At 63.3% G+C, this 56,183-nt stretch carries 56 protein-coding genes (2 of these 56 cut by a window edge); 21 read left to right on the forward strand and 35 right to left on the reverse strand.

All coding sequences use genetic code 11. The features are described from left to right. A protein-coding gene (locus tag AB1286_RS11245; RefSeq protein ID WP_430363358.1) for a sulfite exporter TauE/SafE family protein crosses the window boundary here: on the forward strand, positions 1-90 show its 3' end. Its footprint begins 729 nt before the window's first position; 90 of the gene's 819 nt are visible here — the last part of the coding sequence; its start codon lies beyond the left edge, outside the window; its stop codon occupies positions 88-90. A gap of 87 nt (positions 91-177) precedes the next feature. Here the strand turns inward: AB1286_RS11245 and AB1286_RS11250 are convergent, their stop codons facing one another. The 6 genes from AB1286_RS11250 to AB1286_RS11275 are packed head-to-tail and all read right to left on the reverse strand — an operon-like array spanning position 178 to position 5,240. Further along, positions 178-966, reverse strand: coding sequence for a c-type cytochrome (locus AB1286_RS11250; protein ID WP_430363359.1), 789 nt, complete (start codon positions 964-966; stop codon positions 178-180). Then, on the reverse strand, positions 963-2,588 hold the full coding sequence (locus AB1286_RS11255) for a b(o/a)3-type cytochrome-c oxidase subunit 1 (protein WP_430363360.1): 1,626 nt from the start codon (positions 2,586-2,588) through the stop codon (positions 963-965). The genes AB1286_RS11250 and AB1286_RS11255 overlap by 4 nt, the downstream gene beginning before the upstream one ends. Continuing rightward, positions 2,578-3,147, reverse strand: a complete 570-nt coding sequence (locus tag AB1286_RS11260; protein WP_430363361.1) for a cytochrome C oxidase subunit II — start codon at positions 3,145-3,147, stop codon at positions 2,578-2,580. Before AB1286_RS11260 ends, AB1286_RS11255 begins: the two co-directional genes overlap by 11 nt. A gap of 9 nt (positions 3,148-3,156) precedes the next feature. Continuing rightward, on the reverse strand, positions 3,157-3,339 hold the full coding sequence (locus tag AB1286_RS11265) for a hypothetical protein (protein WP_430363362.1): 183 nt from the start codon (positions 3,337-3,339) through the stop codon (positions 3,157-3,159). Positions 3,340-3,351: 12 nt separating this feature from the next. Beyond that, complete coding sequence (locus AB1286_RS11270) at positions 3,352-4,632, reverse strand: c-type cytochrome (protein WP_430363363.1); 1,281 nt, start codon at positions 4,630-4,632, stop codon at positions 3,352-3,354. Next, positions 4,629-5,240: a c-type cytochrome gene (locus tag AB1286_RS11275; RefSeq protein ID WP_430365040.1), complete on the reverse strand. Its 612-nt coding sequence runs from the start codon at positions 5,238-5,240 to the stop codon at positions 4,629-4,631. Before AB1286_RS11275 ends, AB1286_RS11270 begins: the two co-directional genes overlap by 4 nt. Positions 5,241-5,828: 588 nt before the next feature. On the opposite strand from AB1286_RS11275, the gene AB1286_RS11280 reads away from it, so the two are divergent. Further along, positions 5,829-6,629: a helix-turn-helix domain-containing protein gene (locus AB1286_RS11280; protein ID WP_430363364.1), complete on the forward strand. Its 801-nt coding sequence runs from the start codon at positions 5,829-5,831 to the stop codon at positions 6,627-6,629. Between the two features lie 157 nt (positions 6,630-6,786). Next, a complete protein-coding gene (locus AB1286_RS11285; protein ID WP_430363365.1) occupies positions 6,787-6,978 on the forward strand; it encodes a glycine zipper 2TM domain-containing protein in 192 nt (63 codons plus the stop codon). 91 nt (positions 6,979-7,069) lie between these two features. Here AB1286_RS11285 and AB1286_RS11290 read toward each other — a convergent pair whose 3' ends face one another. The 9 genes from AB1286_RS11290 to AB1286_RS11330 all read right to left on the reverse strand — a co-directional run bounded on the left by AB1286_RS11290 (position 7,070) and on the right by AB1286_RS11330 (position 16,850). Further along, entirely contained in the window at positions 7,070-8,230 is a 1,161-nt protein-coding gene (locus AB1286_RS11290; protein WP_430363366.1) for a porin, read from the reverse strand. Between the two features lie 140 nt (positions 8,231-8,370). Then, on the reverse strand, positions 8,371-9,690 hold the full coding sequence (locus AB1286_RS11295; protein ID WP_430363367.1) for a sulfate adenylyltransferase subunit 1: 1,320 nt from the start codon (positions 9,688-9,690) through the stop codon (positions 8,371-8,373). A 38-nt stretch (positions 9,691-9,728) separates the two neighbouring features. After that, positions 9,729-10,691, reverse strand: coding sequence for a sulfate adenylyltransferase subunit CysD (gene cysD, locus AB1286_RS11300; RefSeq protein WP_430363368.1), 963 nt, complete (start codon positions 10,689-10,691; stop codon positions 9,729-9,731). 48 nt (positions 10,692-10,739) lie between these two features. After that, entirely contained in the window at positions 10,740-11,528 is a 789-nt protein-coding gene (locus tag AB1286_RS11305) for a sulfite exporter TauE/SafE family protein (protein WP_430363369.1), read from the reverse strand. A 125-nt stretch (positions 11,529-11,653) separates the two neighbouring features. Further along, the gene (locus tag AB1286_RS11310; RefSeq protein WP_430363370.1) at positions 11,654-12,769 is read right to left on the reverse strand and encodes a sulfotransferase family protein; all 1,116 of its coding nucleotides are present in this window, start codon (positions 12,767-12,769) and stop codon (positions 11,654-11,656) included. 20 nt (positions 12,770-12,789) lie between these two features. Then, positions 12,790-13,821 carry a hypothetical protein gene (locus tag AB1286_RS11315; RefSeq protein WP_430363371.1) on the reverse strand — a complete coding sequence of 344 codons (1,032 nt, stop codon included), beginning with the start codon at positions 13,819-13,821 and terminating at the stop codon, positions 12,790-12,792. Further along, a complete protein-coding gene (gene cysC, locus AB1286_RS11320; protein ID WP_430363372.1) occupies positions 13,808-14,515 on the reverse strand; it encodes an adenylyl-sulfate kinase in 708 nt (235 codons plus the stop codon). The genes AB1286_RS11315 and cysC overlap by 14 nt, the downstream gene beginning before the upstream one ends. 65 nt (positions 14,516-14,580) lie before the next feature. After that, positions 14,581-16,242, reverse strand: a complete 1,662-nt coding sequence (locus AB1286_RS11325) for a methyl-accepting chemotaxis protein (protein WP_430363373.1) — start codon at positions 16,240-16,242, stop codon at positions 14,581-14,583. Positions 16,243-16,682: 440 nt separating this feature from the next. After that, complete coding sequence (locus AB1286_RS11330; RefSeq protein ID WP_430363374.1) at positions 16,683-16,850, reverse strand: hypothetical protein; 168 nt, start codon at positions 16,848-16,850, stop codon at positions 16,683-16,685. Between the two features lie 551 nt (positions 16,851-17,401). Between AB1286_RS11330 and sap1 the strand changes: the two genes are divergently transcribed. Further along, positions 17,402-17,746: a surface attachment protein Sap1 gene (gene sap1 / locus AB1286_RS11335; RefSeq protein ID WP_430363375.1), complete on the forward strand. Its 345-nt coding sequence runs from the start codon at positions 17,402-17,404 to the stop codon at positions 17,744-17,746. Between the two features lie 264 nt (positions 17,747-18,010). Further along, on the forward strand, positions 18,011-18,565 hold the full coding sequence (locus tag AB1286_RS11340) for a YaeQ family protein (protein WP_430363376.1): 555 nt from the start codon (positions 18,011-18,013) through the stop codon (positions 18,563-18,565). A 39-nt stretch (positions 18,566-18,604) separates the two neighbouring features. Here the strand turns inward: AB1286_RS11340 and AB1286_RS11345 are convergent, their stop codons facing one another. Beyond that, the gene (locus tag AB1286_RS11345) at positions 18,605-19,030 is read right to left on the reverse strand and encodes a VOC family protein (protein ID WP_430363377.1); all 426 of its coding nucleotides are present in this window, start codon (positions 19,028-19,030) and stop codon (positions 18,605-18,607) included. 520 nt (positions 19,031-19,550) lie between these two features. Between AB1286_RS11345 and ada the strand changes: the two genes are divergently transcribed. The 4 genes from ada to AB1286_RS11365 all read left to right on the forward strand — a co-directional run bounded on the left by ada (position 19,551) and on the right by AB1286_RS11365 (position 23,944). After that, the gene (gene ada / locus AB1286_RS11350) at positions 19,551-20,657 is read left to right on the forward strand and encodes a bifunctional DNA-binding transcriptional regulator/O6-methylguanine-DNA methyltransferase Ada (RefSeq protein WP_430363378.1); all 1,107 of its coding nucleotides are present in this window, start codon (positions 19,551-19,553) and stop codon (positions 20,655-20,657) included. Beyond that, positions 20,654-21,586: a DNA-3-methyladenine glycosylase family protein gene (locus AB1286_RS11355; protein WP_430363379.1), complete on the forward strand. Its 933-nt coding sequence runs from the start codon at positions 20,654-20,656 to the stop codon at positions 21,584-21,586. The genes ada and AB1286_RS11355 overlap by 4 nt, the downstream gene beginning before the upstream one ends. Before the next feature lie 254 nt (positions 21,587-21,840). Further along, the gene (gene gshA / locus AB1286_RS11360) at positions 21,841-23,457 is read left to right on the forward strand and encodes a glutamate--cysteine ligase (RefSeq protein WP_430363380.1); all 1,617 of its coding nucleotides are present in this window, start codon (positions 21,841-21,843) and stop codon (positions 23,455-23,457) included. 55 nt (positions 23,458-23,512) lie between these two features. Next, entirely contained in the window at positions 23,513-23,944 is a 432-nt protein-coding gene (locus AB1286_RS11365; RefSeq protein WP_430363381.1) for a hypothetical protein, read from the forward strand. Positions 23,945-24,016: 72 nt separating this feature from the next. On the opposite strand, the gene AB1286_RS11370 is transcribed toward AB1286_RS11365, so the two are convergent. Next, positions 24,017-25,570: a DHA2 family efflux MFS transporter permease subunit gene (locus AB1286_RS11370; protein ID WP_430363382.1), complete on the reverse strand. Its 1,554-nt coding sequence runs from the start codon at positions 25,568-25,570 to the stop codon at positions 24,017-24,019. A 230-nt stretch (positions 25,571-25,800) separates the two neighbouring features. On the opposite strand from AB1286_RS11370, the gene AB1286_RS11375 reads away from it, so the two are divergent. Then, a complete protein-coding gene (locus tag AB1286_RS11375; protein ID WP_430363383.1) occupies positions 25,801-27,315 on the forward strand; it encodes an efflux transporter outer membrane subunit in 1,515 nt (504 codons plus the stop codon). 45 nt (positions 27,316-27,360) lie between these two features. Here the strand turns inward: AB1286_RS11375 and gspN are convergent, their stop codons facing one another. From gspN to gspG, 8 genes are all read right to left on the reverse strand, one after another. Next, positions 27,361-28,140: a type II secretion system protein N gene (gene gspN / locus AB1286_RS11380; RefSeq protein WP_430363384.1), complete on the reverse strand. Its 780-nt coding sequence runs from the start codon at positions 28,138-28,140 to the stop codon at positions 27,361-27,363. 61 nt (positions 28,141-28,201) lie between these two features. Further along, positions 28,202-28,750 carry a type II secretion system protein GspM gene (gene gspM / locus AB1286_RS11385; protein WP_430363385.1) on the reverse strand — a complete coding sequence of 183 codons (549 nt, stop codon included), beginning with the start codon at positions 28,748-28,750 and terminating at the stop codon, positions 28,202-28,204. Next, positions 28,720-30,117, reverse strand: a complete 1,398-nt coding sequence (gspL, locus tag AB1286_RS11390) for a type II secretion system protein GspL (RefSeq protein WP_430363386.1) — start codon at positions 30,115-30,117, stop codon at positions 28,720-28,722. Before gspL ends, gspM begins: the two co-directional genes overlap by 31 nt. A gap of 31 nt (positions 30,118-30,148) precedes the next feature. Continuing rightward, positions 30,149-31,285: a type II secretion system minor pseudopilin GspK gene (gene gspK / locus AB1286_RS11395; RefSeq protein WP_430363387.1), complete on the reverse strand. Its 1,137-nt coding sequence runs from the start codon at positions 31,283-31,285 to the stop codon at positions 30,149-30,151. 2 nt (positions 31,286-31,287) lie between these two features. Further along, a complete protein-coding gene (locus AB1286_RS11400) occupies positions 31,288-31,971 on the reverse strand; it encodes a PulJ/GspJ family protein (protein ID WP_430363388.1) in 684 nt (227 codons plus the stop codon). Further along, positions 31,949-32,344 (reverse strand): type II secretion system minor pseudopilin GspI, encoded by a 396-nt coding sequence (gene gspI / locus AB1286_RS11405; RefSeq protein WP_430363389.1) that lies wholly within the window; start codon positions 32,342-32,344, stop codon positions 31,949-31,951. The genes AB1286_RS11400 and gspI overlap by 23 nt, the downstream gene beginning before the upstream one ends. A gap of 1 nt (position 32,345) precedes the next feature. Continuing rightward, positions 32,346-32,870 (reverse strand): GspH/FimT family pseudopilin, encoded by a 525-nt coding sequence (locus AB1286_RS11410; RefSeq protein ID WP_430363390.1) that lies wholly within the window; start codon positions 32,868-32,870, stop codon positions 32,346-32,348. Between the two features lie 60 nt (positions 32,871-32,930). Continuing rightward, positions 32,931-33,395 (reverse strand): type II secretion system major pseudopilin GspG, encoded by a 465-nt coding sequence (gene gspG, locus AB1286_RS11415; protein WP_430365041.1) that lies wholly within the window; start codon positions 33,393-33,395, stop codon positions 32,931-32,933. A gap of 136 nt (positions 33,396-33,531) precedes the next feature. Here gspG and AB1286_RS11420 point away from each other — a divergent pair, with 136 nt between their 5' ends. Then, positions 33,532-33,945, forward strand: coding sequence for a hypothetical protein (locus tag AB1286_RS11420; protein ID WP_430363391.1), 414 nt, complete (start codon positions 33,532-33,534; stop codon positions 33,943-33,945). 102 nt (positions 33,946-34,047) lie between these two features. Here AB1286_RS11420 and gspF read toward each other — a convergent pair whose 3' ends face one another. Genes gspF through gspD form a run of 3 tightly spaced genes read right to left on the reverse strand, consistent with a single transcriptional unit; the run spans position 34,048 to position 39,137 of the window. Beyond that, positions 34,048-35,265, reverse strand: a complete 1,218-nt coding sequence (gene gspF / locus AB1286_RS11425) for a type II secretion system inner membrane protein GspF (RefSeq protein WP_430363392.1) — start codon at positions 35,263-35,265, stop codon at positions 34,048-34,050. Positions 35,266-35,268: 3 nt separating this feature from the next. Further along, the gene (gene gspE / locus AB1286_RS11430) at positions 35,269-36,765 is read right to left on the reverse strand and encodes a type II secretion system ATPase GspE (RefSeq protein ID WP_430363393.1); all 1,497 of its coding nucleotides are present in this window, start codon (positions 36,763-36,765) and stop codon (positions 35,269-35,271) included. After that, entirely contained in the window at positions 36,762-39,137 is a 2,376-nt protein-coding gene (gene gspD / locus AB1286_RS11435) for a type II secretion system secretin GspD (protein ID WP_430363394.1), read from the reverse strand. Before gspD ends, gspE begins: the two co-directional genes overlap by 4 nt. Positions 39,138-39,580: 443 nt before the next feature. On the opposite strand from gspD, the gene AB1286_RS11440 reads away from it, so the two are divergent. Then, positions 39,581-40,024, forward strand: a complete 444-nt coding sequence (locus AB1286_RS11440; protein ID WP_430363395.1) for a lytic transglycosylase domain-containing protein — start codon at positions 39,581-39,583, stop codon at positions 40,022-40,024. 135 nt (positions 40,025-40,159) lie between these two features. Beyond that, positions 40,160-41,470, forward strand: coding sequence for a GTP-binding protein (locus AB1286_RS11445; protein WP_430363396.1), 1,311 nt, complete (start codon positions 40,160-40,162; stop codon positions 41,468-41,470). Positions 41,471-41,581: 111 nt separating this feature from the next. On the opposite strand, the gene AB1286_RS11450 is transcribed toward AB1286_RS11445, so the two are convergent. Next, positions 41,582-41,860 carry an HU family DNA-binding protein gene (locus AB1286_RS11450; protein ID WP_074262967.1) on the reverse strand — a complete coding sequence of 93 codons (279 nt, stop codon included), beginning with the start codon at positions 41,858-41,860 and terminating at the stop codon, positions 41,582-41,584. A gap of 424 nt (positions 41,861-42,284) precedes the next feature. On the opposite strand from AB1286_RS11450, the gene mnmC reads away from it, so the two are divergent. The 6 genes from mnmC to AB1286_RS11480 all read left to right on the forward strand — a co-directional run bounded on the left by mnmC (position 42,285) and on the right by AB1286_RS11480 (position 50,186). Then, entirely contained in the window at positions 42,285-44,252 is a 1,968-nt protein-coding gene (mnmC, locus tag AB1286_RS11455; protein ID WP_430363397.1) for a bifunctional tRNA (5-methylaminomethyl-2-thiouridine)(34)-methyltransferase MnmD/FAD-dependent 5-carboxymethylaminomethyl-2-thiouridine(34) oxidoreductase MnmC, read from the forward strand. A gap of 859 nt (positions 44,253-45,111) precedes the next feature. Further along, positions 45,112-46,314: a cation:proton antiporter gene (locus AB1286_RS11460; RefSeq protein ID WP_430363398.1), complete on the forward strand. Its 1,203-nt coding sequence runs from the start codon at positions 45,112-45,114 to the stop codon at positions 46,312-46,314. Between the two features lie 71 nt (positions 46,315-46,385). Further along, positions 46,386-47,504 carry a YbdK family carboxylate-amine ligase gene (locus tag AB1286_RS11465; RefSeq protein WP_430363399.1) on the forward strand — a complete coding sequence of 373 codons (1,119 nt, stop codon included), beginning with the start codon at positions 46,386-46,388 and terminating at the stop codon, positions 47,502-47,504. A 551-nt stretch (positions 47,505-48,055) separates the two neighbouring features. Beyond that, positions 48,056-48,703: a MarR family winged helix-turn-helix transcriptional regulator gene (locus tag AB1286_RS11470; protein ID WP_430363400.1), complete on the forward strand. Its 648-nt coding sequence runs from the start codon at positions 48,056-48,058 to the stop codon at positions 48,701-48,703. A gap of 110 nt (positions 48,704-48,813) precedes the next feature. Further along, positions 48,814-49,533 (forward strand): glutamine amidotransferase, encoded by a 720-nt coding sequence (locus tag AB1286_RS11475; RefSeq protein ID WP_430363401.1) that lies wholly within the window; start codon positions 48,814-48,816, stop codon positions 49,531-49,533. Positions 49,534-49,718: 185 nt separating this feature from the next. Next, positions 49,719-50,186: an SET domain-containing protein gene (locus AB1286_RS11480; RefSeq protein ID WP_430363402.1), complete on the forward strand. Its 468-nt coding sequence runs from the start codon at positions 49,719-49,721 to the stop codon at positions 50,184-50,186. A gap of 18 nt (positions 50,187-50,204) precedes the next feature. Here AB1286_RS11480 and AB1286_RS11485 read toward each other — a convergent pair whose 3' ends face one another. Further along, positions 50,205-51,677 carry a sensor histidine kinase N-terminal domain-containing protein gene (locus AB1286_RS11485; protein WP_430363403.1) on the reverse strand — a complete coding sequence of 491 codons (1,473 nt, stop codon included), beginning with the start codon at positions 51,675-51,677 and terminating at the stop codon, positions 50,205-50,207. Between the two features lie 95 nt (positions 51,678-51,772). Continuing rightward, positions 51,773-52,459 (reverse strand): response regulator transcription factor, encoded by a 687-nt coding sequence (locus AB1286_RS11490; protein ID WP_115534258.1) that lies wholly within the window; start codon positions 52,457-52,459, stop codon positions 51,773-51,775. Between the two features lie 120 nt (positions 52,460-52,579). On the opposite strand from AB1286_RS11490, the gene AB1286_RS11495 reads away from it, so the two are divergent. Then, positions 52,580-52,801, forward strand: a complete 222-nt coding sequence (locus AB1286_RS11495) for a DUF3717 domain-containing protein (RefSeq protein WP_102644268.1) — start codon at positions 52,580-52,582, stop codon at positions 52,799-52,801. Between the two features lie 18 nt (positions 52,802-52,819). Here the strand turns inward: AB1286_RS11495 and AB1286_RS11500 are convergent, their stop codons facing one another. Next, the gene (locus AB1286_RS11500) at positions 52,820-53,122 is read right to left on the reverse strand and encodes a 4a-hydroxytetrahydrobiopterin dehydratase (RefSeq protein WP_430363404.1); all 303 of its coding nucleotides are present in this window, start codon (positions 53,120-53,122) and stop codon (positions 52,820-52,822) included. A 212-nt stretch (positions 53,123-53,334) separates the two neighbouring features. Beyond that, positions 53,335-54,222 carry a phenylalanine 4-monooxygenase gene (gene phhA / locus AB1286_RS11505; RefSeq protein WP_430363405.1) on the reverse strand — a complete coding sequence of 296 codons (888 nt, stop codon included), beginning with the start codon at positions 54,220-54,222 and terminating at the stop codon, positions 53,335-53,337. Positions 54,223-54,358: 136 nt separating this feature from the next. On the opposite strand from phhA, the gene AB1286_RS11510 reads away from it, so the two are divergent. Further along, the gene (locus AB1286_RS11510) at positions 54,359-54,850 is read left to right on the forward strand and encodes an Lrp/AsnC family transcriptional regulator (RefSeq protein WP_430363406.1); all 492 of its coding nucleotides are present in this window, start codon (positions 54,359-54,361) and stop codon (positions 54,848-54,850) included. Between the two features lie 32 nt (positions 54,851-54,882). On the opposite strand, the gene AB1286_RS11515 is transcribed toward AB1286_RS11510, so the two are convergent. Beyond that, positions 54,883-55,416, reverse strand: a complete 534-nt coding sequence (locus tag AB1286_RS11515; RefSeq protein ID WP_430363407.1) for a class IV adenylate cyclase — start codon at positions 55,414-55,416, stop codon at positions 54,883-54,885. A 239-nt stretch (positions 55,417-55,655) separates the two neighbouring features. Further along, positions 55,656-56,183 carry the 3' portion of a LysR family transcriptional regulator gene (locus AB1286_RS11520; RefSeq protein ID WP_430363408.1) on the reverse strand. It continues 369 nt past the right edge of the window, so only the last 528 of its 897 coding nucleotides appear in the window; the start codon falls outside the window, past its right edge; the stop codon is at positions 55,656-55,658.

Genomic DNA, 56,183 nt, shown 5'->3' on the forward strand with positions numbered 1-56,183 from the left:
CTAAGCGGTGCTCACATCCAGCGCGGCTTTGCCGTATTCGCCGGCCTCATCGCAATCGCGATGATGGTCAAAGCGTCGTCGATCATTTGACGACTCGGCTGCGCCCCAAAACAAAACGCGACGCTTGGAGCCGGTTTCGGCACCCAAGCGTCGCGTTCGTATCGATCGATGCGAGCGTTAAGGCTGGCTCGAATAGTAGCGTGCCGCCGCGTCGATCTCGGCCGGGGTCATTTGCCTGGCGACATTGCGCATCTGCTCGCCGATGTCGTTGTGACGATCGCCCGCCTTGAATCCTTGCAGTTGCGCGCGGATGTAGGCTACCGGTTCTCCTTCCAGCCAGGGCGCACCGGTCTTGTGGTCGGCCGCGCCGTGACACGACGCGCAAGGCGCGATGTTGCGCATCGGCGAACCGGTCGCGACGATTTCCGGCACGGGCTGGTTCGCGGGGTGATAGCCCACGAGCTTCGGCAAGCTGGCGTAGTACGCGGCGAGGTCGCGCATGTCCTGATCGGACAGCGTGCCCACCATCGGGCTCATGACCGCGTTCGTCCGCGCGCCGCTCGCGAAGTCCTTGAGCTGCTTGTAGATGACGGTCTCGTACTGGCCCGCCAGATTCGGCGAGTTCGCTTGGCTGACGCCCTGCGGGCCGTGGCACATCGAGCAGCGCAGCGCGAGCGTCGCACCGCGTCCGATCGAGAGTGCGTCGGCGTGTTCGAACATCGTCGGGGTGACGACGACCTCGCTCGTCTTCACCTTCGAGGTGACGGGCGTCGATACGAACCACTGCTGCGGCACGCCGGCCGCGCTACAAATCGCGTTCCAGATTCCCGTGAACTGCGAATCGGTTTGCACCGAAGGCAGCCAGATGAAACCGATTAGGATCGAAACGATGGCGACCCCCGCGGTCAGCCCGACGCTGACGGTAAACCAGCGGTTGCGCAGCGAGAACAGGCGTTCGTTGCTCATCGCGGGCCTCCCATGTAGATCGCCGGTACCGACGTTTGCTTGAGCGCGACCAATTGCGCGATCGGATAGCCGTAGTTGACGACGGTCAGCGCGATCATCAGCGCAACCCACAAGCCGAAGCTATTGAGCGCAACGGGTAGCGTCGTCGGCGGATGCACCGCGGTGGCGAATTCGAACTTCGGCTGCGAGCCGGGTGCGCCGCGATGGCCGCGTGCCAATACGATGAAGAACAGCACGGCAGACACCACGAGGATCAGTGCGCCCACGACCGACATATCCACCGTGATCGCCTCCGGCGCGATCGCCGGATTGCTGTAATCGAAGTAGGCCATCCGTCGCGGCATGCCGAGAATCCCGGCGTAATGCCACGGGAAGGTCGTCACGATCATGCCGATGAACCAGAGCCACAGTTGCCAGCGCATGAGCTTCACGCTGGTGAGCGCGCGGCCCGTCAATTGCGGCCACAACTCATAGGCGATCGCGAAGTACATGATCACGATCGCGCCGCCGAAGATCAGGTGGAAGTGGCCCGTGATCCACTGCGTGTTGTGAATCGTGGAGTCGAGCTGGTAGCTCATGTTGATCAGCCCGCCGGCGCCGCCGAAGCCGAGCATGACGAACGAGAACGCGACGGCCAACATCATCGGCTCGTGCCACGGCAGCACGCGCAGCCAACCGAACGGGCCGCGCCCGCCGCGCAGTCGTCCCGCGATCTCCACCGAGGCGCAGATCGTGAAAACGGTCAGCAACGTCGGCACCGAGACCAGGGCCGTGAACACCGATTGCAGAAACTTGAAGCCCGAACCGACTTGCGGATCGGCGAACAAGTGGTGAATGCCGATCGGCATCGCGATGACGAGGAACATGATGAACGAGATGCGCGCCATCGCATCGCTGTACAAGCGGCCGCCGACGGCGCGCGGCACGAGCGTGTAGTAGGCGATATAGGCGGGCATCAGCCAGAAGTAGACGATCGCGTGCAGCGTCCACGAGAAGAACACGCGGGCGAGGCCCGAATCGATCGTCGATTTGAGACCGAGCGCGACCGGCAGGATCTGAAAGAGAATCTCGATCGCGGCGCCCACGGCCGTCCAGGCCCACAGATACGAGCCGGCCACGTTAGCGAACATCGCCAGCGGCACCGGCTTGCCGGGGTTCGCGCGCTTCCAGGTGCGCAGATTGATCGACATCAGCGCCACCCAGATCCACGAGCCCACCACGACGAGCACCACGCCGATGTAGTAGAACGCGTTGCCGACCATCGGCGGATAGAACGTGTAGAGGACCGAAGCTCGGCCGAGCGCGACGGGAATCACCGCCATCACCGAGCCCACGGCGACGAGCCACCATCCTAGCCACGCGAAGCGCTTGCCGACGAGCGGCTGATCGAGCGACATCTCGCTGATCGCATAGCCGAAGCCCATCGCGATCAAGGTCGGAAACACGTAGCCCATGACCGAGCCGTGCGCCGTGACCGAGCGGTAATACAGCTCCGGCTCATGCAACCACGCATGCATCGGGCTGCGCACGTACATCTGCCAGGCCCCGAGCAACAGCGCAACGCCGAAAGTCGCGAAGGCGAACCAGAAGTGGGCCAGTACGAGTCGTTTGTTATTGAGCACAGCTAAGCCTCCGCGCGTTGGCCGCGAGCGTATCGAATGCGGCGCGATCGAGCACCTTCACGTGCGCCCACATGCCTTCGTGGCCGGTGCCGCAGTATTCGTGGCACGGCATCAGGTGTTCGCCGCTCGTTCCGAAACTCGTCTTGAAGGTCGAGACGTACCCCGGCTCGACCATGGAATTGATATTGGTATCGGCGATCAGGAAACCGTGCACGACGTCGGCGCTCGTCACGCGGAACGTGATCGGCGTATTAGCCGGCACGACGATGCACTGAGGCGTGAACGAGTACTGCTGCGCGACGATGCGCACGGTGACCGAGCCATCGGTCTCCACCGCGCTGCCCAGATTGCTTTCGATGAATTCGCCCGACACGTGCAGTGTCGTGGGATCGATGGTCTCGACACGCGAGGGCGGCATCATGGCCCAGTGCAGGCCCGTATAGACGACCATCGCAACGAGCAACAAGATGATGCCGACGGCAACCGCCGCCCATTTGCGCTCGACGCGCGCCGCAACCGCTGCGCTGCCGCCGTGGCTGGAAGAAGGAGTATTCGACATGTCGCTCGCTCAGTGAATGACGCCGCGCGGCAAAAAGACCAGGAAGTAAAACGCGAACCAGAGCGCCACGACGATGGCGGTGGCGATACCGGCCACCGCGATAGCCCCCGCCGGCCCTGAGCGCACGATTTCGTCCACCCGCTCCATCTCGGGGTCGTTGGCGCCTTGATGCGCCTCGTTGTTCGGATTCATGGCGTCCTCGATTCAATAAAGCGGTGCGGAGCGCAGCGCGTTGGCGTCCTTCGCCGCGACCGGCGTGCCGTGATTGCCCCACGCCGTACGAATGAACGTGACGACCGCCGCCACTTCTTCATCGGACAGCGACTGCGCGAACGGCGGCATACCGTAGGGCGAGGGGTTCTTCGCGGTGCCCGGCGCATAACCGCCGTTGAGCACCATCCGGATCGGATTGACGGCAGACGTCATTTGGATCGACTGATTGTTCGCGAGCGGCGGGAAGTCGGGCAGCTTGCCCTCGCCATGCTTGCCGTGGCAGGTCGCGCACTGGGCGTCGTAGATCTTCGAGCCCAGTTGCGAGAGCAGGTTGCGCTCTTCACCTGAGACTGCGCTCTTTCCGTTCGGGCTTTCCCCGCCGTGCTGCGGCAACGACTTCAGATAGACGGCCATCGCCTTCACGTCGTCATCCGAGAGGTATTGCAAGCTGTCGTAGACGACTTCGGCCATCGGGCCATAGACGGCGCCGCGCTTGGAAGTGCCCTTTTGCAACAGGTCGGCGATATCCGCGATGCTCCAATCGCCGAGCCCGGCTTCCTTGTTCGACGTCAGCGACGGGGCATACCAGTCCTGCATCGGGATCAAGCCGCCCTCGAACGCCTTGGACTCGGAGCTGCCGCCCAGTGCGTTGATCGCGGTATGGCACATCGAGCAATGGCCGAGGCCTTGCACGAGGTAGGCACCGCGGTTCCACTCCACCGAGCGCGTAGGCTCGGGCTGATACTCGCCTTCGCGGAAGTAGAGCGTGCGCCAGCCGAGCAGCAATTCGCGGTTGTTGTAAGGGAAGCGCAGCTCGTGCGGCCGGTTCGGCTGGCGCACGGGCGGCACCGAGCGAAGGTAGGCGAAGATCGCATCGGAGTCGGCGCGCGTGACCTTCGTGTATGCGCCGTAAGGCATGGCCGGGTAGAGCAGCGAGCCGTCGCGCGAGCGGCCCGAGTGCATCATTCGGTAGAACTCGTCGGCCGTCCACGTGCCGATACCGGTCTCGGTGTCGGGCGTGATGTTGGGCGAGTAGAGCGTGCCGAACGGCGTCGGCATCGGCCGGCCGCCGGCGAACAGCTTGCCGGTGGGTTGCGTATGACACGCGATGCAATCGCCCGCGCGCGCTAGATACTCGCCTTGTTTGACGATGTCCGAGGTGGGGCCTTGAGCAAATGCGAGTGCGCTCGATGCGGCAAGGACGAGGCCCGCGCCCACGCGTGCGAGGGAGCGTGAAAAAGAAAGGATGGCTGGCACGAAAGACTCCGTCATTGCGGTTCGCTGCCGCAACGCAGCGGCATCTTCAAGCTTCCCGCCGAGGCGAACGCGGGATTGGCCGCACCCGGCGAAGCCGCGAGCCACGCGGCAACGGCCGTGATGTCGTCGTTCGTCAAACGCGAGGCGACTTCATGCATGCAGTCGGGTGCGAGCGATTTGCGCGTGCCGTAGCGCCATGCGCCGAGCTGGGCGCTGATGTAGTCGGCGTGCAACCCGAGCAATCCGGGAATCGCCGGCTCCATGCCCGTGAGCGCCGCGCCGTGGCAAGCCGCGCAGGCGGGGATCTGCTTGCTCGGATCGCCCGACTTCACGAGTTGCTCGCCGCGCGCCAGCAGCGGGGCGGCCACGGCTGCCGTTACGGGAGGCGGGTAGGGCGGACGCTGCGCCGCGAAGTATTCCGCGATCCGGTGCAGATAGGTATCGGGCAAGTAGGCGAGCAGGTAGTTCATCGGCGGGTACTGGCGCCGCCCGTCGCGAAACGCGGCGAGCTGGTTGTACAGATACCCCGCCGGCTTGCCCGCCAACCGTGGAAAATAGTCGTTGTCGGTGCCTTGGCCTTGCGCGCCATGGCAGGCGGCGCACGCCAACACACGGGCTTGCATGGTATCGGGCGCCCGCTCGGTTTGCGCGTCTTGCGCGTGAGCGGCCACCCCGAGAAGCGCCGTGAAAACCACAGCACCGATTTTTCTTTTAAGCATCACGTCATCGTCTCCGGGGACACGAACGATATACGGCGCGCCGACGGCGTCTAGCCCTTGGCTTGCAGCGGTGCGGACCGGAACGGCAATGCATCTTTTCGTAGCTGTGCCGTCGATTCTAATCAATGCAGACGAAAACGGAAGCACGGCATGCGTCAAGAGCACGCATTCGAATCGCGGCCTTAAGGCCTCATCAGCGACTCGATCGCCAAAACCGCGCAATTACAACAGATGCGCGTGACATGCGATTTGATTTGGATCATGTCCGATATCGCCTTGCCTGGCCTACCATCCCGTCATGCGACCGTTGGCCGCGCCGCATACGCGTGACAAAACGGCCGCGACGCAAGAAGCTAGCCGTAACGGCCGTTGTCGCAGGCTCGAGCGGTTTATGTAGGTATTCCCCTACACCCGCGTACGAATTCGCCTACACGACGCTCGTCTACAGACGATGAGTACGGTCGCGTTTATCGATGCAACAGGAGAATACGAATGTTCGGCAGCCCCGGAAAACAGAACGCGGCCACTCAGGGTAGTGCGCCCATCGAGATCTTCCCGGAGCCGGTGGCGCGTCCTCGGTCGCTTGTGGGCGGAACTTCGTCTTCCTGTAAGAGCTGTTCGCTCAGGCCCGTGTGCGCCGTGAATCCCGACGAGCTCGCGTGCTCGCAGCAAATGGAAGACTTGGTGCTGGGCTACCGGCATGTCAAGAAAGGCGAGGCGCTATATCGCTTCGGCGACGTCTTCACCAATCTATACGCGGTCCGCACGGGCTCGTTCAAGAAGGTGACGCTATTGGCCGACGGACGCGAGCAAGTGACAGGCTTCTATGTGTCGGGAGAGTCGCTCGGCGTGGACGGCATCGCTAACGATCACTACGCGAGCGATGTTGTCGCCCTCGAGGACAGCAGCGTCTGCGTCATGCCGTTCGATCTGCTCGAGTTGCTGACGCGTGAGGTCAAGGCCGTCCAGCACCACGTGTTTCGTATGCTAAGCGCCGAGCTCGTGCGCGAAAGCAACTCGATGATGCTGCTCGGCACGATGACGGCCGATGAGCGCGTCGCCGCGTTCTTGCTCGATCTATCGAGCCGCTGGCAAGCACGGTCGTATTCGGCAAGCGCATTCGTGCTTCGAATGACCCGCGAGGAGACAGGCAGCTTCCTCGGTCTTAAGCTCGAGACGGTCAGCCGGACGCTGTCGCGGTTTCAAAAGCAAGGACTCATTCAAGTGCATGGAAAGGAAGTGCGGATCCTCGACTTCGCCGGATTGAACGACCTCGTCCACCGAGCCGCGTAGTTCCGGCATCACCGCCGTTTTCTCGCCCCGTCAAGCCGAAGACGGATGGGTGCCGCGCCCCGGCACGAAGCTTGCGTTGTGATCGTTTGCTTATCGCAACCTTACATGGGGCTCGATCGAGCGTCGACGCGCTACGTCGAGCCGATGGGAGACGATCATGAATCGATTAGGACGACTAAGATTTGTTTGCGTGGCCGGCGCGGCCGCGCTTGCGCTGTTGACGGGATGCACGCTCGGCGGCGCGGCTGTCGGCGGTGTCGCCGGCAATAAGCTGACGCACGGCAGCACGCTAGGCACCGTGGGCGGCGCGGTGGCAGGCGGCGTCGTCGGGTACGAGCTCAGCAAATAACGGATTCGCATTGAAAAAAAGGGGGCGCTCGTGGCGCCCCTTTTTTTTGCATTCGGTAGACGGCAACCGCCGTCTACCGCTCACACGTTCATTAGAACTTGTGACGAATACCCACGCGCGCGGCGATTTGCGATTGCGAGTTGCTGCCCGACGGGCCGAAGTAGCTCGTCGAATCGCCGACTTGCGCTTGCAGCGGTGCACCGCTGGCGTTCGTGCCCGAAGCGTCTTGGTACATGCCGAGCACGTACACGTCGGTACGCTTGCTGAGCGCGTAGTCGAGGCTCAGGTCCACTTGGTTGAAGTGACCCGAAGTCAGATCGGCCAAGTGCATGTACGTGTAGCCCAGACCTGCCGTCAGAGCCGGCGTGAACGAGTACTTCGCACCTGCTTCATAGGCGTCGAACACGAGGTTCGTCGAACCCGTGCCCGGCGACTGCACGAGGCGCGTATTCGTCCACAATGCCCAGAACGCCGCCGGGCCCATCAGGTAGCGAGCGCCCACGCCGAACGTGCGCAATTCCTTGATGTTCGCGGGCACCGTCGCGTTCGAGATCGACGTCGTGATCCCCGCTTGCTGGCTCGGGAAACGGATGTCGGTGTAGGCCGCGCCCACGCCAATCGGGCCGGCTGCGTAGTTCACGCCGAAGCTATACGAGCGAGCCGAGCCACCCGAGTTCGTCGCACCCGTGCCCTGTGCACCGGCGAACGCGCCGGCTTGATTCGAGAAGCCGTACAACGCACCGAACGTCACGCCCGAGAAGTTCGCGCTTTGGAACTTGATCGAGTTGTCGATACGGCTCGACGTCAGTTGGTCGAGGTCGTTGATGTGGTAGGCGTAGTTGCCTGCAACGGTGTTGCCACCCGTCGTGTAGTTGGACAGCACGTCCGTCGACAGCGAGTACTGGCGGCCGAGCGTCACCGAACCCATGCCGTCCTTCGCGAGACCGACGAAAGCTTGACGGCCGAACTCACGGCTGTTTTGGCCCAGCGTACCGTTACCGCTGTTGAAGCCGTTTTCCAACGTGAAGATCGCCTTCAGGCCGCCACCCAAATCTTCGCTGCCCTTGATACCCCAACGGCTGCCTTGCGCAACGCCGTCGTCGTACTTGTACAGGCTCTTGGAGTTCGCCCCGGCATGGTTGACGTAGCTCACGCCAGCGTCGATCAAACCGTACAGCGTAACGCTGCTTTGCGCGTGGGCGGCAACACCGATGCTGCCAAGCACGGCAGCCACGAGAATACGTTTATTCATCATTTCTCTTGAGTGGTCTTTGTTAGTTAGTAGCGGTAACGCCGGGGCGAATTCTTGCCGATTTCCCCAGGCCGTTTATGAACTTTTTGTTTAACGTGGCGAAATGTCCACACTGATTATTTCGATTTCAGCAATATAGTTTATTCACATATCGCACGAATCATCCCCGCCGCAACCGTATGGTGCGTGGCCTCGTCAATCAATACGAATGCGCCCGTCGCGGCGTGTGCATCATAGGTATCGCACACGAGCGGCTTTTGCAGCGTCACAGTGACACGCCCAATGTCATTCATTTTGAAGTTGCGTATGTCGCTCATCGTCGACAAGGTATGGACATCGAGGATTTCTTGTATCGAGCCGATACGCGCGAACACCGTATTGGTGGTTTGCTTGAGCAGATACTTTCGCTGCGTGGAAAGCGGTTCTTCGTCGAACCAGCACAGATCGGCCTCGAGCTTCTTCGACGGCTGCGGCGCCTCTTGCGCGGCCACGAACGTATCGCCGCGCGAGACGTCCACGTCCTCGGCCAAACGAATCGTCACCGTCTGTCCCGCAAACGCCCGGTCCACTTGCGCCGTGCCGCCGGGCACCGGCGCGATGATCTCGGCCACCGTCGCTTCGCGCGCCGCCGGCAGCACCACGATCGTATCGCCCACGCGCACCTCGCCCGCTTCCACCCGGCCCATATAGCCGCGGAAGTCGTCCGCGCTCGAGCCGTCTTGACGCGCCACCCACTGCACCGGGAAGCGCAACGCCTCGCCCGTGGGCTGCGCCACCGGCAGCGCTTCGAGCACGTCCAAGAGCGGCTCGCCCGCATACCACGGCATGCGCTCGCTCGCCTGCACGATGTTGTCGCCCTTGAGCGCCGACACCGGCACGAAGCGCGCGTTCGCAATGCCCAACTGTCGCGCCAATTCGACGTACGCGTCGCGGATCTCGTTGAAGCGCGCCTCGCTGTAATCCACGAGATCCATCTTGTTGATCGCCACGATCACGTGCTGCAAGCCGAGCAGCTTCACGATCGCGCTGTGGCGCTTCGTCTGCGGCAGCAGCACCGTTTGACCGTCCGGCGTCTTCGTCACGCGCGTCGCATCCACGAGGATGATCGCCGCATGCGCCGTGGACGCGCCCGTCACCATGTTGCGCGTGTATTGCTCGTGCCCCGGCGTGTCGGCAATGATGAACTTGCGGCGCGCCGTGGCGAAGTAACGATAGGCCACGTCGATCGTGATGCCTTGCTCGCGCTCGGCTTCCAAGCCGTCGGTCAGCAGCGAAAGATCGATCTCGTCGCCCACCGTGCGCTTGTTCTTCGCGCGCGAGAGCGCCGAGAGCTGGTCGGACAGCACGGCGCGGCTGTCGTAAAGCAGGCGCCCGATCAGCGTGCTCTTGCCGTCGTCGACGCTGCCCGCCGTGATGAAACGCAGCACGCCGAGGTCTGCCGGTTGATGAGGAGTACTCATGTTCTCGATTCCGTCTTCGATTGTTCGGGTGCCGGGCTTCAGAAGTAGCCTTGCTTCTTGCGCTGTTCCATCGCGGCCTCGGACGCCTGATCGTCCATCCGCGTCGCGCCGCGCTCGGTGATGTCGGTCACCGCCGTCTCGGCGATGATCTTCTCCACGTCGTCGGCGTCCGATTCGACGGGGCACGTGCAGCTGATGTCGCCCACGGTACGGAAGCGCACGAGCACGTTTTCGCTTTGCTCGCCCTCGCGCATCGGCGTGAGCGGCGTGACCGGCACCAGCAGACCGCCCCGGCGCACGATCTCGCGTTCATGCGCGTAGTAGATCGAGGGCAGCTCGAGCCCTTCGCGCGCGATGTATTGCCACACGTCGAGTTCGGTCCAGTTCGAAATCGGGAACACGCGCAGGTGTTCGCCCTTGTGCAGACGCGCGTTGTACAGGCTCCACAATTCGGGACGCTGCGCCTTCGGATCCCATTGGCCGAATTCGTCGCGAAACGAGAAGATGCGCTCTTTGGCGCGCGCCTTCTCTTCGTCGCGGCGCGCCCCGCCGATCATCGCCGTGAAGCCGTGCTGCTCGATCGTCTCGAGCAGCGTCACCGCTTGCGCCGCGTTGCGCGAATCGGTCTCGCGGCGCAGCCGCACCGTGCCGCGCTCGATCGAATCCTCGACGTGACCGACCACGAGCTGCGCGCCGATCTGCGCCGCGCGGCGATCGCGAAAATCGATCACTTCCGGGTAGTTGTGGCCCGTGTCGATGTGCACGAGCGGAAACGGCAGCGTCGTCTTGCGCTGGGCGCCGAGGCCGAACGCTTTCAGCGCCAGATGCAGCACGACGACCGAATCCTTGCCGCCCGAGAACAGCAGCGCCGGCTTGCTGCATTCGGCCACGAGCTCGCGCAGGATGTGGATCGATTCCGCCTCGAGCCAGTCGAGGTGGTCCATGCGCGGCGCCGCTATCGAGGCGCTAGGCGCGTCGGCGGGATAAAGGAGGGTAGACATGATCGTTCTCTTTGCATTCGATGATGAGATTTGAGTTGCGCAGCGCGGCTAGCGCATGCTTCGGTAAGCAATATAAGCGGCGATGAGAAGCAGCAGGGCCGCGAAAACGCGCCGCAGCGCGTGGCCCTTGACGGCAATGGCCTTCGCAACGCGAATCCCGCCGTGGCCGCCGACCACGCCGCCCGCTACCAGCGCGGCGGCGAGCGGCAGATCGACCTTGCCTGCGGCCGCGTAATTGACCGCCGTCGTGGTACCGAATACGACGACCGACACGAGCGAAGAGGCGACAGCCTCGAGCATCGGCACGCGCGCGATGATGTGCAGCGCCGGGACCGATAAAAATCCGCCGCTGATACCGAAAAATCCCGCGACCCCGCCCACGCAAGCGCCCGCGCCGGCCGTGGCGAAGCCTCGGCTCGCCAGGGCCGGCGCCGTCGACGATGCGGATGCCGGCTGGGTGCGCAAGAGCATGAGCACGGCGACGATCGCGACGATCGTCGCGAGCAGCAGCATCATCGCACCGCCGTCCACATGCAGCGACCAGCGCGATCCGGCAAACGCACCGCCCACGCCCGCCGTGGCGAAGACGACGCTCGTGCGCCAACGCACGAGGCCCGCTCGAGCATAGGAGACGAGGTTGACGAGCGCCGTGGCGGCGATGGCGGCCGCTGTCGTACCGATGGCGACGTGCGGGTCGCCGACTTTGACGACATACAGAAGCAGCGGCACCGACAACGTCCCGGCGCCGCCGCCGATGAGCCCCAGCGCGAAGCCGATCGATAGGCCCGATAGCAAGGCAAGCGCGATCTGCGTCTGCAAGGTGAATGCGATCGGCATGAAATGATTTCTCTCAGGTTGCACGGCCGTCCGTCAGCACCCATGCGCGCATTGCGCGCATCGATGCATGCGGCAGGTCTCGGTGCTTTCGTTTAGGTAGCGTTGCGTTGGAAGACGGCGGATCGTCAGTCCGTCACTTCGAACGCCTCGCTCAACTCGTCCAGCTTGACGGGTGCCGAGTCCGATCGCCGCGTACGCGCTTGCGCGCATTGCTCCATCCGTGCGCGTACCGCAGCCAGATATTCGGCGCGATGACGACGCAAGGCGAAGTCGCGGAAATTGGTTCGCTCCAGCGTCTCCCAAGCCCGCTCGCGCGCTGCATCGGAAGCAAGCCGCGCGGATTCGAACGCGGCAGCGTCGATCGTAGCCGTCGCCTCCGTCATGCGCTCGTAGCCATAACGCCGCAGGTAATCGCTCGTCAGCGTTTCGATTACCGCGATCTCGTCCACCGACAAGACCTTTTTGTACTTGTCGATATTGGCGGCGATCGGCGCGAAGCAATTGGTCGACCACAGGGCCGACATGCGCGAAATCTGCCGCGCTTCCTCCGAACGCGAAACGTCTACCATGCTCGGCAAAAACGCGATGCCGAAGAACGCGCAGATTTGTTTGAGAACGGCCGGCTCGTCGGCCAAAAAGTCTTCGTAGCGGATCGTCATCGTCCGCTCGGGATACTCAGTCAGAACCGCATCGGCCGCGCGATGCGCTTCGAGCCAGGTGTGCGTGTTCAGCAGCGTATCGAAGTCGTGAATGATCGCCTTGTTCATCGATGCGATCTGCGCACGCGGATCGCGCACGACGTTCAAAAACAGCATGTCCGGAAATTGCCGCATCAGCGAATCGGCGTAGTGCACGCTGTCGAGCGACTTGTCCATCACCACCCGCGCACCGTGTTGCTCGCCGGCGCGCAGCAGCAGCTCCCATACGATCCGGTGGACGCTGCGCGGCTCGTTGCGAATCGCCTCGAAGATATCCACAGGATCGAAGACGATGCCGGGCCACTTGACCATGCTGGCCGCTTGCAAACCGACGACGTCGCTCACTAAGCGGAAGTAGGCGCGATCGTCCTCGAGGTTGCCGTACAACGGCACGATCGGCATGAAATCGACGATGTGCAGCGGATAGGGCGAATAGAACTCGGGACTGAGATTCAGTCTCAACCGCAACGCATGGCTGCCGCAACGGCGCAGCGGAATCATCAATACCGGCCGTGGTCGTACGCGGTCTCGTTCGATGCTCATCTTTGAATCCTCACTTCTTATTACTGGCTTCTAACTTCGATGCGACGGCGTGGGCCGCATGCTTCCGTTACGAAATAGTTGAAAAATGCCTCGACGAACGCATCGAGGCTCGCCGCCGGCAGCGCGTTGACGCCCGCCGCTGCCCGTCGCCCGCCGCCGCCCTCGAAGCCCTCGCACAACACGTTAGCCGGCCGCCCATCGGGGTGCGCCGACCGGATGCTGACGCAATACGAGCCGTCGGCGCGCGCCGATAGGACGGCGAACGATCGATCGCCGCACTCGTCGCCGAGCCGATTCGCGAAGGTGCCCGAGATGCGCCTCGCCCACGGCGCGTTCGGCAGCAGGTAGACCGCGCCTGCGTCGCTGCTTCGATAAGGCACGAGCGCATCGGCATGCGCCAAATCCTCTCGATAGCCGCGCTCGAGTCGCGAGAACTCGGGTGCGCCGCGTACGAATGCCAACGGATCGACGAACGGTCGGATCGCGCGGTACAGGACATCGGGACGAATATGAAGATCGTCGATCGTCTCGCCGTACGCGTTGTAGTTGAGCGCACGCCCCAACGTCCGTAGCGACTCGATTTCATGCTCGGCGAAGCCTTGCGCTTGCGCGAGCGATGCCGCGAGTGCATCGAGGTTGTCGCCGAAGGCCCCCACGATCGCCCAGGGCCGATAGCGCCCACCCAATGCGCGGTCGACGATCAGACTCGTGCAGACACGCGGCGAATCGTCCCAATGCAGGTGCAGCTTCGGGTGAGGGAAGGCACGGCGCGCCGCATGGTGGTCGTAATAGTCGATGCGCGCGCCCGCATCGAGCAGCACGGCTAGTGCATCGACGTTCGCATCGAGCGAGATGTCCAATACCGTCACGTCGATGCCGGCTTTCGGCGGCACCCGGCACAATAGGCCGATCTCGCGCTTCACGCCCGTCACGCATTGCGCGTCGCGCGGACTCGCCATTCGCAATTGGTGCAAGGCGCATAGGCCGTCGGCATCGCCGTTGAATACGTCGTAAGCCTGCGGCGCGGGACCGATCGCGTCATCCGTTGACATTGCCGTCTCCTTCAGCCGCGTCGCGACGCGTCAAATACGCCAGCAACAACGCCACGGCGCCGCCGGGTTGCAGTTGCGAGGTATCGACCGTCAAAGCCGGCGCGAGCGGCGTCTCGTACGGTGCGCTCACGCCCGTGAATTGGGGCAGCTCGCCGCTACGCGCCTTGCGATAGAGCCCCTTGGGATCGCGCGCCTCGCACACTTGCAGCGACGTACTCACGTACACCTCGACGAAGCGGGCCTCGCCGACGATGTCGCGCGCCACGCCGCGGTCGTCGCGCAACGGCGAGACGAGCGAGGTGACGACGACGAGGCCCACGTCGTTCATCATGCGAGCGACTTCGGCGGTACGGCGGATGTTTTCACGCCGATCGCGCTCCGTGAAGCCCAAATCGCGGCTCAAGCCGCTGCGCAGATCGTCGCCGTCGAGCACGACGCACGGACGCCGCGCCTGTCTGAGCCGCTGCTCGAAATCGAATGCGATCGTCGACTTGCCGGCGCCGCTCAGCCCCGTCAGCCAAAACGTCATGGGCGCATGCCCGAATTGCAGCGCGCGAGCTTGGTCGGTCATCACGCCGATATGTCGAAAGACGTTGACGGGCGCATCGGGCGCATGCACGTAACGCACGTGCTCGTCCTGTGCAAGAGGCGCGGCACACTGCTGCGCGCCGCAAGCCGACCTGTGGTCTTCCATGGATTGTCTTTCCATCGTTTTTATCTGCAAACGTTTGCCCTATGGGCCGAGATCGTCGAATCGAATCAGGCCGGCTCATAGGCGAGCAAGGCGCCCGCCGAGGACCTGCCGCGCGCGGACGCTGGCCGGCTGCGCATGTGGCCGTCCGCCCCGCCCTCACGCAGCTTGAATACGCTGACGGCTTCGACGAGCGCACCGGCCTGCTCGCGCATCGATTCGGCGGCAGCGGCGGCTTCCTCGACGAGCGCGGCGTTTTGCTGCGTGACCTGGTCCATCTGCGTCAGTGCCTGGTTGATCTGTTCGATGCCCGTGGCCTGCTCTTCGCTCGCACTCATGATCTCGCCCATGATGAGCGTGACGCGTTTGACGCTGCCCACCACTTCGCGCATGGTCGAGCCCGCTTCGTCCACGAGGCGGTTGCCCAATTGCACTTGTTCGACCGAGCCGCCGATCAGCGCCTTGATCTCCTTGGCGGCTGTAGCCGAGCGCTGAGCGAGCGAACGCACTTCCGCTGCGACGACGGCGAAACCGCGGCCTTGCTCGCCGGCACGCGCCGCCTCGACGGCCGCGTTCAGGGCGAGGATGTTGGTCTGGAATGCGATGCCGTCGATCACGGCGATGATCTCGACGATCTTTTGCGACGCATCGTTGATCGCGCCCATCGTCTGCACGACCTCGGACACGACGCTGCCGGCGCGTTCCGACACGTGCGACGCCGACGCCGCGAGTTCGTTGGCCTGGCGTGCGTGCTCGGAGTTGCGCTTGACCGTCGCCGTCAGTTCTTCCATCGACGCGGCGGTTTGCTCGAGCGAGGCCGCCTGCTCTTCCGTGCGCGAGGACAAATCGAGGTTGCCGCTCGCAATCTGGCCCGCGGCCGAGGCGATCGCACCCGTGCTGATATGAACTTGGCTGACGATGCCGACGAGGCTTGTGCGCATCGTCTTCATCGCATGCATGAGACTCGTGCCGTCGCCGCTCTTTACATACACCTCGGTCGTCAAATCGCCGGCCGCGACGCGATCGGCGGCGTCGGCCGCATCGGCGGGCTCGCCGCCGAGTTGCGCGAGGATGCCCCGCGTGATGAGCCATGCCGACACGATGCTGACGATGAGCGCCACCACCGCAAGCCCCAAGATGCAGATACGGCCCGTCGCGTACGATGCCTTGGCATCGACCGTCAGCGCGTCGTTCTGCTTATGCTCCAGATCGCGCAACTGACGCACGTAACCCCACCATTTGGCTTGAATCGGCCGCAACTCGAAACGCAGCAGGTGATAAGCCTCGTCGCGCTTGCCCGCGAGGGCCAACTCCTTTGCCCGACGCATCAAGGGGAGTGCGAGATTCCCTTGCTCGCCGATTTGAGTCAGCAAGGTGGTTTCGCTCGGCATCGTGCCCGGCGTAGCGAACATCTGCGCGAGTTTTTCGCGGCTGGCGTCGTAGATCGCCGTTTCGTCGTCGAAACGGTGGGATTCGATCGCCACTTGGTCTTGCTGATCCGCCTGCAACAAAATCAGATTGCGCAACGCGAGCGCTCGGTTCGAGATGCTCTCGTCCAACCGGTTCGCCAAGGTCGCCTCGACGGCATTGACATCGGTGATATCGATCATCGCGCTTTCGAGTTCGGACATACGCAGGAGCGCAAATGCCGTCACGACCGCAAGCAGCATCGACACCAGCGCAAAGCCAACTCCCAATCGGCTCGCCACTTTCATGTGGGAAAAGTTCATTTTGCTACCTCAATTAAAGGACGTCTCTCACCGTCCGCGGGTGCCATCCCCGATAGCACCGGTCACATGGCCCGTGAACGGCACATCCGTAAAAAGCCTTAAGTGATTTATCGGATGAAAACGTTTTTAATGACGAGAGAGTTGGAAGTCGATCGAGACCGAATTCTTTTAAGTATGACAATTGATGGGGCGGAACCAGCGACGATAAAACGGGGCCCCTGCCCCGAATTTGATCGAGCGCAATGTCCCTTTTTTATGTCTGCCCCGCGTAAACCCGTTGATCGATAGAGGCCGGCCGATCATGCCGGTCGGGCTTTCGGGGAAAGATCAGGGATCCTAAGCATCGCGCGATTGCGGGCCAAGCCTCGAGCGACGAGCCCCCGCGCCCGTCACGCGGGTGCGCACGGATGAAGGAGGAAGGAAGAGAAGGCGGCCGCCGATCAATGCCGATGCAATAGGCTGCGCAGCGGATGCCGCCAATCGACGCGACGCGACGCCGGATCGCGCGCTTGCCGCACGTGGTCCTGCCACAGTTCGTCGGAAAACAGAAAAGCCACGATCAACAGCGGCAGAACGAGAAACACACCCAAAATCACGCGTTCGATCACGATGAGTCTCCCGTGCCGGTATATGGCGTCAGCTCAGAACGTGAGATTCATTCTAAGCGCATGGCGCCCGCCTCGCGCGATCGGTCGTGCGCCTTTCGTGGGGCCGCGCGCATTCATCGGTATATTGGGCTTTGACGCGTTGCCGAGCACCTCGGCACCAGGCATCCTTTTTGTCCTGTAGCTAAACCGTTATTACGCATTTTTCCGCTGCGCGCCAAAAGATCTTTATGTGCGCCGCGGCAAAATGAAATTTCCGATTTATTAAACGGCTTAATTCGTTTTCGAAGGGTGTCGCGCGGCCAGCGCGGAGCCTTGCGGCATGCGGGTATGCCGCCTTACGGGTCGCCTGCGGGCCCACCGGTCAAGGCTTCCCGCCGAGTCAAAGCGCATCTGTTCGAAGGCGAAAAACCGGTGCGACAATCCGTCGCTTTTGCAAGTGCACACAAAATGTGCTTGAGCTTTTACACGCATGTTCTAGGCTGAAATCCGCGGGTTTTGTATTGCCTTTAAATACATAGCTAACCTACGTAAAAACCCGCATGGAGGCAGAAATGAAAAAGCGAGCCGGCATGCTTTTGATGATCGTGGGGCTCAGCGCCGCCGCGACGATCGCGCAAGCGCAGGACGATGTCCTGAAGCCTCAACAGACGTTCCAATTCAAGGCGAATGCATACGGGTGCTTATCGAAAGATAAGCTCGATGCCGCTTATCAGCACGCGCAAGCGGGCGAACGACAAAAGATGCAGGAATTCTTCTCCGGATTCCAATGCTTGTCTGCCCCCGAGCATGCCGATTTCCGAGTCGTGCGCGTCGTTGGGCGGGACGTCGAATTCGTGAATGCGGGGAACCAGGATACCGAGGGTCTATGGACCCACGCGGAATTCATCAAGCAATAACGCTAATTTAGCGTCGAGTATCCGCGTCGCGGCGGCGCGAGCGAATTTCGCTCGCGCGTAGGCCGTCGCGTGAATGGATCGCATCCTCTGCGTCGACGCTTCGTGGTCGATTCATCGATTGGACGACGGCCCGGTGTCTGTACCGGGCCGCTTGTCGTTGGCCCGCTCGTTTTTCGATATCATCACGCGCCGGGAGCGGGCGTGCGCATCGCCCGTCTCCTCCCCGCGAACGATTCGCGCTAACGACGAGCACTTCCGAGCCGCATGGCCCTCAAATCGACGATCTACAAAGCCGAACTGCAAATCGCAGATATGGATCGGCACTACTACGGCAATCACTCGCTGACCATTGCTCGACATCCTTCCGAGACTGACGAGCGCATGATGGTGCGTCTGGCGGCCTTCGCGTTTTTTGCGAGCGAGCGGCTCGAACTCGCCAAGGGTCTATCCGATACGGACGAGCCCGATCTGTGGGAAAAAGATCTGACGGGTGCGATTCAAACCTGGATCGAAGTCGGGCAGCCCGACGATCGACGTCTTGCCAAGGCAAGCGGCCGAGCCGAGCGCGTTGCCGTGATCGCTTACGGCGGCCGCACGTCGCAGATTTGGTGGGAGGCACTGCGCGGGAAGGTCGACCGCCTGCGCAACTTGGAAGTCTGGTCGCTTGCCGACGGCGTGGGCGACGCGCTCGCCCAATTGGCCGAACGGACGATGCGTCTCCAATTCACTTTGCAGGACGGTTCCGCTTGGCTCGGCAGCGAGAGCGCCGACCCGATCGAGTTGCAAAGAACCGTGCTGAAGGCGCGCGCAAACGCGTAGGCCCGGTGGCCGACTCGCCCCGGCTTCGAGCGATTGAAGCTACAGGCCCGTTGCGCGGGTCCTTTCGGGCGGCCCCTTGAGTTCGACCATATTGCCCTCGGGATCGAATAGATAAAGCGATTGGCCATAGCCGTCGGCGCCGTATCGCCGGCCTTCCGGGCCGATTCGCGCGCCGTGAGCGGTCAAGTGCGCAGTCAATTGCGCCGCATCGTAGTGTTCCACGCGCAGACACAAGTGATCCATGTTGCGCCCCGCACCCGGCATGCCGCTTTCGGCGCGATCGATCGAGGAGCCCGCCGCCAACAGATCGATCATCGAGCGCCCCGCGCGCAATTGCGTGAGGCCAATGTCCGCCTGCTCCTTTTCGATCGTGCATCCGAGCGCTTCGCAGTAAAAACGCGCTAAGGCCGGCGGATCGGTCGCGCGGATGACGACATGGTCGATTTCGCGAATGGTCGGCTTCATCGAGGCGTTCCTCCGTGTCGAGCGGCCGCGAAGCAAGCAAGCAAGCGGCACGCGAATGGAGGTGAGTGTACGGCAAGCGTTCCGTCCGGGCGAAGATGGGCCTTAAGCTGCGCGGGTCTCTCCGGCGCTTGCGCCGCGAGCGGACAAAAAAAAGCCCGCCTAAGTGGGCGGGCTGAATCCATATCAGGAGGAGACATGGAGGAGACAGTTCCAACTATACACACGTCGATGGTGCAATGCAATATCTTTTTTATGACGGAAAATGACGGTATCGGTTATCGCCGGGCGCGACCGTACCGATAGGGCTGGGGCCGGGCGCCAGCCGGGCCGCTCCGCGATGTCGCGATCGGACATTTCGGCCGCTCGAGGATTCCCTCTAGGTCTGGGCGGCGACCATAAAGGGCCGGACCGGCTCACCCGAGCAACGCGGGCCGGAATTAGACCGCAACATTCGGCGCGCATGGTATAGCGAGGGCGCATAAAGTTGGCATCGTTTACCGAGCCAACGTCGAGGACGATCATGGACACCGCCTATCAAACGGACACCGAGCGCTGGGACGCCGTTGCCCATCGCGACGCCCAGGCGGACGGCGCATTCTTTTATGCCGTCGCCACCACGGGCGTCTTTTGCCGGCCGTCGTGCGCCTCGCGCCTGCCGCGTCGAGAAAACGTCGCCTTTTTCGGCACCGCCGATGAGGCGCGCGCGGCCGGGTTCCGCGCGTGCAAGCGGTGCCGGCCCGAGGGGCTGCCGCGCGAGATGGCCATCGTGGAACGCGCCTGCGCCGCGCTCGACGCCGATCCGCAAGCGCGGATGACGCTCGCGCAACTGAGCGAGGCCGTCCACCTGAGCCCGTTTCATTTGCAACGGCTGTTCAAGCGCGTCGTCGGGGTCTCGCCTCGCGAATATCAGGCGGCACGCCGCGGTGCGGCCTTGCGCGACGCGCTGCAACGCGGCGAGGCGGTAACGCGCGCCGCGCTCGACGCAGGCTTCAATTCGCCGTCGCGGCTGTACGACAGCGTGGCCGGCGAACTCGGGATGGCGCCCTCCGTTTATCGGAAGCAAGGCGAAGGGTTGTGCGTGTACTACGCGAGTGCCGACACGACGCTCGGTCGCGTGCTCGTCGCGGCGACAGATCGGGGCATTTGCCGGATCGCCTTCGGCGACGACGCAGATGAACTCGTTCAAGCGCTCCGGCAGGCGTTTCTCAAGGCCGAGCTCGTCGAGGCGGCCGCGCGCATTGCGCCGTTCATCGATCAAATCGACGCCTATTTGCGCGGCCGGCGCGAGACGTTCGATTTGCCGCTCGATATCACGACGACGGCCTTTCGTCAGAGAGTATGGGATGCACTGCGCAGCATCCCCTATGGCGAGACGCGCAGCTACACGCAGATCGCCGAATCGCTCGGCGTGCCGCGCGCGGTGCGTGCCGTGGCAAGTGCTTGCGCATCGAATCCGATCGCGCTCGCGATTCCGTGCCACCGGGTACTGCAAAAGGGTGGCTCGCTCGCCGGCTATCGCTGGGGGCTCGCGCGCAAAGCCGCGTTGCTCGATGCCGAAGCGCGGCGTGCGGGCATCGAATCGGCACCGGGCGCCGTCGCGCACGACGATATGGACGACGCAGCTTGAGCGCCGCCGTTCCTGTCGCCTTCGAGCTGCCGTTCAAGGCGCCTTATGACTGGGCTCGCGTGCTGCGGTTTTTCGCGGGGCGCGCGACACCGGGCGTGGAAGCGGTCGAGCAGGGGACTTACCGACGCGCGATCGAATGGGCCGGGGCCAGCGGCACGCTCAGCGTTGCTCGCCATCCGCGCAAGCACCGTCTCGTCGTCACGATCGAGGGCGAGGCGGGACGCCACGCCGAAGCGCTCGCGCCGCATGTCGCGACGATGTTCGACGTGGGCGCCGATCCGAAGCTGATCGGCGCTCAGCTCAGTCTCGATCCGTGGCTCGCGCCGCTCGTCGAAACCGCACCGGGACTGCGGCTGCCGGGTGCCTGGTCGGCGTTCGAACTCGTCGTGCGCGCGATCGTCGGCCAGCAAGTCAGCGTTAAAGCCGCAACGACGCTGATCGGCCGGCTCGTCGTGCGCGCGGGCGCGCTCATCGAGGATCATCCGCACCCGGGCACCGCCTGGCGCTTCCCGAGCCCGGCCGCACTCGCCGATGCCGATCTCGCGCAGATCGGCATGCCGGGCAAACGCGTCGCCGCATTGCAAGGCCTTGCGCGCGCCGTCGCGTCAGGCGAGGTGCCGATCGACGACATCCACGCCGCGCGCATATCGTCGACGGCATTGGCCGAAGCACGCTCGGCGCTGCTCGCGCTGCCGGGCATCGGCCCTTGGACCGTCGAGTACATTGCAATGCGTGCGTGGCGCGACGTCGATGCCTTTCCCGCGACCGACCTCGTGTTGATGCAGGCGATCGCGGCGCGCGATCCCGCGCTTGCCCGCGCCCCCGCCCAACGCGCGCGCACGGAGCGCTGGCGTCCGTTTCGCGCCTATGCGGCGATGCATTTGTGGAACGAAATCTCCGACCGCGCGCATGGCCAGCGCGGCGGCTAGCCGCATCCCGTTCGGCCCCGACTGGCCACCCTGCCGCGCCGCAATCGGAGCATCCGGCGCCGTCTCCGAAAGCACTTAAATACGCTGCGCCGCACTCGTGCCGCGTGGCGTGCACACGATCCGCCACCGGCCGCTTTCCCAAGCCCACATTGGCTTCAAGCGAGGTTCTCGGCACGGTGTTAAAGTGCCCGCTACTCAAAAATAATTGCATCGCGGTGCCGCGCGCAGTGCGGCGTGGCGCCCGATCGGCTTCGATGTCAGATATCCAAACACTCTCCCTGTCGGAAGCATTTGCGCAGCGTTTGTCGGTGTTGACCTCGCCGGCCGCACGAGGCGTGCTCGCCCATGGTTTGCGTGGTATCGAGAAGGAGAGCTTGCGCATCGAGCGCAACGGCGCGCTCGCCATGACCCCGCATCCGCATGCGCTGGGCTCGGCGCTCACGCATCCTTCGCTCACGACCGACTATTCCGAGGCGCTGCTCGAGTTGATCACGCCGGCCGAGGCCACGCCCGAGCAAGTGATCGCGCGACTCGACGAGTTGCACCGTCTCGTCTATTCCGAACTGGGCGACGAATTGCTATGGACCCATTCGATGCCGGGCCGGCTGCCTGCCGACGACGAGATTCCCCTCGCCGAATACGGCACGTCGAACATCGGCCGGCTCAAGCACGTCTATCGGCACGGTCTTGCGCTGCGTTACGGTCGAACGATGCAGTGCATCGCCGGCATTCACTACAACTTCTCGCTGAGCGAGGAAGTGTGGCGCACGTTGCACGCGCAACGTCCGACGAATGCGACGGCCGTCGATTTTCAATCGGCCTGTTACCTCGCGCTGATTCGTAACTTCCGTCGCACGAGTTGGTTGCTGATGTATCTGTTCGGCGCCTCGCCCGCGCTCGACGAACCGTTCCTGCGGGGACGTCCGCACGGGCTCGAACGATTCGACGACAGCACGCTTTATCGCCCCTACGCGACGAGCCTGCGCATGAGCGATCTCGGCTACTCGAACACGACCGCGCAAGCGGCCTTGCAGCCCGACTACGACACGCTGCCGGGCTACCTCGACGCATTGGCGCGCGCGGTCAGCGAGCCGTATCCGCCTTACGAGGCGATCGGCACCCATCGCGGCGACGAGTGGGTGCAGATCAACACGAACGTCCTACAGATCGAGAACGAGTTCTATTCGACGATCCGGCCCAAACGCGTGACCTATTCGGGCGAACGCCCGCTGCACGCGCTCGCCTCGCGCGGGATCCAATACGTCGAAGTGCGCTGCCTCGATATCGATCCGTTCGAGCCGTCCGGCATCAGCACGGAGACGGCACGCTTTCTCGATGCCTACTTGCTCGTTTGCGCGCTCGCGGACAGCCCGGCGTTGCCGCCGTCCGCTTATGCCGAAGCGAACGCGAACTTCGGCCGCGTCACGCTCGAAGGACGCCGCCCCGGCTTGATGCTCGTGCGTGACGGCAAGAACATTGCAATGCGGGACTGGGCAGACGAATTGATGGCCCATATCGAAGCGGCCGCGCGTGCGCTCGATACGGTGGGCGGCACGGATGTTCATGTCCGCGCGGTCGCCGCGCAGCGCGCGAAGCTGCTCGACCCCGAAGCCACGCCCTCGGCTCGCGTCTTGCGGACGATGCGCGAGCGCGGTCAAAGCTTCCTCGCGTTCGGCATGGCGCAAAGCGAAGCGCATGCCGCTTACTTCCGTGCGCGTCCGCTCGAGCCGCAAGCGTTGAAAGCCGCACATGCGCTGGCCCAGCAATCGCTACGGGAACAAGCCGAGCTCGAGCGACGCGATGCAACGGCCTCGTTCGACGACTTCGTCAACGAGTATCGCGGTTACACGCTCGAGCGCTTCAGCGTATAGATCGGGTCGGGTGGCGGCGGCTCGAACTACTCGAACAGAGAGGGAGGGCGTTCCCATGAAAACGATCGGATCGGTACTCGCTTGCGCGCTTGTCGCGGGGTGCGCCGCCACGAATCGGGTGAATCCGGACACGATGCAGATCGCGGTGCGGCCGCTCATATGCCGCGCCGACGAATGCACGCTCTGGTGGCAACGCGCTCGCCAATGGGTAACGGGGCATACGCAATACCCGTTACAGACCGACACCAGCCAAGCGATCGAAACATCGGGCCCGGCGGGCGGCAGCGGGGCGCCTGCCTTCCAAGTCACGCTCGCGCATAATCCCGACGGCTCCTCGACGATCGGCTTCTCCGCGCATTGCGATCGCCCGGTGGCCGGTTGTCGTCCCGATCCTTGGAACGCCGCCGCCGATTTCAAGCAATTCGTGAGATCGGGTGCCGAGCCGCCGGCGCAAGGCCATGGCACCGGGAGTCAGCCGCCGCCGTAGAGCCGAGCGATAGCCCCAATGAAGGCGCAATCGAGCCGCCATGAGGCCGTCGCGCACGACGGCCTTTGAGGATCAATGTCCCATCGCGGCGCCGGCGCCGCGCTTCGGCTTCGTAATCCAAACGAGCGCGGCCAACAGGACGAACGCTGCGCACGAAATTCGGAAGAAATCGTTCGTCGCCATCATGTAGCCTTGCTGCGTCACGAGCGAATTCAGTTGCGCGCTGATCGTATCGCCCGACATGCCAAGCGTGCCGAGCGCGCTCTGATAAGACGTCGTGCTCGGCGAATACGCGCTCACCGATTCCGCGAGTACCGCGTGGTGATAGATCGCGTCGTTTTCCCAAAACGTGGTGCTGATCGCCGTGCCGATCGCGCCCGCGAGCGTGCGCAGAAAGTTCGATAGCCCGGATGCGCTCGCGAGCCGTTCGTCGGGAATGCTCGAAAGGGTAATCGTCGTCATCGGCACGAAGAAGCACGCCACGCCGATGCCTTGCACCAGACGCGGCAAGATGACGTGCCCGAACGGCACGTCGAGCGTGAACGTACCGTTCCAAATCGACACGATCGCGAAGACGGTGAAGGCCAAGCTCGCGACCATCCGCAAATCGAGCCGATGCAAATTGCGGCCGATGATCGGCGACAGCACGAGCGCGAGCAAACCGACCGGCGCGGTGGCGAGTCCGGCCAAGCCGGCCGTATAGCCCATCACCGTCTGGAGCCATAACGGAAAGATCACGACCGAACCGAAAAACGTCATGTAGCCGAGAAAAATGATCAAGGCACCGAGCGCGAAGTTGCGGTCCTTGAACAGCGTCAGATCGATGACAGGGGTTTTCTCGGTGATCTCCCAAGCGAGGAGGAAGGCGAGGGCGACCGCCGCGATCAGCGCAAGAGAGACGATGAAGGTCGAATTGAACCAATCGCGGTCCTTGCCCAGGTCGAGCATCATTTGCAGGCACGATATGCCCACGACGAGCAGCCCAAGGCCAACGGCATCGATCCGCTGCTTGGTCGTCTTCGTTTCCCGGCCGCGCAACAGGAAGTACGCGGACGCGGCCGAGATCAGACCGATCGGCAAGTTGATGTAAAAGATCCAGGGCCACGAGTAGTTGTCGGTGATCCAACCGCCCATCACGGGTCCGAAGATCGGCGCGACGATCACCGTCATTGCCCATAACCCAAGCGCCAGCCCGCGCTTCTCGGGTGGATAGCTGCGCATCAAGATCGTCTGCGAGAGCGGGACCATCGGCCCGGACACAAGCCCCTGCAACAGCCGAAACCCGATCAACGACGGAAAATTCACGGCGAGGCCGCATAGGGCCGAGGCCAACGTGAAGGCCAGCACCGACAGCGTGAACAAGCGCACTTCGCCCACGCGCCGCGCGAGCCATCCCGTCAACGGCACCGCGATCGCCGCGGCCACCGAATACGAGGAAATAACCCACGTCCCGTCGCTCGTCGCCACACCGAGGCTGCCCGAAATCGTCGGCACCGCAACGTTCGCGATCGAGGTATCGAGCACCTCCATGAAGGTGCCGAAGGCCAAACCGACCGTCAGCAACGCCAACGTGCCGCCCTTTAACGGGGCCGGACCCGCCTGCGACGTCGAAGCCGCGTTCGTCATGCACGTTCTCCTTGTTCTCGTCCGTGCTCGCGCCTCGACTCGCGTGCGCCAGCACCATTACCATTGGGCGCCAATATCTCGGGATTTACTTGCCTTGTCAATATTTTTCTATGCAATGATGGTTGGGTCCTGTAACTCATGGCGACTCGATAACGGCGGTAACTTGCCGTAACGTCGGGCGCCGGCCCCCTGCGTTACCATCGATCCATTGCACGGAAACTCACGTCGGCATGCTGCCTCATCGTCTTCGCTCTGTTGCCGCCGCGCTCGTTAGCGCCGGCGCCCTCGCCACATTCGCCGGTTGTGCGGTCGGTCCCGATTACCATCGGCCGAGCACGCCCACGGCTGCGGCATACAAGGAAACGCCCGCGGGATGGAAGGTGGCCGAGCCCGCCGATCGGGCCGATCGCGGTAACTGGTGGTCGATCTACGGCGATGCGCGACTCGATGCGCTGATGGACCAGTTGAACGCGTCGAATCAAACGATCGCTCAGTACGCGGCTGCCTACGCACAAGCGCGTGCGCTCGTCGCCGAGGCGCGAGCGGCCTACTTCCCCACGCTCGGGCTGTCGGCCAGCGCGACGCGTTCGGGGCAGCAGCTCTCGCGTGGCAGCGCGCTCGGCTCGGGTAGCGGTGCCGGCATCGGCAACGCGTTCAACGTCGCGCTCGACGCCTCGTGGGAGCCCGATCTCTGGGGCAAGGTGAGCCGCACCGTGGCAGCGCAAAAAGCGGGGCAGCAAAGCGCCGCGGCCGACCTCGCCAACGCGAGGCTCTCGGCGCAAGCCACGCTCGCTCAGACGTATTTTCAGTTGCGCGCGCTCGATGCGATCCAACAGCTGTTGAACGACACCGTGAGCGCCTACGCGCAAGCGCTCAAGCTCACGCAAAACCAATACGCGCAGGGCGTCGCCGCACGAGCGGACGTGGTCCAGGCTCAAACGCAATGGCAATCGGCGCAGGCGAGCGCAATCGATAACGGCGTCGCACGTGCGCAAAACGAGCACGCGATCGCCGTGCTCATCGGGCAAAGCGCGTCCACCTTCTCGCTACCGCCGATTCCTTTAGACGCGCAGCCGCCGTCCGTCCCAGTCGACGTGCCGTCGGCGCTGCTTGAGCGCCGCCCCGACATCGCGGCAGCCGAACGCCGTACCGCGGAGGCAAACGAGCAAATCGGCGTCGCGATCTCCGCTTATTTCCCATCGCTTACGCTATCGGCGCAAGGCGGGTACCAGAACTCGGTGCTCTCGAACCTGTTCACGCTGCCGTCGCGGTTCTGGAGCGTCGGCCCGCAACTTGCGGCGACGTTGTTCGATGCAGGCTTGCGCCACGCGCAAACCGAAGCCGCCCGAGCCGCCTACGATCAGCAAGCGGCCGTGTATCGACAAACGGTGTTGGGCGCATTTCAGGAAGTCGAGGACGCGCTTGCGTCGCAACGCATCCTCGCGCAAGAGATCGTGGTTCAGCGGCAGGCCGTCGATTCGGCGAAGCAGGCGCTCGCCATCGTCACGAACCAATACAAAGCAGGCACCGTCGCTTACGTCAGCGTATTGACCGCACAAACCACCGCGTTCTCGGCGGAACAAAAGCTTGCGAATTTGGCGGGGCAGCGGATGGTGTCGTCGGTCGGGCTCGTGAAGGCGCTCGGCGGCGGGTGGGACGCCGCTCAGATCGATCGCGAAAACGGCTCGATGGCGGCGCCGTCGGCTGCGATGCCGACCGCCGGCTCGCCCGCGCGAAGCGAGTAATACCGGCGGGCGAGTCGCTTGGGACAGGGCAAGCGACGCCGGTCGCTAGTGGTTGTAGTCGAGCGCGACGGTCCCGTCGCCCGTCGGGCGTCCGAGCAAGTTAAGCAGCCCCGCCAGATTGTCCTTAGCCTCGCCGCTCGCGCTCGCTTGCCCGTGGAATGAACTGGCGTTCGCGCCGATCGTGCCGTGCCCGCTTAGCAGCAGCGAGCCGCTCAGGGTGGACAGATCGATCGTCGACGAATTGCCCTGCGATTGCAGCGCTACACGGTACGAGCCCAACGGTTTGACGGGCGACACGCGCGAACTCATGTCGCTGAGCGTCACGACGAGCTGACCGTACGCACGCGTGCCGAGCAACCGCCAAGGCGTCCAAGCGAGCTGCACGCCGCCTTGCAAATCGAGCGTATTGAACGGTGCGCCCAAGCCCGCGAGCAGCGCCGCCGGCACCGCAATTTCGCCCGAGGTAATCGTCGAGGCGCGCGCGGAAGCATCGACCTCGATCGACGCGGGCATCGCCGGCGTTTGCCGCATCCGCATCTTCAACCGGCCGGTCAGCAGCGGCCAGAACGACGTATCCCAATTCACGCGGCCGGGCAGTAGCGTGCCCGCGCCGCCACCGCCGCCCGCGGCCAACACGAGCGTGGCCGAACCGTGCCAAAGCGAGCCGGAAGGGTCGACGAGATTGACGTGGCCCTGGGTCGCCTTTGCGAACTGAGGCGTGATCCAAGCAGCCGGCAACATGACGATCAACGTCACGCCGCATGAGACGATCGCGACGACAAGCCAAGGCATTGCGACGAGCAAGCGCCGCCACATCCCCCTCATCGGCAACCTCGCGTCTTGCACCGCATGCGCGCGCCGAGCGTGCGCATCTTCGACACCGCCGTCATTGCGCGGACCTCGAGGGCGCCGTGGCCGGCTGCAACATGACCGTGAGATCGACTTGTCCGTCGTCCTTCAGCGCCGTGGCATGCAACTCGATGACGCGGACCTTGAACTGCTTGCGCGCATCGTCGAGCCACATCGTCCACGCGGGAAACGAAGCATTTTTCGCGTCGATTTGGACCGAATCGCCCGTCAAGCGCAACTGCGTGGCGGGAAGACTGGCTTGCGTCAACGACGCGGTCAACGCATCGCGCAGCGCACCGCCCGTCGGCGCGGCGCCTTGCGCGGCGGGCGCGAGCGCGCGCGCCTCGTCCGCCTGCGCCGTCATTTGCGCGATCTGCCGCTGCATCGTCGGCAGCGTATCGCGTAGATGCGCGCGGCCTTGCTGCGCCGGCGCCCATAGCACCGAATACGCGACGACGACCGCAACCGCGGCGCCGCCCCACGTCAGCAGCATCTTTTCGCGCGCGGTACGCGGCTCCCAGAAACCGGCCCAGAGCTCGCCGAGTGTGCCTAAGTTCATTGCCCGCCCCCGTTCCGAATGACCCATTTACCGGTGTTCGTATCGATCTCGCCGCTCAGTCCGTTTTGCGCGAGCCGCTGCGCAAATGCCGGATCCGGTTTGACGTCGGGCTTAAAGCCGACCTCGAGGCGCCGATCGTGATAATCGAGCGCCGCGATGCCGTTCACCGGTACACCGCCGAGCGAATGTTCGAGCCGTGCGGCCAGCGAGAGGTAATCGTCCGGCGACATTTCGCCTGCCGCGACGCGCAGGTGCTCGAGTTGCGTCGTCATCTGCGAAGCGGGATCGAGCACGACGGTCGTCTTCGGGAAGGCATTGAGCAACAGCTCCGTCATCTGCGCATTGAGCGCGTCATGCTCGCGCACGAGCATCATCCACTGCACGTTGGCGCCGATGACGGCGGCCAGCAGCGCGGCGCATGCAAGGGCGATCGGCAAACGAAGACGACGCAGCGTCGCGCGATCGAGTCGCCACGGCCGCGATTCGAATTCGAACTGGCACAAGTCGAAGCGGCTTGCGAGCGCTTGATGCGCCAGCGTCTCGAATGCGAGCGGCGCCACTCCGACATGTACGCCATGGGCCGGCACCGCCTCACCGGCAAGCGTCGGTTCTCCGCCGGGCAAGCCCGTCAGTTCATAGGTCGTCACGGGTGCATCGCCCGCCAAGGCGGCCAGCGTGCTGCCCAGCGCCGAAAGCGGCACCGCCAACCCCTCGCCGTGCTCGCCGCGAGCGAGCGCGAGTTCGACGCGCGGCTCGCCAGCATCGATGAACCCCGGCTCCGGCGTGGCCGCAAGCACCGCATCGGCCAAAATGGCCGGCGCCGTTTGCGCGACGGTGCCCAGCACGGCCGCAATCAATGGCGTGGGCAATGACGCTTCGTCGTTCGCCTCGCCGGCCGGTATCTCGGTCTGAGCGTCGGCCGTCACCGGCTCCTCGGCCGGTACGACGACGGCGGGCGCAGGCAGACAACGCGTCACCGGCACGGCGCGCAGGCTGCGATGACCGGCCGCGTTGAAGGCCTCGACGATGAAGCGGAACCACCCTCGATCGATGATCGCGAGCATGCGCTTGCCATCGGCGAGCGGCAGCGGATCGAGCGCGATATGGCAGGTCTGCGCGTCTTGAATCAGATAATCCTCGACCACGTTCGGCAAAGCCTGCTTGAGCCGCGGCCCCTTGAGCGGCGGCAACGTCGCGGCCAGCATGAGCAGGTCGCGAGCCGCGACGATCAACACCGTCGTGGACGCGCGGGGCAAGAACGCGAGCGCCGCACGGCCCGCGCGCTCCTTGCGCCCGCTCTTGTCGAGAAGAATGAACGGCATCTCGGGGAGTTGCCATTCCTGCGACGGCACCGCCGGATCTCGCGGCGGCAGTAAGACGATCAACGTGCTCAAAGCCCGTCCTCTCTTGGTTTTCGAATCCGGTTCAAAGCTGATCGCTCACACGCACGACGCGGGTCGTGTGCGTGAGCGGATCGCGATAGATGAGCGTCGTGCGATCCACTTCAGCTCGCTCGTACTGCACGCGGCCATGTACTAAAAAGTAGCTCGTCGTCACATCCATGGGAATTTGGCTGATATCGAGGCCCGGCGGCAATGCGCCGGCCCCCTGCAAAGCAAGCTGCACGTCCGACGTATTGCGGAAGAACGCGCTCTGCCGACGCGACACCAGCGTCTGCGCGCTCGACAGCGACATGCCCGGCACCATCGCGGCAATGACTTCGGCCGGGGCCGTATTCATATTGACGGGCGTTTGTGTAGGCAGCACGGTCACGAACGGACGCAGCCGCGCGACCATTTCGGTCGTGAAACCCGGCACGTTCAGCAGCGAGTCGACGCTCGTGAACTGGAGCGGCTCGGCATCGATACTGCCGCTGCTGCTCTCGTCTTGAAGGCCCGGCTTGTCGGTGAAATTGTCGCCGCCCGCGGCGTTGCCGGGTTGCGGTTGTTGCGCTGCCGAACCGAGGCGATTGCTGAGCGGATTCTGAAAGCGAGTGGCCGATTGCAGCAACGAGGCACGCATGCGCAAGGCTACGTTCTTCGCCAAGCCGCCGTCGAAACCCAACAGTGCCAACAAGCGCGCAAACGTCGCCGTTTGCGTTTGATCGACTTGCAGCAAGCCGGGCGCAGGCACCGCGATGAGATCGCGCAGATTGAATCGCGCCTGCGCGTCTTCGATCGATCCGGACAAGTAGGTTTGAGCGCCTTCCGCGGCATCGGCTTCGCTGACCTTGCCGAGAAAGTCGGAGAGCCGCGTCTTCGCGATAGGGACGGCCCAGATTCCACCGAGATAGGTGACGGTAGGCGCGGTATCGGCTTCCGACCGCAGAATGAGGCGCGTCCAATCCACGGCGCCGCGCGATACCCACAGCGCCTGCGACATCAATCGCTGATTTTGGATCCGGCGTATCTGCACCTGCTGGCGCCAAAGCACGCCGGCCACGAGGATCGCCGAGAGCGTGACGACAAGCAGCGCGCTGATGATGGCCGCGCCGCGCTGGCGCCGCGCGCTAGCTCGTTGCCTCGAGAGGGAACGTCCCCAATGAGCGAATCGCGCACGCATCGTCATTCTCCGACGAGGAACATGCGCCTAACCGGCACATGCAGCGAAGGGGCGCCGATCGACACCTCGAGTCCCGTTACCGCGCGGCCGAGCGGCGCGGCGCCGAACTGAGGCACCTTCAAATTGTTGGCGCTGCGCGCGATTTCGGCAGTCACGTCGTCCATCTTCGTCGTCCAACCGATATTCGGCACGTACAGGCGGGCCGTGATCTTGCCGACACCGGAGATGAGCGGCACCGCGCTCCAATCGCCGCCCTTGTTCGAGGCCGCGAGCGCTTGACGCAATTGACCGACTGTTGCCACAGGCGGGGACGCGTACCGCGTCACGCGACCGTCCTGCAGTTGGTAGCGCACGACTTGCAGACGCGGCGCCTGACCGCTGATTCCGAACGAACGCACGATTTGCAAACCGTTGCTCGTGGCCGATACGGCAGGCTGACCGACCTCGTCGTCGGTGGCGGCCTGGCGCGCGTCGACGCGTAGCTGATCGAACAACTGCACGAACACGCGCTCGTCTTCCATCGCGGTCGAAATCGCCTGCCGGCCGCGCATGATCTGATCCAGCCCCCGCCACGACAAAATGGCGATGACGGCGAGGATGGCGATCGCCACCATCAGCTCGATCAGCGTGAAGCCACGCTGGCGCGTCGATGCGCGTCCGATCTCAGAGCCCACGGTTCGTTTCATTAGCGACCACGGTCACGAGTTGAGCCAGATTTCCGGAACGCCCGGGGGTCGTCACCGAGATTTCGACGCGGCGAAAGATCGGATTCGGCGTGGCGCTCACGCGCTCGGTGCAGGTGAGCGGCAAGTTGCCTTGCGAACAGTCGAAGCTCTGCACGCCGATATCCGGCCACTCCCGCACCAGATGCACCTCGGTCAGCGCGTTATCGGCGCTCCATCCGGCGAGCAGGCGCCGATGTAGTTCGCCCTCGTCGTTCGCCAGCATGCCGACCGCCCGCAGCGAAGCGGCGAGGGCGACGGCGATGATCGCGAGCGCAACGAGCACCTCGATCATCGTGAAGCCGCGCGCATGAAACGTCGAGCGATAACGGCGCATGTCAACGCACCTCGTAGCGACCGTTGCCGGTGCCGACAATCGTTGCGCGACCGACCGCCGAATAGAGCGTGACGGTGACGGCCTGACCGATGCTTTCCACGCCGAACACGAGTCGATCGGGATGCAGATCGGAGCCCGGATAGTCGATGGTCACGTCGGTCACGCCCCCTTCCCAGTTGCGTTGATGCAGTAGATCGTCGCGCAATATCGGACGCCACCCGTCCTCGGTATGCATGTCGAACCGGTAGCCGCCCGTGACGGGCTGCCATGCGATCGGACGCGAGCGCACCTGCGCTTCGTCCGATGCCGACTCGAACAGCAACGCGAGACGTTGCGCTTGTTCGGTTAAATCCGTGCGCGGATTGCGCGTGAGCGAAACGGACGCGAGCGAGACGAGCAGCCCGGCGATAACGAGCACGACCATCATTTCGAGCAGCGTGAATCCGCGTGCTCGCAACCCGAAGCCTCGCGCTCGAATCGATCCGATCCGAGTGCGAGACGAGCCGATGCCGCCTGCGATGGGCATGTTCGCTTTCGATGTCAACGCGTCAGGGCAAGCCACGCGGCGTGTCCGCCATGCGCCGCGCTACTGCCACGAGCCGATATCGGCATCGTTGCCTTCGCCGCCGGGCTTACCGTCGGCGCCGTAGCTGAAGACGTCGATCTCGCCATGCACGCCGGGATTGAGATACTGATAGCTATTGCCCCACGGATCGTTGGGCAAGCGCTCCAAGTAGCCGCCGTCTTTCCAGTTGTTCGGGACCGGATCGGTCGTGGGCTTTTCGACGAGCGCGCGCAAGCCCTGATCCTGAGCGGGGTAGCGCCCATTATCGAGACGATAGAGTTTCAGCGCTTGCATGATCGTCCCGATATCTTGTTTTGCCGCGACGCGACGCGCTTCATCGGGACGGCTCATGATCTTGGGCACGATCAGCGCGGCGAGAATGCCGAGAATCGCGATCACGACCATAATTTCGATCAGCGTAAAGCCCCGCCCACGCCGCGCGCGCAAGGCGGCGGCTTCGTTACGACGTTGGTTCCACAGTTGCATCATTCGCTACCTCGTTCGATGAATAGTCGGCGAAGCGCAAAGAGCGCGCCCCGCATTGCGTGACGATTGTAATGGCCTCGCTCATCAGGGTTCGAGTATGAGCGCAAAGCCGAAAATAGCCCTTACAATGGCACGCATGAATACACTCCAAATCCGCCTACTGTCGCTCGCGCTGTTCGCGGTTTTCTGCGCGACGCTCACCTATTGGATCGTCGTGCTCACCGCGCATCACGCGCCGCCGCCGCCCGCGGCCGCCGTCGCACCGAGCGTATCCGTCGAAGACGCCGCGGCGCTGTTCGGCGGCAAGCTCACGCGCGAAGTGAATCGCAACATCAAGCTCGTCGGCATTCTCTCGCTGCGAGAAGGCGCCGCTGCGATCATCGGCGTGGGCGACGATCCCGCCCGTGCCCTCGCGCTCGGCAGCAAGATCACCGATGGCACCACGCTCTCGGAAGTGCGCGCGCGATCGATCGTCATCGACCACAACGGCGTGCGCTCCGAAGTTCCGCTAGCGCCGAACGCCGGCGGCCCAACGATCTACGTCCGCTGAACCGGCGACGTCCGCTGCATCCGCCTGCATCTACTTGCACCCGATAGCGCCGGCAACCGCCCGGCGCTATCGAGTTCCACTCGCCGCTAGCGCATCCGTCGGCTACTGCACCATATTGTTCAAATCGATGATCGGCAGCATCACGGCCAGCACGATCACGAGTACCACACCGCCCATCGCCAAAATCAACAGCGGCTCGAGCAAGCTCGTGAGAAACATCGTGCGGCGCTCGAGTTCGCTCGCTTCGCCTTCCGACGCACGGTCGAGCATCGTCGTCACGTCGCCCGTGGCTTCGCCTGACCGAATCAAGTGCACGAGCACCGGCGGAAAGGTTTTCGTATTGCCGAGCGCACGCGACAGCGACGTCCCTTCGCGAACGCGCACGATCGCGTCGTCGACGTTGCCGCGCATCGCCTGGTTGTTCAGCGTCTCACCGGCCGCTTGCAGCGCGCGCAAAATCGGGACGCCGGCCGCCGTCAAAATCGCCAATGTGCTCGCGAAGCGCACCGTGTTGTAGCCGCGTACGAGTTTGCCGACGAGCGGCGCGGTCAGCAACCACCGGTCGAACGAAAGGCGCGGTCCCTTCTGCGACAAAATCGCACGCACGGCATAGACGACGATCGCCACCCCGATCAGCACTGCCCACCACCAATGACGGACGAAGCCCGAGAGGGCCATCATCATCACGGTCAGAATCGGCAAGTGCTGCTTCGTGCTCGCGAACACGTTGACCACCTGCGGCACCACATAACTGAGCAGGAACGTCACGATGCCGAACGCGATCAGCGTGACGATCGCCGGGTAGGTGAACGCCAGCAAGATCTTCTGCGTCAATGCGTTGCGCTGCTCGATGTAGTCGGCCAAGCGCGACAGCACGAGACCGAGCTTGCCCGTATGTTCGCCTGCCGCAACGAGCGCCCGATAAATTTCGGGAAAGTCGCGCGGGTGCTGTCCCAGCGCGTTGGCGAACGAATGGCCGCCCAAGACCTCGGCGCGAATCGCCGCGACGAGCTCGCGAATGTAGTCGCGCTCGGCTTGATCGGTCAGCACGGCCAGCGCTTCGTCGAGCGGGAGTCCCGCCGTCAACAAGCTCGCCAATTGGCGCGTGAGGATCGCTTGCTCGCGCGCCGACAGCTTGCGCCCGAGCGACAGACGCTTCGTTCGCTCGCCGCGCGCGGCGCTGCCGGCCAACTCGACCACGAGCGGCGTGAGCCCTTGCGTGCGCAACTGCGCGCGAGCCGAGCGCGCGCTGTCGGCATCGAGCACCCCCTTTTGCGGGTGCCCGGCCGCATCGATCGCTTCAAAGCGAAAGGCCGGCATGGGCTACACCCCGCCCGTCACGCGGATCACCTCTTCGAGCGAGGTGACACCGGAGGACAGCCAACGCTCGGCGTCCTCGCGCAGCGTGCGCATCCCTTGGGCACGCCCCGCCGCGAGAATCTCGGCGTCGGCCGCGTTGTGGTGAATCATCGTTCGGATCGCATCGTCGATCGTCAGCAATTCGTACACGCCGCGCCGTCCCGAATACCCCGATCTCGCGCATTTGTCGCAGCCCACGGGGTGCCACTGCGCGCGGCCTTCCTCGACGCGTTCTTCCTTGCACACGGGGCACAAGCGCCGCACGAGCCGCTGCGCGAGGACGCCGAGCAACGACGACGCGAGCAGATACGGCTCCACGCCCATGTCGGTCAAGCGCGTCACGGCCGATGCCGCATCGTTCGTATGCAGCGTCGCGAGCACCAAGTGCCCCGTCAACGATGCTTGCACCGCGATTTGAGCCGTCTCCAAATCGCGGATTTCACCGATCATGATGATGTCGGGGTCTTGCCGCAGGATCGAACGCAGCGCACGCGCGAACGACATTCCGATCCGCTCGTTGACCTGCGTTTGTCCGATGCCGGGCAAGTCGTATTCGATCGGGTCTTCCACCGTCATGATGTTCGTCGTCGCCGTTTCCAAGCGCGAGAGCGACGCATAGAGCGTGGTGGTTTTACCCGAGCCCGTCGGCCCCGTGACGAGCACGATGCCATGCGGACGTGAAATTAATTTGTCGAATTTTCCGAGCGTGTCGGGGCCCATCCCCAGCGCTTCGAGATTCAAATGCTGCGCGTCTTTCTCGAGCAGACGCAGCACGGCGCGCTCGCCGTGTCCCGTCGGCAGCGTCGAGACCCGCACGTCGACGGCGCGGCCGCCCACGCGCAGCGTGATCCGGCCGTCTTGAGGCAAACGTTTTTCCGCGATATCGAGCTGCGCCATGATCTTGATCCGCGAGATCAGCGCGCCGTGCAGCGCTTTCTTCGGGCGAACGACGTCGCGCAGCGTGCCGTCCACGCGAAAACGCACGACCGACGCGTTCTCGAACGGCTCGATATGGATATCGGACGCATGCTCGCGCGCCGCCTGCGTGAGCAGCGCGTTGATCATGCGGATGATCGGCGCGTCGTCCTCCGATTCGAGCAAATCCTCGACTTCGGGGATGTCTTGCATGAGACGCGACAGATCGACCTCGCCCTCGACCTCGCCCACGACCTGCGCAGCACTGCCGTCGTTACGCTCGTAAGCCTGGTTGATGGCTTGCGCGAGTTCTTCGGCCGGTAGACGCACGGCGGTGAGCGCGCCGAAATTGCGCGCAACCTCGGCCAGCGCCGCTTGGCTCGTACGGTCGCTGATCCAGACTTCGATTCCCTCGGCGCGTTGATGCGCGACGAGGATCTGCCCGTTTCGCGCAAAACCGTAAGGCACGAGCCGCGCCGCGAGCGGCGAGGGCGGTTGCCGCTCGCCCGGCATGCCTTCGTTGGAAGAAGCGAGAACGTCGCTCACTGGGCCGCTCCCGGCGTGGCCGTTTGCGGCTGAAGCGGCACGGCCTGCGGTTGCTGCTGCGGTACGGCCTGCGGTTGCACGGTCTGCGGCTGCGGGGGCGGCAGTTGCGCAGGCGCCGTCTGCTGCTGCGCCCGCGCCGCCGGGTTATTGGTCATCTGCCTCAAGTCGAACAGATTCGCCGCCGGGGATGCGCCCTGGTTCGGACCGGCCGGTATCGGCGGAACCACCGGGAAGTCCTTGTCGCGCATCACGTGGTTGTCGGAGCGATATCCGTCCGTCAAACCTTGGACGTAGTTATAGCGGTTCTCGGTGATCTGCTGCGCCGTATCGGCGTCGCTAATGATGACCGGACGCAAGAAGACCATCAAATTCGTCTTCGTGCGCTGCTTCGTTTCCGAACGGAAGAGTTGGCCGAGCCAGGGGATATCGCCGAGCAGCGGCACCTTGCTGTTCGACACTTGGTAGTTGTCCTGCATCAACCCGCCGAGCACGATGATCTCGCCGTTATCCGCGAGAACCGTCGATTGGATCGAGCGCACATTGAACGTCGGCCCCGGCGAGTTCGCCGCCGTGCTCGTGGCAATACTACCGACGACCGACGAATCTTCCGTATAGAGCTGAAGCTTGAGAATCCCGCCGGCGGTGATTTGCGGCTTTACGTGCAGCGTCAGGCCGACGTCGCGACGGTCGTAGGTGTTGAACGCCGTGCCCGCGTTACCGGTCGTCAGGCTTTGATACGAACCTGTCGGAATCGGCACGTTTTGACCGACGACGATCTTCGCTTCTTCGTTGTCGAGCGTGATGAGATTCGGCGTCGACAACACGTTTGCGTCGCTCACGCCGGCGAAGTATTGAAGCAGCCCGCCAAGGCCCTCGACGCCGAACATGTTGTGAAGCCAACCGATATTCAGGCCCTGACCGAGCGTACCCGGCAGCGACGCGACTCCGCCGCCGGCCGCGAGCGGTGCGGCTAGCCCCGCGGTCACGGCGAGGATGTTGGAGCCGGACACGTTGCCCGCTGTGCTAGCGAGATTGGTGCCGGCCAGCAGGTTACCGTTTGCGACCTGCCACTGGATCCCGAGATTGCCGGCTCTCGTCGAATTCAGCTCGACGACGAGTGCTTCGATATAGACCTGCGCGCGACGCTTGTCGAGCTGGTCGATCACCGCGCGCAAGTTGCGATAGACCGGGTCGGATGCAGTGATGATCAGAGAGTTCGTGGCCGCGTCGGCCTGGATCATGCCGCCGGGCTGGTTGTCGTCGCTATTCTCGCCTTGCTTCTCGCCGAGAAAGCCGCCGCTGTTGCTGCCGCCCGCACCGCCCATGCCGCCGCCCGTCGAACCCGACAACGAGCTGCCGCCGAGCGAGCTACTGCTGCTGCCGTAAGACGACGGCAGCGGAGGGGTGCCGCTCGTGCCCGTCGAGGTGGAGCTGCCGCTCGAATTGCCTTGGCTGAACGAGCTCGCGTTGCTCGATTCGGCGCTGTTGCCGGAGCCGCCCTTGCCGAGCATGCCGCGCAACGTCTTCGCAAGCGTTACGGCGCTCGCGTTGTTGATATGAACGACGTGCATGTTGCCGGGTTGGGAACCCGGCGCATCGAGCTGGGCCACGAGCTGCTTGGCAGCCTGGAGCCGCGCTTTGTTCGATGCGCGCAGCATCAACGAGTTCGTACGCGGATCGGCCATGACCGACACCTTCAGCGTCGCATCGGTGCTGCCGATCGAGCCCGGGTCGAGCAACTTGGTCAACTGCGGTTCGAGGTCGAGTGCGTTCGCGTTTTTGAGCGGCACGACGACGATCTGTTGTCCCGCCGCGTTGTCGACGCCCGCGATGATGGCCGCGATTCGGCGCACGTTGTCGGCGTAGTCGGTCACGACGAGCGTGTTATTGGCCGGATAGGCCGCAATCGTGTTGTTCGGCGAGATGAGCGGGCGCAGCACGGGCAACAGGTTGTTGGCCGATTCGTTATGCAGCTCGAACACCTGCGTGATGATCTGATCGCCGCGCGCCTGGGGAGCGTTGCCGACGTAGGTCGGCGCGCCTTGCAGCTTCGCATCGGCTTCGGGCAGGACCTTCAGGACGCCGTGATCTTGCACGATCGCAAAGCCCTGCATGCGCAGCGCCGCCTCGAGCGTCTTGAGCGCTTGCTCTTCGGGAACGGGGTTTTCCGAAACTAGATTCAACTGCCCCTTGACGCGGGGGTCGACGATGATCGTCTTGTTCGTCGCGGCGCCGATCGCTTTGGCCACCTGGTCGATGTCCGCGTTCACGAAGTTCAACGTCACTTCCGCGTGCGCGGCTTGTGCGGTCATGAGCCCGGCCATCAGGAGCGCGGTAGCGATGCGACGCAGTGCCATACGATTTCTTGTCATGGAAGATAGATTCAATGCGAAAGTGCTTGCCCTCGGCGGTAATACTTCGCGAACACCGCGCGGCCCTCGTCGTTGTAAAAGTGTCGGATGTTCGCCCCGCCTCTCAAGAAAACGAACATTAGCAGTTTTTTGTGTCCGATTAATCACGAAGCCCCGAGCACGGCTTCGCTTTTACGTCAGAAATTTCTCGATTGTCATCGTGGCATCCGCCAAACGCATGACAATAAGCACCGTCGCCAGCCCCCGCTAACCGCCAATCGCTCGGTTATGTCGGACGGTGTACTGCGGCAGTCGATCGGCACCCGGTATCATACGGGCGAATATTTCGACTGAATCGAACGGCAAGCTCGGGTTTTCCCCAGCCGGCTCGCGTTACCCTTGCCCTGGCCGGGGCGTTGGACGCGCCGCAAATAAAAAAGTCATCTGTCGAAGGCACTCGAACCATGAAACGGACAGTTCTGATCTTAGCGGTCTGGCTTACCTCGCTTGCGTCGGCAAACGCACGCGCGGACTGCTTCGACGAAGCGGCACGTTATCAAAAGGTGAACCCGCTGATCCTGCGCGCGATCGCCTGGCAAGAGTCGCACAACCATCCGGACGCCCTGCACAAGAACGCCAACGGCTCGACCGATTACGGACTCATGCAGATCAATTCGATCCATCTGCCGAAGCTCGCCCAGTACGGGATTTCCTCCGATACGCTGATGGAGCCTTGCAAAAGCGTCTATATCGCGGCTTGGCACCTGCGGCAAAAAATGAACAAGTACGGCAATAGTTGGGCGGCCGTCGGCGCGTATCACTCCGAAACGCCGTCGCTGCGCGATCGCTACGCCCATCAAATCATCGACATCCTTTCGCAGTGGAAGCTGCTGCAAGCGCAGCGTTAGCCGCCGGCGCCACACGCGCGAAACCACGTCGCGACACTGCGCCTGGGGTGGGTTGCCGGCGTTTGGTGCACAATGCTCCCTACGCCCTTTATGCGGCGGCGCCTCGCGCCATCGCCCCACCCGATGTCGACTGCAATGAACCATCCGCCTGTGCCCGTCACCGTGCTCTCCGGCTTTCTCGGAGCGGGCAAGACCACACTGCTCAATCACATTCTCGCTAACCGCGCCGGTCTGCGCGTCGCCGTCATCGTCAACGATCTGGCGGCCGTAAACATCGACGCGTCGCTGGTTAAGGACGCGGCCTCGCTTTCGCACGTCGAAGAGCGTCTCGTCGAGCTGTCGAACGGCTGCATCTGCTGCACGCTGCGCGACGACCTGCTCGCCGAAGTACGCAAGCTCGCAAGCGACGGACGCTTCGACGCCATCTTGATCGAATCGACGGGCATTGCCGAGCCGATGCCGATCGCCGAGACGTTCGCATTCACCGACGACGAGGGCCGCACGCTGGCCGACGTCGCCCGGCTCGACACGATGGTCACCGTCGTCGACGCTTTCAATTTCTTGCGCGACTACGCTTCGGCCGACGCACTCGCGGAACGCGGCCTCGCCGCCAGCGACGAAGACGACCGAACGATCGTCGAGCTGCTGATCGAACAGATCGAGTTTTGCGACGTGCTCGTCGTCAACAAGGCCGACCTCGTCGACGAACAAGCGCTCACGCGGCTCGAGCGGATCCTAGCCCGGCTCAATCCGCGCGCGATCCAAGTCGTAAGCCGGTTCGGCGAAGTATCGCCGAGCGAAGTCATCGATACGAAGCGCTTCGATTTCGAGGCGGCGGCGAGCGCACCGGGCTGGCTCGCTTCGCTCGAACATCAGCACGATCATGACCACGAACATGATCATGAACACGGTCATGCGCATACCGCCCATTCGCATGTCAGCGAGGCCGATCAGTACGGCATCGGCAGCTTCGTCTACCGAGCACGCCGGCCGTTCCACCCCGAACGGCTTTGGGCGTTGCTGCACGAGCAATGGCAGGGCGTACTACGCAGCAAGGGCTTTTTCTGGCTTGCCACGCGCAACGAGGTGGCGGGATCGCTTTCTCAAGCGGGCGGCGTCTGCCGCCATGGTCCGGCTGGGATGTGGTGGGCCGCCCAACCGCGCGACGAATGGCCGGAAGACGACGAACTGGCCGCGGAAATCGCGGCCGATTGGTACGGGGCGCTTGATGATGCGACGATCGGCGATCGCCGTCAGGAACTGGTGCTGATCGGGATCGGGCTCGATGCCGAGAGCTGGCGCGCCAAATTCGATGCCTGTCTGTTGACCGATGAGGAATACGCGCTCGGCCCGCAGGGCTGGGCGAGCATGTCCGATCCGTTCCCCGCGTGGGATATGGACGACCACGACCACGAAGGCGACGACGAAGGTCAAATCGTGCACTAAGGCACGTCGAACCGCGTCCGGGGCGCAACGCCCCAGACGCGCCGGACGAAAAAAAACCCGCCCTGGGCGGGTGTCGCCAAACGTCAAGCCGGGCCGCTTCGGGCCGCGAGCTTAGCGCTTGTTGACGGCATCCTTGAACGCCTTGCCTGCCGTGAACTTCACGGTCTTGGCTGCCGGGATCTTGATGGTCTCGCCCGTCTTGGGGTTGCGGCCCGTGCGCGCTGCGCGCTTGCCGGAGCCGAAGCTGCCGAAGCCGATGAGCTGTACCGCGTCGCCCTTGGACACTGCCTTCTTGATCACTTCGAGCAGCGTGTCGAGCGTTTCGCCGGTTTGAGCCTTGCTGGCGCCCGTCTGACCTGCGACGGCGTCGATCAGTTCCTGTTTGTTCATTAACGTTCCTCTTTATCAGATTGAAGTGACACGGACAGCGCAAAACGCGCCGAATTATACGTACGCAAGCTGTGCCGTCGAGTAGCTGTGGCGAAGCGTGCGCCGCTCGGTCGCGCTGAACCCCTGGCCTACGGCCTTGCGGCGCTTGCTATGATAGCTCAGCGCAAACCCAATAACGGCAAGGCTCCCAAAGAATTTAGCGCGGAAGAGCCTTGTCGGCGCTGGGTTTGAGCATTGTCATACTCGCGAACCCTTGCTGCCAAGGGCTTCGCGACGTTTCGGCCGTTTGTCGTTGGATTTTGCCAACGCTCGCAAACCCCCGCCCAGTATGGGTTTGCGGCCAATTGGCGCTGTTTGCGCAAGAGTGGGTTAGGGTAGCCCCTTAGCTCGGCCCCGCGGGCCTCCTTTCGTTTTCGGTTTCCCGATGAGTTCCAAGCTAATTCCCGCCATTTTGGCTTTTCGCGACGACGGTACGCCGTTTTCTCCCACGTACGACGACATCTACCACAGCGCCGCGGGTGCTTTCGCCCAAGCCGAACACGTTTTTCTGCGCGGAAACGGCTTACCGGAGCGTTGGCGCACCCGGCGGCTGTTCACGATCGCCGAGACCGGATTTGGGATCGGCGGCAACTTTTTGGCCACCTGGGCAGCATGGCGCGCCGATCCGAATCGGTGCGAACGGCTTGCGTTCGTATCGATCGAAAAACATCCGTTCAGCGCCGCCGATCTCAAAGCGCTTCATGCACGCATCGTTGCGGACGCAACGCTCGCCGCTTTAGCCGCGCAATTGACGCAGGCCTGGCCAATGCTGACGCCGGGCGTCCACCGGTTGGCGTTCGAAGACGGTCGCGTGACGTTGACGATTGCTTTCGGCGACGCGCTCGAGTTGTTGCCGAAGCTTTGGTTACGCGCGGATGCGTTTTACCTCGACGGTTTTTCGCCGGCGAAGAATCCCGATCTATGGTCGCCGCCCGTCTTCAAGGCACTCGCTCGAATAGCAGGCGAAGGCGCGACGCTCGCGACCTATAGCTCGGCCGGTGAGGTACGACGCGGCTTGGTCGATGCCGGATTCGAATGCGAGAAGGCGCAGGGCTTCACGGGCAAGCGCACGATGCTCGTCGGCCGCTTCATGCCACGTTGGCGCGTGCGGCGCCATGAACCGCCGATGCCCTTCTCGGTAGGCGAGCGCCATGCGATCGTCGTCGGCGCGGGCATTGCGGGCTGCGCGCTGGCCGAAAGGCTTGCGGCGCGCGGCTGGCGAATCACGATCGTAGAGCGTCACATGCGCCCCGGCGCCGAAGCGTCGGGCAATCCGGCCGGCGTCTTTCACCCCTTGCTTTCGCGCGACGACAGCGTCGCGTCGAAAATCACGCGCGCCGGCTTCCTCTACACGCTCGGTCTGTGGCGCGAGCTCGAGCTTGCCGGACACGGCTTCGCGCGCACGCGAGAAGGTCTACTGCAAATCGCAGAGGATGAAAACGAGGCACAAGCGCTGACCGAAGCCATTGAAGCGCTCGGCTATCCGCGTGCGCTCGTTCAACCGGTATCGGCGAGCCAAGCGCGCGCGGTGGCAGGCGTCGACGTGGCACGCGCGGGATGGTTCTACCCCGAGGGAGGGGCGCTCGATCCGGCCGCTTTATGTACGGCGCTTTGCGCGCAAGCGGGCGATGCGATCGCATGGCGTACGGGCACCGAGGCGCACCGAATCGAACGCGACGGCGATGCCTGGACACTCTTCGATGCGAACGACGAGCCGATTGCACGTGCACCCGTCGTCATCTTCGCCAATGCGCGCGACGCGGCACGCCTGGCCGGCCTGCGCTACGGCCAGACGCGCATCGTGCGCGGCCAATTGACGCGACTTGCCCCCAGCGCCTCCCCGGCGCTGCGCGTACCCCTGATCGGGGACGGCTACGCCATTCCCCTCATCGATGGCCTGCTGACGGGCGCTAGCTACGACCTCGACGATGAGGGCCGCGATCTGCGGATCGAAAGCCACGCCGAAAATCTCGAAAGACTTGCCCTTCTGCTGCCGGGCTTCACCGCAGCGCAAGCCGTCGACCCGGCGACGCTAACGGGCCGCGTCGCTTTTCGCTGCGTGACGAGCGACCGCTTGCCGATGATCGGCCCGCTCGCCGACGAACTCGCGAGCGCCAGCCGGGCGACTTCGTTGCGCGGCGCCTGGCCGCTCGATCTACCGCGTGCCCCAGGCCTTTACGGCAGCTTCGCTTTCGGCTCGCGGGGGCTGGTGTGGGCCTCGCTGGGCGCAGAACTCGTCGCCTCGCAACTCGAAGGCGAGCCATGGCCGCTCGAACGCGATCTGGCCGAAGCACTGGATCCCGCCCGCCAACTACAGCGTTCGTTGCGCCTGGGCGAACTCGACCGAGCTTAGCTCACTGCCGGAGCAGCCAGGCCTCCGGTCTATTACGCCATGTTATCCACCGGCACATGTGGATAAACCCGTGAATCGACGGTGAAATTCATGTGAGGCCGATGTGGACGCATTCGGGACAACTCGAGTCTCGAGCAAAATCGCCAAAAGTTATGCCTCGAAAGCCGCTCGCCCCACACATGCAGCGCATGCGGTTATGCGTTCTCTAAGTTATTGATCCATCGATGTAAACAAGGCTTGTCCACAGACTTGGCCACCCTTTGTTAACTGCTACTACGTATACATACGTAAACAGTAAACCCTATCTAACCGCGCACGCCCCGGAGCAGGAACTGTCCAAGCACCGGCGAACCGCAGCGCGGGCTCTTTTTTGTCTGGTCGTATCCAGACAGGCAAGCCAAACGCAAGCGGAAATCGGCCATTTTTTCCCCGCAATGCGAAATTGCATGTCGTTTATACCGAGATGCGTGCAAATGAACGAGGAATCCTGCGAGTTGTAAGCAAGCTATGGCACAATCGGTCTTCCTCTTGCACAAGTTGCATGGCGGCGCACCGCTGGTGAGCCGCGCCTACGGAGGCAGTGACGGCGTTGTGGCCGGCGTGAGCCGGCCGGCGCAAACACCGCCTCTTATTCCGTCGCGCCGGGCACGCGCCGCGCTCTGCCTGAGCGCTCGGCGTCACGCATCGATACCGGCGCGTTTCGTCGTCGCCACGGTCGGCACTCGCCGTTCCGTCGGCAATCACCGTTTCCGTCCGCGTTGCGGCATCTCGCCGCGAAACCGGGCAAGCAAGCCACGAGAATGAGCCGCAAGCAGGGTGACTGCCTTGCACGGCCTATCCGTAAAGGAGCAGCTATCAGATGAAATCGGCGTTTTCCTTCCTCCCGCATTGGCCTTTCGTGCCCGATGCCGTCTTTTGGGCCGGGCTGGCCTTGCTTATTGCCGGTCTACTGGGCGAGCTTTGCTATCGGGCCTGGCGTCTGCCTCGGATCTCGGGCTATGCCGTCATCGGACTCATCGCGAGCACGGCCGGCTTCGGCACCATCGACGCGGGCTTCGGCGGTACCTTGCGCCTGTTGCTCGACGTCGCCCTGGGGCTGCTCTTGTTCGAGCTCGGCGGCCGCTTGGATCTACGCTGGATACGCCGCAACCCCTGGCTCGTGGCATCGAGCCTGGCGGAGGCCTCGCTCACCTTCGTGCTCGTCCTCGTGGCGTTGCTGTTCGCCCATGTCGGCGGCGCCGTCGCAACCGTGATCGCGGCCATCGCCATGTCGACCTCGCCGGCCATGGTGATTCAACTGAAGACCGAACTGCGCGCGGAAGGGCAAGTCACACAGCGTTTGCTGACGCTCACCGCGCTCAACAGCATGTATGCCGTCGTGATCGAGAAAATCGCCTCCGGCTGGCTGCACCAGGAGGTCTACGGCAACGTTTTCGCGGCGATCGTTCAGCCGTTGTATCTGCTCATAGGCTCGCTCGTGCTTGCCTATCTGCTCGCCAAGGCCTGCATGTTCTTTTATCGCTTCATGCAAGTGCAGGACGAGCATTCGTTCGTCGCCTTGTTCGGCCTTGTCCTGCTGGCGATCGCGATCGCCCATCTGTTCAACCTTTCGACGATCCTGAGTCTGTTGGCAGCCGGCATCATCGTGAAGAACCTCGAACCGAAGCCCCAACTGTGGCCCGAACATTTCGGGACGGCGGGCTGGTTGCTGACCGTGATCTTGTTCGTCCTCACGTTGTCGGCCTTCGAATGGCACGACATCGCCCTCGGCGGGCTCGCCGCGCTCTTGCTGATCGTGGCGCGCTTCGTTGCCAAACTCGTCGGCGTGCTCGCGTTCGCGAAACCGAGCGGCATAGGCTGGAAGCAGGGTGTGGCGCTCGGGCTGTCGCTCTCGCCGATGTCGGCGCTCGCGTACCTGCTCGTCGACGACACCTATGCGCTGTACCCGAATTTCGATCCCACGCTACGCGCGGTCGTGATGTGTTCGATCGTCGTGTTGCAGCTCGTCGGGCCTTGGCTCGTCTACCGTTCTCTCGCGCTTGTCGGCGAGCGGCGCGCTTGAAATCCGCTCGCAAGCCCTCCGGGCCCCGGCCCGGATGGACCGCCAAAGTGGGCCAGTCTTAGGAAAACATCATGGCACTTGAACCGTTCATCAATTCAAAACCGTTCACGTTCGGCGTCGAGCTCGAGATCCAGGTCGTCAATACGCACGATTACGACCTGACGAAGGCCGCCTCCGACCTCATGCGGCTCGTCAAAGACCAAAAGGTGCCCGGCAACATCACGCCCGAGATCACCGAGAGCATGATCGAACTGTCGACGGGTATCTGCAATTCGCACGAGGAAGCGCTTTCGCAATTGCGCACATTGCGCGATACGCTCGTTGCGGCCGCCGATCAGTTGAACGTCGGTCTCGCCGGCGGCGGCACGCACGCATTCCAGCAATGGAGCGAGCGGCAGATCTTCGATGCACCGCGCTTTCAATACCTTTCGGAGCTCTACGGCTACCTAGCGAAGCAATTCACCGTCTTCGGCCAACACGTGCACATCGGCTGTCCCGACCCGGACAGCGCGCTCTTTCTGCTGCACGCCATGTCGCGATTCATTCCGCATTTCATCGCGTTGTCGGCGTCCTCGCCCTATGTGCAGGGTGTGGACACCGGTTTTCATTCGGCACGGCTCAACTCGGTCTTCGCTTTTCCGTTGTCGGGACGTGCCCCGTTCGTGCTGACCTGGTCGGGCTTCGAGGAATACTTCTCGAAGATGGTCGCGACCGGCGTCGTCAACAGCATGAAAGATTTCTACTGGGACATTCGTCCGAAGCCGGGCTTCGGCACGATCGAAGTCCGGGTGATGGATACGCCGCTCTCGGTGGATCGGGCCGCGGCAATCGCCTGCTACATCCAAACGTTAGCGCGTCATTTACTCGTCGATCGGCCGTTCGTGCCGAAGGAAGACGACTACCTCGTCTACACGTTCAACCGCTTCGAGGCGTGCCGGTTCGGACTCGGGGGGACCTGCATCAATCCGCAGACCGGGGAACGCCGACCAATTTTCGAGGATATCCTCGAGACGCTTCGCGTGATCGAGCCGCATGGCGAAGCGCTTCATTCTTCCGCTGCATTGCGCGAAATTGCCGGTATCGCACAAGGGCAAGTCAACGATGCAACTTGGCTACGCGGCGTCGTTGCAAAAGAGAAGTCGTTGCACGAAGCGGTTCGTCAGCAGTGCTTGCGATGGCGTGGGGTTTAGTTTGTTTACGTTTACACGTATACATATGTAGTAGTAGTTAACAAGGGGTGGAAGCGTCTGTGGAAAACTCGATTTTTCGTTGACGCTTCAACCACCTGGAGAAATCACAACCAAGTGGTTCTCGCGTGTGGAACTGGCATGAGGTCGGGGCAACTCAAGCGGCATTTCAATTTGGTCCGATGTTATCCAGAAATGCCGCACAATCGGTCCGAGTTGTTATACAGGGCTTATCCACAACGACCACTGAATAACTTAGCTGTACTATTTTTCCTCGTCGCTTAAAATGGCGCGTCTGTCGGGTCGAAAGTCACACCCGTGACGCGACATCGATGTAAAACAAATGCGCTGATGCCGGCTCGTCGCCGTCGCCCAGGGGAAGGGCGCAATAGCATTCGAGAGGGCCGGGCGCTTTCGGAATAGTAAAATCGGCACGCTCGAGCACGAAGCGAGCCGTCCCACGGGGCTGCCGGGGCGCCGCGAGGTAAAAGGCGCGAGCAGGCAACCGAATCAGCAGCGGCATGCTGTCAATTGCGAAATAGCGAACAAAGACTATGAGCGAAGGTGTATACGGAGAGCAGGCTACCGGGCGCGTGACCCACAGCTTGCTACGCTTAAGCACGGCGATGCGCAGCCAAGCGTGGGAATGGGCTGAAAGCGCAGGGCTTACGCCTACGCAGGGTGAGATCCTCGTGTTGCTTATGCAGCGCAAGAATCCTTTGCGGCTCGGGGAGATCGCTCGCGAGACGGCGCTCACAGCCGCCACGACGAGCGATGCGGTCAGCACGCTCGAAGCGAAGGGGCTCATCGAAAAGCGACGCACCACCGAGGACGGCCGGGCGCTCGCGGTCAAGCTCACCGCGCGCGGCCGCACGGCGGCCAAGCGCGCTCAGCAGTGGCCCGATTTTTTGGCGGAAGCCATCGGCACGTTACGCAATGAGGAGCAGGCTGTCTTCTATCGCACGATGATCAAGATGATTCGCCAGCTTGAAGTCCAAGGCGACATTCCCACGCACCGCATGTGCGTCACGTGCAAGCATTTCGAAGCCAGCAAGAATCCGAAGAAGGTCGCGCATCGGTGCGCGGCGCTCGAGATCGCGATCGGCGATGCAGACTTGCGGCTCGATTGCCCGGTTCACGAGGAGGCCGACTCGCTGGCGCAAAAGAAAACCTGGAAGATCTTCGCGCAAAACGCCGCCTAGCCGGGGCGAACGTCATGCCCGCTCGCCGGGCGTACCGTGTTTATATTCCTGCCTAACGAATGAGATGCCGGTGCGCGTCGCCGGGCAATCCATGTTCTCCGTGAGGGTCGATGAATCGCGAAGCGCTCGCCGTCCGCCATGTGCATTTCGAGGATCTCGGTACGCTCGAACTCGTGCTCGGGGAGCGCGCGTGGTCGGTCCGTTATCTCGATGTGGGGCTTGCACGGGTCGAAGCGCCGAAGCCCGAGGGGCCGGCGCTGATGGTGGTGCTCGGTGGTCCGATCGCCGCTTTCGACGATCTGTCGTATCCGACATTGAAACCGCTGCTGGCCTTGCTCGAAAAGCGAATCGCCGCCGGCCGGCCGACGCTTGGCATCTGCCTCGGGGCGCAGTTGATCGCGCGCGTGCTCGGCGCAAACGTGTACGCGGCGGAGCATAAAGAGATCGGCTGGTCGCCGCTCACGCTGACCGAGGCCGGACGTCAATCGCCCGTGCGCCACCTCGACGGTTCGCGCACCTCGATGCTCCATTGGCACGGCGATACCTTCGATTTACCGCCGGGTGCCGTGCGACTCGCCTCGACGGACGCTTGCGAAAACCAAGCCTTCGCTTGGGGCTCGAATGTCTTGGCGTTTCAGTGTCACCCCGAAATCCGCAGCGATCGTTTCGAGCGCTGGCTAATCGGCCATGCGAACGAGATAGCGGCGACGCCGGGGATCGATCCGATGCAGTTGCGTTCGGATACCGAGCGCTTCGGTCCGACGCTTGAGCGCGCAGCGCACGATACGTTCGGCGAGTGGCTGGACGCGATTGCCGCAAACAACGCGTAAAAAGAATGCAATTTCGTTCGCGCGACGTTGAACGAAGTTGCCGTCCGCGTGTACGATTGGCGCTTTGTGACGTCGGCGACGTCACGACCTAGCGCGGCGCCCCTTCGGCGCCGCGTTTTCCATCCCGCGATCGAAAACGCAATGCCGCTTGCCGGCGGCACCCCGGTTTTTCTGAGGATTTATCGATGAGTTCACGCAAGTTGGTCGTGCGCCAGTCCGGCGTGCATGGCAAGGGTGTATTTGCCGCCGTGCCGCTGAAGGAGGGTGAGCGTCTGCTGGAATACAAAGGTGAGCGCATCTCGTGGAAGGAAGCGTTGCGACGGCACCCGCACAATCCCGCCGAGCCGAATCACACGTTCTACTTCGCATTGGAGGACGGCCGCGTCATCGACGGCAAGGTGAACGGCAACAGCGCGCGCTGGATCAACCATTCGTGCGCGCCCAATTGCGAAGCGGAGGAAGTCGACGGCCGCGTGTTCATCCATGCGCTGCGCGATATCGGGGCCGAAGAGGAGCTGTTTTACGACTACGGTCTCGTGATCGACGCGCGTCAGACCAAGAAGCTCAAAGACGAATACGCCTGCCGATGCGGCGCGCGCAAGTGCCGTGGGACGATGCTCGCGCCCAAGCGCGGCAAGAACGGTAAGGGCTAAAGCGCGCCCGCCAGCACTTCAGGTGTGCGCCGTTTTTGCCGCATCCTGGCTTGTACGCACGCCGATTGCGAGCGGGACGCGTAAAACGAATCGCGCGCCGCCGCCCGCAGCGTCTTCATACCGCACGCTGCCGCCGTGCAGATTCATGATGTCGTGCACGATCGCAAGGCCCAGCCCGGCCCCCGATTCCACGCCTGGATCGGCTGCGTCGCCGCGATCGCCGCGAAAAAAACGTTTGAACAAATCGGCCTGCAAACCGGCCGGTACCCCCGAACCGTTGTCCTCGACGGCGATTTCCGCAAAGCGCGCACCGTGTTCGTCGCTCGCTTCGCTAACCGTCACGGTGACATTGCCGTCCGGCCTCGCCGACGGCAAGTACTTGAGCGCATTGTCGAGCAAGTTCGCGATGACCTCGCGCAAGAGAACGGGATTGCCGCGTACGACGAGCGGTTTGTCTTGCGTGGCAACGTCTAATCGCTGGTAGCCGAGATCGACGTGTGCAGCCAGTGCGCGCGGCACCCACTCGGCTCCCGTCTCGAAGGCGAGTGCCGCAATGTCGAGTTCGGTGAAACGCGCCGCCTGCGCGCCGGGCTCCGCCCGTGCAAGCGACAACAATTGATTCGACAGCCGGACCGCACGATCGGCGGCGGCGCGCAACTCGTGCACCGCGGCCAGCGTTTGATTCGGATCGCGCGCGTTTGCCGCCTGCTCGGCATGCAGTTTCACCGCCGTTAGCGGCGTGCGCAGCTGATGGGCCGCATCGGCAATGAATTTGCGCTGTGCATCGAGGGCCGCCTTCAGCCGTACGACGAGCGCGTTCATGGCGCTCGTCAACGGCTGTATCTCCATCGGCACGAAGGTTTCGTCGACCGGTTCGAGCGACGTGTGCGTCTGCCGATTGAGCGAATCGGCCAACGCGGTCAAGGGATTGAGCTGCTGATTGACGACGCGCCAAACGATCCCCCATCCCGCGAAGAGCAGCAGCAGCAGCGGCATCATGATCGCGACGAGGAATTCGGCCGCGATTCGGTAACGATGGCGCAGCGGCTGGGCGACTTCGACGATGATCGGATTGCCGACGTCTTGCAGTACGCGCACCTGAGCGACCCGCACGTGCATGCCTTCGAATTGCGCTTCGAAGACATAGGCTGCGCGCTGCTCGCGCACACGCGTGCCGAAGAGGGGAAGTGTTTTTTGCCCGGCGATTTCGTGTTCGCCGTCGCTAATGCGGTAAATGAGCTGGTCGGTCGGATCCGAGAACATCGCTTGCGCGAGCGGAGGTACCGTCGAGCGTGCATTCGGGCCGGCGATTTGAACTTGCTTCGAAATGGCGGTCGCGAGGTCGGCCAACGAGCGGTCGATGACGTGCTGCGTGTATTGCCAAGCAAGCCAATAGGCAATGAGGCCGCTCATCAAGGCGAGCATCGAGAGCGGCGCGGCGAGCCGCCGCAAAAGCGAGCGGCGCAAGCTGGTCGCGGCGGCGTGCTGCATAGTGGCGGATCGTCTCGGACGAGAAAGAGAGGACGCGGTGCGCGATCGGCCATCGGCCCGGCCGGCAAGGCGCCGGCGGACCAGGCCCGTTCATGTCACGACGCTTGGCGGATTTCCTGCAACAGATAGCCGAAACCGCGCACCGTCACGATTTCGACGCGGCAGTTTTCGAGCTTTTTGCGAACCCGGTGCACATAGACTTCGATGGCCGTATCGCCGAGATCACCGCCGAAGTGCGTCAAATGATCCTGCAATTGCGCTTTGCTGACGACACGGCCATGGCGCAACAGCAGCATTTCGAGCACTGCGAATTCACGCGGGGAAAGCTCGAGCGGTTTATCGTCGTTGAAGATGCGGCGATCGACGCCCGACAGGCGCACCCCGCCGAGCGACACTTCGGGGCGCGGAATGTCGCTGTGCGGGCCGCTGCGGCGCATGACCGCGCGGATCCGCGCTTCGAGCTCGGCCGGCTCGAACGGCTTGAGCATGTAATCGTCGGCGCCCGCGTTGAGCCCTTGCACGCGATCGTTCAGTTCGTCGCGCGCCGTGAGGACGATCACGGGCGTGTGACGGTTCGACTGCCGAAAGCGCGATAGCAGCGTCATGCCGTCGATGCCGGGCAGGCCCAGATCGAGAATGACCAGTTCGTGGCGGTTTTGCGTGAGTGCCTGCTCAGCAAAGATACCGTCGTGAACCATGTCGACGGTGAACCCGGCTTGTTCGAGGCTGCTTTGGATGCCGCGCGCGATAGGGCGGTCGTCTTCGATCAGAAGGAGTCGCATGGAATTCACTCAAGTACAATGGATTACGCGTTCGTGGCACGCCGACCGGCAATGCCTTCGCCACACAGCAAAACGTGCCGCCGCAAGCCAAGCTCAAACGCTCGCCAATCGATCAGGAACATGTCCGAGATCACTATCAACGAACTGGAAGCCGCGATCAACTTTTGGCGTGCTCGCTCGCCTTCGAGTGGCGACGAGCTCAGCTTGTGCAAGGAGGCCAGTGCACTGTCCAAGCCGTATGCGCTGATGATTGTACAGCGTCGAGGCACCGTATCGTCAGACGGGCTCGAGGCGGCCGCACGCGATGCATGGGAAGCATACGTGCGGGCCGGGCGAGGTTAGCTCGGTGTAAGGACGGCGTTAGCCGCGCATCCGCTTTGCGCAATCTTCGATGAAGTGCGCGAGCGCAATGTCGCGCTCGGTTACGCCTTGCGCATCATGGGTCGTCAGCGTGATGTCCACGGTGTGATAGACGTTGAACCATTCCGGGTGATGGTTCATTTCCTGCGCCTTGATCGCGACGCGCGTCATGAATCCGAAAGCCTCGTTGAAATCGGCGAATTTGAATTGCCGGTGGATGGCGTCGCGGCCCGTGACGGCTTGCCAGCCGCTCAACTGCGATAGTTGCGTCGCGCGTTCCTCCGAAGTCAGTTTGTGGATCATGAGATACACCTCCTTTGATGGTTGGCATGGGGCGGGGGATCGACCCGTTTGCCGCGCGCGAACGCGCCATGCCGTGGAGCCATTCTTTCACAAGTGGGGTGGGGACGCTCGCCGCGGGGACACGAGGGAGCGCGAGGGCGCAATGCGACGCGATAGGACGCAATCGGATGTAACCGGGCGCAAGAGCGGCACGCCATGCGTGCCGTTCGCATTTAGACGTCGCCTTCGCTTGCCCAGCCTTCGCCGGTTCCGCGCGTGATGACGATGTCGCCGGGCTGCACGTCCGCCGCCGCCAATCCTGGAGCATCGGCATAGGCGCGGATCAGCGCGGCGAAGTCGGCTTGCGCGATGTCGAAGAGCTGCCGGAAGTCGTCGATGACGAAATACGTTTTTTGATACGTATCGATCCGATAGCGCGTGCGTAAGACGCGCTCGAGCGCGAACCCGATCCGATTGGGACTGTCGCTCGTCAAGCTGTAGAGCGTCTCGCCCTTGCTCGATACGATGCCGGCTCCATAGATGCGCACGCCACCCCGCCCAGACGCATCGCGCATCAAACCGAATTCCACGGTGTACCAATAGAGCCGCGCTAATAGCGGCAGAGCGCTCGCATCGTGCGCGAATGCCAGCGCAGCGCGGCCGTATGCCTGCATGTAATCGGCAAAGACCGGATCGATCAGCAGCGGCACGTGGCCGAACAGATCGTGAAAACAGTCGGGCTCTTGCAGGTAGTCGAGCTGATCGGGCCGCCGCATCCACCAGGTCACCGGAAAGCGCCGGTTGGCGAGGTGCTCGAAGAACACGCGATCGGGTACGAGGCCGGGTACGGCGACGATTTCGAAACCGGTGGCGGCGTGTAGGCGACGATTGAGCGCGGCGAACGACGGTACCCGGTCCTTCGGCAAATCGAGCTTTGCTAGCCCGGCGAGAAATTCATGGCAAACGCGACCTTCGAGCAGCGCGGCTTGACGAGCGTACAGATGGGCCCAGACGGTATGGTCGGTGTCGGTATAACGCTCGAACGGCTGATCGCACGTGCCGTCGTCACGCGGGACGAGGCCTATTTCGTGTTCTTCCGTAAGTTCGGCGGTGGCGGACATGACTGTACCTGCATCGTGGTTTGTTTCGATGCAAGTGTAGTGCGGGCCTCACGCGCAATGGGCGCAAAATCAGTGATATTTTTGGTCTATATGCGATAATCGCGCATGCTTACCAATATTCGTGCGGAAATCTTTCATGCTCGACCTTGATCACTTCGATTTGGCCCTGCTCGAGGTACTGCAACGCTTCGGCCGCGCCACGCACCAGCAACTCGGCGAACGCGTGCCGCTTTCGCCTTCGCAAATCGGGCGGCGCCTGCAACGGCTGGAGTCGTTAGGCGTGATCGACGGCTATCGCGTCGTGCTGAGGCCGGAAAAGCTCGGTCTCGGCGTGATGGCGTTCACGAGCCTCAAGCTGAAACATCATGGGGATTCGATCGTCGAGCAGTTTCAGCAGCAGATCGACGTACTGCCCGAAGTGCTCGAATGTCATGCCGTGGTGGGCGATGCCGACTACCTGCTTCGCATCGTCGCGCCCGATCTGAGCGCGCTGTCTTCGTTCGTCATGAAAAAGCTGATGCGCGTGCCCGGCGTCGACAGCGTGCGCTCGAACATCGTGCTCACGACGTTCAAGCGCAACGGGCCGTTACCGCTCGATCACCTTGCGCCGGGCGCGGCGCCCGCCTGAACCGTTGCCCCCTGGGCGCACCGTCCGGCAGCTCAGGCGGCGCGGGCGCCGAGGCTCTCGTTGAGTAGATCGACGTAGGCCACGGGCACGAGGTCGGCCTGCGATACGCCGAGTGTCGAGAACAGGGCATGCGCCTCGGCCGCGCCGTCCTCTTCGTCGTCTTCCGGCGCGAGCACCACCTCGAGTTCGACGAAATCGCCGAGCCCGTCGACGCGATCGAGGTGAATCCGCGTGCGCCCGGCCAAGTAGACGTGGCGCTCTTTGCTGACGATGCCGCGCATCGTCAACGCCTGCGCGAGCAACGCATGCATGGCATCGGCATTCGTCACGGGGCTGCGCGAGTAATACGACGCCTTCGGGCCGTCGCGATCGTCGCGCTGATAGAAGATCAGTTCCGCCGGGGTGCCGTCATCGAATTGCCGCAGCTTCAACCGGCCGCGCGGCACGTCGTAGAAGAAATCTTGCTGACGGAAGATGAGCGGCGCGTCGTCCGAGAGCGCGGCGGCGCGCTCGCGCAGTTCGTCGAATGCGCGGGCGTGCGCTTTGAGTTCAATGTTGCGTGCCATGTCGAGCTCCTGTCGAAACGTGAAATGAGCCGGGGCGCTCGGCCAGCCGGCGGGCAGCCGATCGAGTGCCGCTGGCCTGAGCGAACGGACCGATCGCGTCGATGGGTCGGGTCAAGCAGCGTGACGTAAAGGACAACGGGAAGCGCAAATCGGAGGAAAAACCCGCGCGGTGAACAGCGAGCGCGTAAGAAGGAATCTAACAAAAAGCGGCGCTCCGTGTCCGCCAACATTGCATCGGTTCACATCGCCCACTGCGCTTCGATCAGTTTGAATGCGCATGCAATTGCAGGTTCGTCCATGCGGGCGGCCAATGAAACGAACGTCAATTGGGTCGGCACGGTGACGCCTTCGACGATCGTCAGCGCATGCGTATGCGCTTCCGCAATCGCAATGGCGTCGCGTGCGAGCGAGAGTCCCATGCCCGATTTGACGAGATCGAGCATCGACGTCTCTTGATCGACCTCCGCCACCTTGATCGGATCGGCACCCGCCTGCGCGAAGACTCGCGTGAGCATCCGGTTGTGCGCGGAAGCGGGCGGCGTCCAAATCCACGGCATGGCCGCCAACGCGTGCCAATCGGGCGAAGCGCCCACGCGTTCCTTCCAGCCGGCCGGGGCGAGCACGCGGTACTGAAAGCGCGTCAGCGTCGCAACATGAAATAGTCCATCGGGCATGCCGTCGTCGACCGGCTGGCCGATGTAGTACCCGACGTCGAGCTCGCGCGCACGCACTTGCTCCGCCACCCAACCCGACATCCCATGGCGCAA

The sequence above is a fragment of the Trinickia sp. NRRL B-1857 genome (assembly GCF_050470685.1).
In the GTDB taxonomy this organism is placed as follows: domain Bacteria; phylum Pseudomonadota; class Gammaproteobacteria; order Burkholderiales; family Burkholderiaceae; genus Trinickia.

Coding starts and splice junctions, on each gene's coding strand:
- AB1286_RS11250 (WP_430363359.1), bottom strand. CDS start 966: ATGAGCAACGAACGCCTGTTCTCGCTGCGCAACCGCTGGTTTACCGTC.
- AB1286_RS11260 (WP_430363361.1), bottom strand. CDS start 3,147: ATGTCGAATACTCCTTCTTCCAGCCACGGCGGCAGCGCAGCGGTTGCG.
- AB1286_RS11265 (WP_430363362.1), bottom strand. CDS start 3,339: ATGAATCCGAACAACGAGGCGCATCAAGGCGCCAACGACCCCGAGATG.
- AB1286_RS11270 (WP_430363363.1), bottom strand. CDS start 4,632: ATGACGGAGTCTTTCGTGCCAGCCATCCTTTCTTTTTCACGCTCCCTC.
- AB1286_RS11275 (WP_430365040.1), bottom strand. CDS start 5,240: ATGCAAGCCCGTGTGTTGGCGTGCGCCGCCTGCCATGGCGCGCAAGGC.
- AB1286_RS11280 (WP_430363364.1), top strand. CDS start 5,829: ATGTTCGGCAGCCCCGGAAAACAGAACGCGGCCACTCAGGGTAGTGCG.
- AB1286_RS11285 (WP_430363365.1), top strand. CDS start 6,787: ATGAATCGATTAGGACGACTAAGATTTGTTTGCGTGGCCGGCGCGGCC.
- AB1286_RS11290 (WP_430363366.1), bottom strand. CDS start 8,230: ATGAATAAACGTATTCTCGTGGCTGCCGTGCTTGGCAGCATCGGTGTT.
- AB1286_RS11295 (WP_430363367.1), bottom strand. CDS start 9,690: ATGAGTACTCCTCATCAACCGGCAGACCTCGGCGTGCTGCGTTTCATC.
- cysD (WP_430363368.1), bottom strand. CDS start 10,691: ATGTCTACCCTCCTTTATCCCGCCGACGCGCCTAGCGCCTCGATAGCG.
- AB1286_RS11305 (WP_430363369.1), bottom strand. CDS start 11,528: ATGCCGATCGCATTCACCTTGCAGACGCAGATCGCGCTTGCCTTGCTA.
- AB1286_RS11310 (WP_430363370.1), bottom strand. CDS start 12,769: ATGAGCATCGAACGAGACCGCGTACGACCACGGCCGGTATTGATGATT.
- AB1286_RS11315 (WP_430363371.1), bottom strand. CDS start 13,821: ATGTCAACGGATGACGCGATCGGTCCCGCGCCGCAGGCTTACGACGTA.
- cysC (WP_430363372.1), bottom strand. CDS start 14,515: ATGGAAGACCACAGGTCGGCTTGCGGCGCGCAGCAGTGTGCCGCGCCT.
- AB1286_RS11325 (WP_430363373.1), bottom strand. CDS start 16,242: ATGAACTTTTCCCACATGAAAGTGGCGAGCCGATTGGGAGTTGGCTTT.
- sap1 (WP_430363375.1), top strand. CDS start 17,402: ATGAAAAAGCGAGCCGGCATGCTTTTGATGATCGTGGGGCTCAGCGCC.
- AB1286_RS11340 (WP_430363376.1), top strand. CDS start 18,011: ATGGCCCTCAAATCGACGATCTACAAAGCCGAACTGCAAATCGCAGAT.
- AB1286_RS11345 (WP_430363377.1), bottom strand. CDS start 19,030: ATGAAGCCGACCATTCGCGAAATCGACCATGTCGTCATCCGCGCGACC.
- ada (WP_430363378.1), top strand. CDS start 19,551: ATGGACACCGCCTATCAAACGGACACCGAGCGCTGGGACGCCGTTGCC.
- gshA (WP_430363380.1), top strand. CDS start 21,841: ATGTCAGATATCCAAACACTCTCCCTGTCGGAAGCATTTGCGCAGCGT.
- AB1286_RS11365 (WP_430363381.1), top strand. CDS start 23,513: ATGAAAACGATCGGATCGGTACTCGCTTGCGCGCTTGTCGCGGGGTGC.
- AB1286_RS11370 (WP_430363382.1), bottom strand. CDS start 25,570: ATGACGAACGCGGCTTCGACGTCGCAGGCGGGTCCGGCCCCGTTAAAG.
- AB1286_RS11375 (WP_430363383.1), top strand. CDS start 25,801: ATGCTGCCTCATCGTCTTCGCTCTGTTGCCGCCGCGCTCGTTAGCGCC.
- gspN (WP_430363384.1), bottom strand. CDS start 28,140: ATGAGGGGGATGTGGCGGCGCTTGCTCGTCGCAATGCCTTGGCTTGTC.
- gspM (WP_430363385.1), bottom strand. CDS start 28,750: ATGGGTCATTCGGAACGGGGGCGGGCAATGAACTTAGGCACACTCGGC.
- gspK (WP_430363387.1), bottom strand. CDS start 31,285: ATGCGTGCGCGATTCGCTCATTGGGGACGTTCCCTCTCGAGGCAACGA.
- AB1286_RS11400 (WP_430363388.1), bottom strand. CDS start 31,971: ATGAAACGAACCGTGGGCTCTGAGATCGGACGCGCATCGACGCGCCAG.
- gspI (WP_430363389.1), bottom strand. CDS start 32,344: ATGCGCCGTTATCGCTCGACGTTTCATGCGCGCGGCTTCACGATGATC.
- AB1286_RS11410 (WP_430363390.1), bottom strand. CDS start 32,870: ATGCCCATCGCAGGCGGCATCGGCTCGTCTCGCACTCGGATCGGATCG.
- gspG (WP_430365041.1), bottom strand. CDS start 33,395: ATGCAACTGTGGAACCAACGTCGTAACGAAGCCGCCGCCTTGCGCGCG.
- AB1286_RS11420 (WP_430363391.1), top strand. CDS start 33,532: ATGAATACACTCCAAATCCGCCTACTGTCGCTCGCGCTGTTCGCGGTT.
- gspF (WP_430363392.1), bottom strand. CDS start 35,265: ATGCCGGCCTTTCGCTTTGAAGCGATCGATGCGGCCGGGCACCCGCAA.
- gspD (WP_430363394.1), bottom strand. CDS start 39,137: ATGACAAGAAATCGTATGGCACTGCGTCGCATCGCTACCGCGCTCCTG.
- AB1286_RS11440 (WP_430363395.1), top strand. CDS start 39,581: ATGAAACGGACAGTTCTGATCTTAGCGGTCTGGCTTACCTCGCTTGCG.
- AB1286_RS11445 (WP_430363396.1), top strand. CDS start 40,160: ATGAACCATCCGCCTGTGCCCGTCACCGTGCTCTCCGGCTTTCTCGGA.
- AB1286_RS11450 (WP_074262967.1), bottom strand. CDS start 41,860: ATGAACAAACAGGAACTGATCGACGCCGTCGCAGGTCAGACGGGCGCC.
- mnmC (WP_430363397.1), top strand. CDS start 42,285: ATGAGTTCCAAGCTAATTCCCGCCATTTTGGCTTTTCGCGACGACGGT.
- AB1286_RS11460 (WP_430363398.1), top strand. CDS start 45,112: ATGAAATCGGCGTTTTCCTTCCTCCCGCATTGGCCTTTCGTGCCCGAT.
- AB1286_RS11465 (WP_430363399.1), top strand. CDS start 46,386: ATGGCACTTGAACCGTTCATCAATTCAAAACCGTTCACGTTCGGCGTC.
- AB1286_RS11470 (WP_430363400.1), top strand. CDS start 48,056: ATGAGCGAAGGTGTATACGGAGAGCAGGCTACCGGGCGCGTGACCCAC.
- AB1286_RS11475 (WP_430363401.1), top strand. CDS start 48,814: ATGAATCGCGAAGCGCTCGCCGTCCGCCATGTGCATTTCGAGGATCTC.
- AB1286_RS11480 (WP_430363402.1), top strand. CDS start 49,719: ATGAGTTCACGCAAGTTGGTCGTGCGCCAGTCCGGCGTGCATGGCAAG.
- AB1286_RS11485 (WP_430363403.1), bottom strand. CDS start 51,677: ATGCAGCACGCCGCCGCGACCAGCTTGCGCCGCTCGCTTTTGCGGCGG.
- AB1286_RS11490 (WP_115534258.1), bottom strand. CDS start 52,459: ATGCGACTCCTTCTGATCGAAGACGACCGCCCTATCGCGCGCGGCATC.
- AB1286_RS11495 (WP_102644268.1), top strand. CDS start 52,580: ATGTCCGAGATCACTATCAACGAACTGGAAGCCGCGATCAACTTTTGG.
- AB1286_RS11500 (WP_430363404.1), bottom strand. CDS start 53,122: ATGATCCACAAACTGACTTCGGAGGAACGCGCGACGCAACTATCGCAG.
- phhA (WP_430363405.1), bottom strand. CDS start 54,222: ATGTCCGCCACCGCCGAACTTACGGAAGAACACGAAATAGGCCTCGTC.
- AB1286_RS11510 (WP_430363406.1), top strand. CDS start 54,359: ATGCTCGACCTTGATCACTTCGATTTGGCCCTGCTCGAGGTACTGCAA.
- AB1286_RS11515 (WP_430363407.1), bottom strand. CDS start 55,416: ATGGCACGCAACATTGAACTCAAAGCGCACGCCCGCGCATTCGACGAA.